At 50.5% G+C, this 57,671-nt stretch carries 46 protein-coding genes, 1 riboswitch and 1 other annotated feature (1 of these 48 running past the window's edge); of the genes, 40 read left to right on the top strand and 6 right to left on the bottom strand.

Annotated features, from left to right (window positions below; genetic code table 11):
- The 5 genes from tuf to ACTQ1O_RS11805 form a co-directional block, all read left to right on the top strand.
- Positions 1 to 247: the 3' portion of an elongation factor Tu gene (tuf, locus tag ACTQ1O_RS11825; protein WP_441100738.1), read on the top strand. The gene continues 947 nt to the left of window position 1, outside the view; only the last 247 of its 1,194 coding nucleotides appear in the window; its start codon lies off the left edge, out of view; it ends in the stop codon at positions 245 to 247.
- Positions 248 to 485: 238 nt separating this feature from the next.
- Positions 486 to 1,004: a hypothetical protein gene (locus tag ACTQ1O_RS11820; protein WP_441487420.1), complete on the top strand. Its 519-nt coding sequence runs from the start codon at positions 486 to 488 to the stop codon at positions 1,002 to 1,004.
- A gap of 107 nt (positions 1,005 to 1,111) precedes the next feature.
- A complete protein-coding gene (fliB, locus tag ACTQ1O_RS11815) occupies positions 1,112 to 2,266 on the top strand; it encodes a flagellin lysine-N-methylase (RefSeq protein WP_441487419.1) in 1,155 nt (384 codons plus the stop codon).
- A 99-nt stretch (positions 2,267 to 2,365) separates the two neighbouring features.
- Entirely contained in the window at positions 2,366 to 3,067 is a 702-nt protein-coding gene (locus ACTQ1O_RS11810) for an NUDIX hydrolase (RefSeq protein WP_441487418.1), read from the top strand.
- Between the two features lie 202 nt (positions 3,068 to 3,269).
- On the top strand, positions 3,270 to 4,385 hold the full coding sequence (locus tag ACTQ1O_RS11805; RefSeq protein WP_441487417.1) for a GGDEF domain-containing protein: 1,116 nt from the start codon (positions 3,270 to 3,272) through the stop codon (positions 4,383 to 4,385).
- A gap of 63 nt (positions 4,386 to 4,448) precedes the next feature.
- Here the strand turns inward: ACTQ1O_RS11805 and ACTQ1O_RS11800 are convergent, their stop codons facing one another.
- The gene (locus ACTQ1O_RS11800) at positions 4,449 to 5,072 is read right to left on the bottom strand and encodes an HAD family hydrolase (RefSeq protein ID WP_441487416.1); all 624 of its coding nucleotides are present in this window, start codon (positions 5,070 to 5,072) and stop codon (positions 4,449 to 4,451) included.
- A gap of 500 nt (positions 5,073 to 5,572) precedes the next feature.
- Between ACTQ1O_RS11800 and ACTQ1O_RS11795 the strand changes: the two genes are divergently transcribed.
- Positions 5,573 to 6,943 (top strand): MATE family efflux transporter, encoded by a 1,371-nt coding sequence (locus ACTQ1O_RS11795; protein WP_441487415.1) that lies wholly within the window; start codon positions 5,573 to 5,575, stop codon positions 6,941 to 6,943.
- A 151-nt stretch (positions 6,944 to 7,094) separates the two neighbouring features.
- Entirely contained in the window at positions 7,095 to 7,976 is an 882-nt protein-coding gene (nudC, locus tag ACTQ1O_RS11790; protein WP_441487414.1) for an NAD(+) diphosphatase, read from the top strand.
- 332 nt (positions 7,977 to 8,308) lie between these two features.
- Here nudC and ACTQ1O_RS11785 read toward each other — a convergent pair whose 3' ends face one another.
- On the bottom strand, positions 8,309 to 8,797 hold the full coding sequence (locus ACTQ1O_RS11785) for an S-ribosylhomocysteine lyase (protein ID WP_441487413.1): 489 nt from the start codon (positions 8,795 to 8,797) through the stop codon (positions 8,309 to 8,311).
- Between the two features lie 146 nt (positions 8,798 to 8,943).
- Positions 8,944 to 9,987 carry an RluA family pseudouridine synthase gene (locus ACTQ1O_RS11780; RefSeq protein ID WP_441487412.1) on the bottom strand — a complete coding sequence of 348 codons (1,044 nt, stop codon included), beginning with the start codon at positions 9,985 to 9,987 and terminating at the stop codon, positions 8,944 to 8,946.
- Between the two features lie 562 nt (positions 9,988 to 10,549).
- On the opposite strand from ACTQ1O_RS11780, the gene ACTQ1O_RS11775 reads away from it, so the two are divergent.
- From ACTQ1O_RS11775 to ACTQ1O_RS11730, 10 genes are all read left to right on the top strand, one after another.
- A complete protein-coding gene (locus ACTQ1O_RS11775) occupies positions 10,550 to 11,608 on the top strand; it encodes a lactonase family protein (protein WP_441487411.1) in 1,059 nt (352 codons plus the stop codon).
- A gap of 485 nt (positions 11,609 to 12,093) precedes the next feature.
- Positions 12,094 to 13,260, top strand: a complete 1,167-nt coding sequence (locus ACTQ1O_RS11770; protein WP_441487410.1) for a DUF362 domain-containing protein — start codon at positions 12,094 to 12,096, stop codon at positions 13,258 to 13,260.
- Between the two features lie 198 nt (positions 13,261 to 13,458).
- Positions 13,459 to 14,823: a chloride channel protein gene (locus ACTQ1O_RS11765; RefSeq protein ID WP_441487409.1), complete on the top strand. Its 1,365-nt coding sequence runs from the start codon at positions 13,459 to 13,461 to the stop codon at positions 14,821 to 14,823.
- 199 nt (positions 14,824 to 15,022) lie between these two features.
- Positions 15,023 to 18,568: a pyruvate:ferredoxin (flavodoxin) oxidoreductase gene (nifJ, locus tag ACTQ1O_RS11760; protein WP_441487408.1), complete on the top strand. Its 3,546-nt coding sequence runs from the start codon at positions 15,023 to 15,025 to the stop codon at positions 18,566 to 18,568.
- Positions 18,569 to 19,104: 536 nt separating this feature from the next.
- Positions 19,105 to 19,935 carry an SseB family protein gene (locus ACTQ1O_RS11755; protein ID WP_441099925.1) on the top strand — a complete coding sequence of 277 codons (831 nt, stop codon included), beginning with the start codon at positions 19,105 to 19,107 and terminating at the stop codon, positions 19,933 to 19,935.
- Positions 19,936 to 20,160: 225 nt separating this feature from the next.
- Positions 20,161 to 23,076 (top strand): insulinase family protein, encoded by a 2,916-nt coding sequence (locus ACTQ1O_RS11750; protein WP_441487407.1) that lies wholly within the window; start codon positions 20,161 to 20,163, stop codon positions 23,074 to 23,076.
- 21 nt (positions 23,077 to 23,097) lie between these two features.
- Entirely contained in the window at positions 23,098 to 24,030 is a 933-nt protein-coding gene (era, locus tag ACTQ1O_RS11745; RefSeq protein WP_441487406.1) for a GTPase Era, read from the top strand.
- A 70-nt stretch (positions 24,031 to 24,100) separates the two neighbouring features.
- Positions 24,101 to 24,751 (top strand): DNA repair protein RecO, encoded by a 651-nt coding sequence (gene recO, locus ACTQ1O_RS11740; protein ID WP_441487405.1) that lies wholly within the window; start codon positions 24,101 to 24,103, stop codon positions 24,749 to 24,751.
- Positions 24,752 to 25,267: 516 nt separating this feature from the next.
- A complete protein-coding gene (gene rhaB, locus ACTQ1O_RS11735; protein WP_441487404.1) occupies positions 25,268 to 26,689 on the top strand; it encodes a rhamnulokinase in 1,422 nt (473 codons plus the stop codon).
- Positions 26,690 to 26,883: 194 nt separating this feature from the next.
- On the top strand, positions 26,884 to 28,155 hold the full coding sequence (locus tag ACTQ1O_RS11730; protein ID WP_441487403.1) for an L-rhamnose isomerase: 1,272 nt from the start codon (positions 26,884 to 26,886) through the stop codon (positions 28,153 to 28,155).
- Between the two features lie 223 nt (positions 28,156 to 28,378).
- Here the strand turns inward: ACTQ1O_RS11730 and ACTQ1O_RS11725 are convergent, their stop codons facing one another.
- On the bottom strand, positions 28,379 to 29,797 hold the full coding sequence (locus ACTQ1O_RS11725) for a DUF4179 domain-containing protein (protein ID WP_441487402.1): 1,419 nt from the start codon (positions 29,795 to 29,797) through the stop codon (positions 28,379 to 28,381).
- Positions 29,775 to 30,302, bottom strand: coding sequence for an RNA polymerase sigma factor (locus tag ACTQ1O_RS11720; RefSeq protein WP_441099915.1), 528 nt, complete (start codon positions 30,300 to 30,302; stop codon positions 29,775 to 29,777). The genes ACTQ1O_RS11725 and ACTQ1O_RS11720 overlap by 23 nt, the downstream gene beginning before the upstream one ends.
- Positions 30,303 to 30,695: 393 nt before the next feature.
- Here ACTQ1O_RS11720 and ACTQ1O_RS11715 point away from each other — a divergent pair, with 393 nt between their 5' ends.
- From ACTQ1O_RS11715 to ACTQ1O_RS11660, 12 genes are all read left to right on the top strand, one after another.
- Positions 30,696 to 31,211, top strand: coding sequence for a sigma-70 family RNA polymerase sigma factor (locus ACTQ1O_RS11715; RefSeq protein ID WP_441487401.1), 516 nt, complete (start codon positions 30,696 to 30,698; stop codon positions 31,209 to 31,211).
- A complete protein-coding gene (locus ACTQ1O_RS11710) occupies positions 31,192 to 32,436 on the top strand; it encodes a DUF4179 domain-containing protein (RefSeq protein ID WP_441487400.1) in 1,245 nt (414 codons plus the stop codon). The genes ACTQ1O_RS11715 and ACTQ1O_RS11710 overlap by 20 nt, the downstream gene beginning before the upstream one ends.
- A 420-nt stretch (positions 32,437 to 32,856) precedes the next feature.
- Positions 32,857 to 33,633 (top strand): histidine phosphatase family protein, encoded by a 777-nt coding sequence (locus ACTQ1O_RS11705; protein WP_441099911.1) that lies wholly within the window; start codon positions 32,857 to 32,859, stop codon positions 33,631 to 33,633.
- Positions 33,634 to 33,849: 216 nt separating this feature from the next.
- Positions 33,850 to 34,036, top strand: a riboswitch (cobalamin riboswitch).
- A gap of 461 nt (positions 34,037 to 34,497) precedes the next feature.
- Positions 34,498 to 34,752: a binding site (T-box leader), on the top strand.
- Between the two features lie 60 nt (positions 34,753 to 34,812).
- A complete protein-coding gene (locus ACTQ1O_RS11700) occupies positions 34,813 to 37,467 on the top strand; it encodes a valine--tRNA ligase (RefSeq protein WP_441487399.1) in 2,655 nt (884 codons plus the stop codon).
- A 28-nt stretch (positions 37,468 to 37,495) separates the two neighbouring features.
- Positions 37,496 to 39,604 (top strand): LTA synthase family protein, encoded by a 2,109-nt coding sequence (locus tag ACTQ1O_RS11695; protein WP_441487398.1) that lies wholly within the window; start codon positions 37,496 to 37,498, stop codon positions 39,602 to 39,604.
- Positions 39,601 to 40,899 carry a bifunctional folylpolyglutamate synthase/dihydrofolate synthase gene (locus ACTQ1O_RS11690; protein ID WP_441487397.1) on the top strand — a complete coding sequence of 433 codons (1,299 nt, stop codon included), beginning with the start codon at positions 39,601 to 39,603 and terminating at the stop codon, positions 40,897 to 40,899. The genes ACTQ1O_RS11695 and ACTQ1O_RS11690 overlap by 4 nt, the downstream gene beginning before the upstream one ends.
- Positions 40,900 to 40,972: 73 nt before the next feature.
- Complete coding sequence (locus tag ACTQ1O_RS11685) at positions 40,973 to 41,134, top strand: hypothetical protein (protein ID WP_441099903.1); 162 nt, start codon at positions 40,973 to 40,975, stop codon at positions 41,132 to 41,134.
- The gene (locus tag ACTQ1O_RS11680) at positions 41,135 to 42,784 is read left to right on the top strand and encodes a tetratricopeptide repeat protein (protein WP_441487396.1); all 1,650 of its coding nucleotides are present in this window, start codon (positions 41,135 to 41,137) and stop codon (positions 42,782 to 42,784) included.
- Positions 42,785 to 42,803: 19 nt separating this feature from the next.
- Positions 42,804 to 43,718, top strand: coding sequence for a UDP-N-acetylmuramate dehydrogenase (gene murB, locus ACTQ1O_RS11675; RefSeq protein ID WP_441487395.1), 915 nt, complete (start codon positions 42,804 to 42,806; stop codon positions 43,716 to 43,718).
- Between the two features lie 173 nt (positions 43,719 to 43,891).
- Positions 43,892 to 44,770, top strand: coding sequence for an RNase adapter RapZ (gene rapZ, locus ACTQ1O_RS11670; RefSeq protein WP_441487446.1), 879 nt, complete (start codon positions 43,892 to 43,894; stop codon positions 44,768 to 44,770).
- Between the two features lie 4 nt (positions 44,771 to 44,774).
- Positions 44,775 to 45,746, top strand: coding sequence for a DNA-binding protein WhiA (gene whiA, locus ACTQ1O_RS11665; RefSeq protein ID WP_441487394.1), 972 nt, complete (start codon positions 44,775 to 44,777; stop codon positions 45,744 to 45,746).
- Positions 45,739 to 45,996 (top strand): HPr family phosphocarrier protein, encoded by a 258-nt coding sequence (locus tag ACTQ1O_RS11660; protein ID WP_441099898.1) that lies wholly within the window; start codon positions 45,739 to 45,741, stop codon positions 45,994 to 45,996. The genes whiA and ACTQ1O_RS11660 overlap by 8 nt, the downstream gene beginning before the upstream one ends.
- A gap of 121 nt (positions 45,997 to 46,117) precedes the next feature.
- Here the strand turns inward: ACTQ1O_RS11660 and ACTQ1O_RS11655 are convergent, their stop codons facing one another.
- Positions 46,118 to 46,924: an adaptor protein MecA gene (locus ACTQ1O_RS11655; RefSeq protein WP_441487393.1), complete on the bottom strand. Its 807-nt coding sequence runs from the start codon at positions 46,922 to 46,924 to the stop codon at positions 46,118 to 46,120.
- Positions 46,925 to 48,178: 1,254 nt separating this feature from the next.
- Between ACTQ1O_RS11655 and ACTQ1O_RS11650 the strand changes: the two genes are divergently transcribed.
- From ACTQ1O_RS11650 to ACTQ1O_RS11600, 11 genes are all read left to right on the top strand, one after another.
- On the top strand, positions 48,179 to 48,424 hold the full coding sequence (locus tag ACTQ1O_RS11650; RefSeq protein WP_441487392.1) for a hypothetical protein: 246 nt from the start codon (positions 48,179 to 48,181) through the stop codon (positions 48,422 to 48,424).
- A 451-nt stretch (positions 48,425 to 48,875) separates the two neighbouring features.
- On the top strand, positions 48,876 to 50,564 hold the full coding sequence (locus ACTQ1O_RS11645) for a glycosyl hydrolase family 18 protein (RefSeq protein WP_441487391.1): 1,689 nt from the start codon (positions 48,876 to 48,878) through the stop codon (positions 50,562 to 50,564).
- Positions 50,565 to 50,771: 207 nt separating this feature from the next.
- Positions 50,772 to 51,422, top strand: a complete 651-nt coding sequence (locus ACTQ1O_RS11640) for a hypothetical protein (protein ID WP_441487390.1) — start codon at positions 50,772 to 50,774, stop codon at positions 51,420 to 51,422.
- A 3-nt stretch (positions 51,423 to 51,425) separates the two neighbouring features.
- A complete protein-coding gene (locus tag ACTQ1O_RS11635; RefSeq protein ID WP_441487389.1) occupies positions 51,426 to 52,502 on the top strand; it encodes an L-threonylcarbamoyladenylate synthase in 1,077 nt (358 codons plus the stop codon).
- A gap of 74 nt (positions 52,503 to 52,576) precedes the next feature.
- Positions 52,577 to 53,011, top strand: coding sequence for a ribose 5-phosphate isomerase B (gene rpiB / locus ACTQ1O_RS11630; protein WP_441475010.1), 435 nt, complete (start codon positions 52,577 to 52,579; stop codon positions 53,009 to 53,011).
- Between the two features lie 198 nt (positions 53,012 to 53,209).
- Positions 53,210 to 53,839: a uracil phosphoribosyltransferase gene (gene upp / locus ACTQ1O_RS11625; RefSeq protein ID WP_441099887.1), complete on the top strand. Its 630-nt coding sequence runs from the start codon at positions 53,210 to 53,212 to the stop codon at positions 53,837 to 53,839.
- Between the two features lie 131 nt (positions 53,840 to 53,970).
- Positions 53,971 to 54,459: a deoxycytidylate deaminase gene (locus ACTQ1O_RS11620; protein ID WP_441099885.1), complete on the top strand. Its 489-nt coding sequence runs from the start codon at positions 53,971 to 53,973 to the stop codon at positions 54,457 to 54,459.
- A 96-nt stretch (positions 54,460 to 54,555) separates the two neighbouring features.
- Complete coding sequence (locus tag ACTQ1O_RS11615) at positions 54,556 to 54,915, top strand: cupin domain-containing protein (protein ID WP_441099883.1); 360 nt, start codon at positions 54,556 to 54,558, stop codon at positions 54,913 to 54,915.
- Between the two features lie 639 nt (positions 54,916 to 55,554).
- Positions 55,555 to 56,649 carry a heat-inducible transcriptional repressor HrcA gene (gene hrcA / locus ACTQ1O_RS11610; RefSeq protein ID WP_441475013.1) on the top strand — a complete coding sequence of 365 codons (1,095 nt, stop codon included), beginning with the start codon at positions 55,555 to 55,557 and terminating at the stop codon, positions 56,647 to 56,649.
- A 180-nt stretch (positions 56,650 to 56,829) separates the two neighbouring features.
- Positions 56,830 to 57,507, top strand: coding sequence for a nucleotide exchange factor GrpE (grpE, locus tag ACTQ1O_RS11605; protein WP_441487445.1), 678 nt, complete (start codon positions 56,830 to 56,832; stop codon positions 57,505 to 57,507).
- Positions 57,508 to 57,545: 38 nt separating this feature from the next.
- A partial coding sequence (locus tag ACTQ1O_RS11600; protein ID WP_441487444.1) for an Hsp70 family protein occupies positions 57,546 to 57,671 on the top strand: 126 nt, incomplete at its 3' end.

The raw sequence follows: 57,671 nt of genomic DNA, 5'->3' as shown, positions 1-57,671 counted from the left end.
AAAGGACGAGGGCGGCCGTCATACCCCTTTCTTCAATAACTATCGTCCGCAGTTCTATTTCAGAACAACTGACGTTACCGGTGTTATCACTCTTCCGGAAGGCACTGAGATGTGCATGCCTGGTGATAACGTTGAGATGACCATCGAGCTGATCCACCCGATCGCTATGGAGCAGGGACTTACCTTCGCTATTCGTGAGGGCGGTCACACTGTAGGATCCGGCCGTGTAGCTACGATCATCGAGTAATCGAAAAACAGTATTATCGCGTAATTCATGGAGAGCCGCAAACCCTTGAAACAGGGGTCTGCGGCTCTTTTTGCGAGCCTTTGCGTCAGGTAAGGGAGATCTTTTTTTAATAAAAGGAGTCGCGTATATGTACTCGAAGCGTTTTTGATGTGGTATGATTGTTATACGCTCTTGACAAGGAAAGTCAGAAGCAAGATGAAGTGGGAAATCACTCAGTTAGATAAGAAAGGATAATAGAATGGCAAAACCTGTTAAGATCAGACCTGCGGCGATGCTCGGAGCGGTTCTTGATTTTCTGGGAGGACAAAAGATCACAACCTACACGAATGAGGATGAGGGTTACGAATATCTGAAAAATGGATGTTTCTGTGTCTCGGTGTTAAACCCGAAGGGAAGCGACGATCTCTATATTGATCTCGAGGATGGCTTCACTTTGACTTACGGTGACTGGAACGCGCACTATGAGGCGACAGACCGCGATTTCGAGCACATGCGGGAAGATGTAGAGGATTTTCTGGCAAACCGTATGTATCTGGCTGTTGTGTATTCTGGAAAGGAATGGATCTGTTCCCTTACGATTCATGAGAATGATGTCAGCAAGGCTCGTCTCTTCCGGCAGACGAAGGATTTTCTGCACAGCGCGGACTGCGATCCGTTCATACAGCTTCTGAATCATAAGGGCGGGGTGATCGACTGCAGTTTCTGGGACGTAAAGAGAAGCCGGGAGATTCGCGTGAATCCGGGGGAGATCAGGTGATCATGAATAACAGGCGCCTTTGACGGATGAATGGCTTCGTGGAATAAAGTTCTGATGGACAGAGGATGTCATATGGCTGAGAATTCGCATAAGGGGGACGAGCAGATATGATTTATGAGTATCCCGATACGGTTCTGAAATTTTCCTGCATTGCAGGAAAGTGCCCGGATACCTGCTGCGCAGGCTGGGAAGTGGATCTTGACCGGGAAACGGAGGAATACTACCGGTATGTCGAGGGTCCCTTCGGGAAGCACCTGCGGCGTGCCATGAAAACAGAAACAGAAGAAAACGCGGACGGAGAAGAGGTCCGTACCTGTTTCTTCCCGCTTACGGATCAGAATCGCTGCCCTTTCCTTAACGATGACAATTTGTGCGAGATCATCACTCACCTGGGACCGGAGGCGATCAGTGTCGTCTGTGATGAGTATCCGAGGTATTTTGAGCAGATCGGGAATTATCAGCAGATGGACATGAGCCTTTCCTGTATGGAGTTCGGAAGAATATTTTTTTCTTCGGGACCGGTGCAGCTGCAGCGCATGGAGGATGATACAGACCGGGGATGGGGCGACACGGACCGCGAACGGCTTCGTGGAATTCTGACGATCCGCGATGATGCGGTTCGTTATCTCCAGGATGAGGATCATAAGCTTTCCTGGAGGGAGAAAATGAATGACATTGAGCGTCAGATCGGCATCATTCCGACACAGGAGAGCCAGAGGAGTCTGATGCGGCGTATGGAGAGACTCGAGGTTATCGATCACCGCTGGACCGAAATGCTGGAACGGGTAAGAACTACAGGTATGGAGGCCGACGTTGCAGGGACGGCTGTCAGCGGTGAGGCCGGCGATGCGCGGACGACTTTCAGCAGTGAGGCCAGCGGTGCAGGGATAACGGTCAGCGGTGAGGTCGGCGATGCGGGGACAGCTGTCAGCGGTGAAGCTGACAACTTTCCGGCGCGGCTGCGCGCGGAATTTGAGAGGCTCCATGAGGACTGTCTTCCCGGATGGTTCACAAAGCTTTGCGTGTACTTCGTCTTTCGCTATACACTTGACACCTATTCTGACGGGGATGCGGCAGGTGTCTTCCGCTACATTGACAGAAGCCTTCGTTTTCTGTGGATGATGTGTCTGGCCGAATGGAACGCGGCGGGGCGGAAGCTGTCCATTGAGGATATGATTGATCTCGCCCACCTTTATTCAAGGCAGGTTGAGCATTGCGAGGAAAACGTCGCCATTCTGAAGGAAGACGGAGAAGACGAGTGACGGACAGATTCATTTCGCAAAAAGAAGAGAATTCGTTCACCTGCCCAAAATCTTTTAGCCGTGAAGTTTCTGCCCACAGCAGACGAAAGGATTGAATATATGAAGGACGAGGATCAGAATCTGGAAAATCAGAGCCCGGAATGCCGGAGCCCGGGAAACCGGAGTCAGAGTAATCGGAGCCTGGAAAATCAGATTTCGGAGAGCAGGAGCAAGGAAAATCAGATATCGGAGAGCAGGAGCAAGAAAAATCTGGGAGGAACCGGCCATCTGAGAAGATTGTCGCGGTCTCTGGCCTACAGCGGCTCCGTGGTTGATGTGTATCAGGACACAATGGAGCTTCCGGACGGCTGCATTCAGAAGTGGGATTTTGTCTGTCACAAAAAGGGAGGCGGCGCATGTATCGTTCCGGTTCTCGCGGACGGAAGAATTCTTATGGTGCGTCAGTACAGACCGGCAATTGACCGGGAGACTCTGGAACTTCCGGCCGGAGCGGTTGATGCGGAGGATGCGACGACAGAGGATACCGCAAGAAGAGAACTGAGGGAGGAAACCGGATACACTGCCGGGAAATGGAAGCTGCTGCTGCGGCTGAAGACGGCGGTTGCCTACTGTAATGAGTACACGGATGTCTATTTTGCCTCTGACCTGAAGGACTCCCATGGCCAGGCGCTGGATGAAGCGGAGGAGATCCGACTGCGTGCCGTTGAGCCGGAGGTACTGCTTCAGGATATTTACAGCGGAAGGATACAGGATTCCAAAACAGTGGCGGGTATTCTCGCTTATACGAATCAGAAGCGGTGAATATCGCTTTGCCAGATATCAGCGCTATTAACGCAATAAAATTCGCTGTGGCAGATGATGAAGCAGGGTAATATACTGACACAGATATCGGTACGGTCAACAATGGCACCAGGAACATCTGTGATTTTGATTTACGCGAGCGTCGCGATAGAGAGATAAAACTTGCGCAGCGTGTTTTATCTCGTTTGATTTTAGGAGAAATATGTTAGTTCTTTTTGAAGATGTCATAAGCCTTATTCTGGTGATATTCGCCTGGTTCCGGCTCTATGACAATATAAATATCGATCAGAGAATCAAAAGATCTTTTGCGTGTGCCGGAGGTGTGATTGTGTCGATAATTGTTCTGGATCAGATCTGGCAGGCGATTTTTACGATATGCAGGATTACGGCCCGGATTGACTACCTGCTGAATGTGCTGACTTGTGTCATTTATTTTCTGGTCGCGTTTCTGATCCTGATTATACCTATGCTGCGATTGAAAAAGATATCGCTTGTCAACAGGGTTCTAAATGTAATCATATTGATCTGTTTCAGTGTGATTCCGATTGTAAACATCTGGAAGCCGGTTATTTTCTATCACAGCGACGGGTATATGTATTATACCAATAAATATATTTATTATATAATCGCCGAATATGTGATGTATGTGGTGATGGTGCGCATGTACTACTCTCGTAATTATCTGTTCGACAGAAGCGACCGGATCATGCTTTTGTTTGCACAGGTAATCGTCGGGATAGGTGTGATTGCGCAGATTGTCTACGGGGATCTCGCAGCGAACTGGAACTGCATCAGCATCTGCTATCTCTTTATGTATCTCGCCCTGGAACAGATGTACACAAAGATAGATCCGGTGACAAAGCTGCATAACCGAGGGGTCTATGACAAGACTCTTAAGAAGTATTCCGGCAAAAAAAGGACACTTACCGCTGTTATGTTTGATCTGAACCACCTGAAGCTTGTAAATGACAGATACGGGCACGATGCGGGTGATGCTTATCTGCTAGCCTTTGGTCAGACAGCCCGGAAAGCGCTTTCTTCCTTTGGAGAGATCTTTCGGATCGGCGGAGATGAGTTCTGCCTGCTTTCCTGGAAAACCGGACCGGAGAAACTGCTTCCGGCTCTTCGTGAGCTTCAGTCAAGGAAAAAATGTGATCCGGAGTTTGGAGATCAGCCTCTGGATTTTGCATACGGCATCGCACAGCAGCTTCCGGGGGAGGACGGATCTGAGACCGTGTCGCGGGCAGATCACGAGATGTATATGAATAAGAAGGAGATGCATTCGCGGGAGGACAGGAAGACGCCCGCAGAAGCATAGACGGTACCGCACATCCGAAGGGAGCCGTTTCGGGCATGCGGCCTGTCGGCGCTTTCGAAGAGCTTATACAGAATCCGCCATGCCGAGAAAATCCCGGAGCTTCCGGACATCTCCATCGAAGACGTATCCGCCCAGACCGCAGGAGCGGGCGGCGTCTACATTTCGCTGAAGATCATCGATGAAGAGACAGTCCTGTGGGTTCAGGTGAAATTCCTCAAGAAACATTTCATAGATCTGCCGCTGGGGCTTCAGAACCTTATGAGGAGCAGAGAGAAAGACCCCGTCGAAAAGATCGGGCGTCTCGAGATGGCTTTTCCACTTGCCGTGGTCCAGACGGACACTGACATTGGACAGGATGTATGTCTTTTTTCCTGCTTCGCGCAGATCCCTTACCAGAGCGCCCATTCCGGGATGGGGAGTGAGATTGTATTTGTCCCAGTTCTGGAAGCTGAAGCGAACCGCGCTGCGGACCTCATCGGAGGATGCGCGGGACAGCATTTTCTTCAGGGCGTCATCCTCACGGATCAGTCCTGCGTCCAGCATGATCCATTCTCCGGAGTGATAGACGAGGAGGTTGACCTCCCGGATCACGTCGGGATCCGATGTGTATTCCCGTGTGGCATTGTCGGCGTTGTAGTCAGCCAGAACCCTTCCCATGTCAAATACGATGTTTTTGTATCCTGTCATTGCTGTATCCCTCCGAATTGTAGTATTAACTCTGACTCCTGGTAATCAAAGAAGCCAACTCTGATTTCCGATAATTGAAGAAGCTGGCTCTGATTTCCGGTAATTGAAGAAGCTAACTCTGTTTCCTGGTACTGAGAGCCGGTATTCGTTGAAAGCGGACCGGCTCTCACAGGTATTATAGCGAAGAGGATGAAAAAAATCCATAACTCCGCATGGCAGAGATGTCCTGCCGGAGCTGCGGCTTTTCGTTTCTGCCTGCAAAGTCCGGCGTGAATAAGTCCGGTATGGACCGGATGCAGGAAGTTGAGATGCAGTGGGATGCCTGTCTCTCGGATTGATATTGAATCTCTGGCTTTTCTGGGATAAAATACAGATTTGTGACTGAATGAATAATTCCGGATGAACCTGGGCATTCTGAAATGTGGTTGAATAAATAGTTCCGGATGAACCTGGGTATTCTGAAAGAATTAATGATTCCGGATGAACTGGAGGTATTCTGAATGGAAACAGATATGACAAAGGGCAGGCCGTCGTCTATTCTGCTTCGTTTCCTGATTCCGATTTTTTTCGGAAATCTTTTTCAGCAATTTTATAATGTGGTGGATACGGTGATTGTCGGAAGAGTGGTAGGTGCCGGCGCGCTGGCGGCGGTTGGATCGACCGGGACGATCATGTTTCTGCTGAGCGGAATTGCGCAGGGTATGTCTACCGGGTTTACGGTACTGACGTCGCAGCATTACGGCGCAAAAGACGAGAAGGGTGTGCGCAGGAGTGTTGCGAATGCTCTGCTTCTCAGCCTGATTCTTACGGCGGCTTTCACGGTGGCGGGCGCACTTTTGATGGGACCGCTGCTTCGCGTGATGAATACACCGGATGATATCTACAGGGACGCGCATACCTACATCATGATCATAACTGTCGGCCTGATCGCCATGATCATGTACAACATGAGTGCGGCTCTGCTTCGGGCAATCGGGAACAGCAAGGCACCGCTCTACTTTCTGATTTTCGCTGTTGTATCAAATATTTTTCTGGATCTTCTGCTGACAATGGGCATCCGTATGGGAGTGGCGGGCGCGGCCCTTGCCACGGTACTTTCACAGGCGATGGCTGCGGTGCTGTGCTTTATCTACATTTACCGGAAAGCGGAGATCCTGAGACCGCGCCGGGGAGAGTGGCGTCTGTCAAAGGAAATGACGAAGGCACAGCTCGGGATCAGTATCCCGATGACGCTTCAGTTCGCGATCACATCCTCCGGAACCATGATCATGCAGTCTGCCGTGAATCTGTTCGGTTCAACGGCAGTGGCCGGATATACCGCGGCAAATAAGGTGGTTACGCTGCTGTCACAGGAGATGCCGTCGATGGGATCGGCGATCTCGACCTACTGCGGGCAGAATTACGGCAACCGCCAGATCGGCCGCGTGAAGAAGGGAGTCAATGCCGCTGTTCTGATCGACACGATATATGCGGTTGGAGCTGCAGTGATCTGTGTGGTTATACTGCCGCTGACACTGGGCATTTTTTTCTCGGGAAATGAGGATATCAGCGCGCTGATGCCCTGGGCAAAAACCTACGTGAACGTCGCGGTCTGCTTTTTCATTCCGCTGAGTTATATTTTTGTATTCCGGAACGCCATGCAGGGATGTGGCTACGGACTGCTTCCGATGTTCGGCGGAATTGTCGAATTTGTCGCCCGGGGAATTACGGCATTCATTTCCATTCATATGATGAGTTATCTGGCAGCCTGCTTCTGTGACCCTGCCGCCTGGCTTACGGCGGGCATTTTTACCGGGGTTTGCTACCGCTTTGTGATAAAAGATATTGAAAAGACGTTCCACGTCGGAAGCAATGAAGACAGAGAAAGATAGAGGGATGCTTCGTGTGAGCCGATGAGGCCAGAGAAAGAAAATAAAGGGATGCTTCGTGTCGGAACCAATGAAGACAGAGAAAACGCATGGAGAAAATCCGAAAAGATGTTTCACATCGGATCCGATGAAAGCAGGAAAAGGACAAGGAAAAATGATTCAGGATATTGCACCCAGAAAATTTCACATCGAGTATCAGAACAAGCAGCCTGCCGGTTATGAAACGGCGCTGGTGTACAATGGACCGCTGACATTGCTCCGGATGGATGAAGACGGAGTTCTTACGTATCCGAAAACGAAAGATTTTGATGGAACGGACGCAGAGTTCATCTATCTCTTCCGGATTGATGATGAGGAGTATTATCTCGTGGTGATCGAGCCGGAGGAGATTCCGGAGATTCTTCTTGAGGAGGGATTTCGCTTTGAGAAGGACTGGACCTTCCGGAGCGCAAAACCAGGAGATCGCGCGTTTGCCGGCGTGACCGGAAAACAGCTCTCCCTGTGGTACTCGAGTCACAGGTACTGCGGAGGCTGCGGGGCAGAGCTCGTGGCGGATGAAAAAGAAAGGATGATGAAGTGCCCGAGATGCGGCAGAACCTTCTATCCGGTCATCTGCCCCGGCGTTATCGTTGCGGTGGTTCATGACGGGAAGCTTCTGATGAGCAAGTACGCCGGGAGAGAATATAAGAGGTTTGCGCTGATCGCGGGATTCAATGAGAGTGGAGAGAGCATCGAGGATACGGTACACCGGGAGGTTATGGAGGAAACGGGGCTTGCGGTCCGTAATCTTCACTTTTACAAGAGTCAGCCCTGGCCGTTTTCTGACACACTGCTAATGGGATTTTTCTGCGAGCTGGACGGCGACAAGGATCAGATCACCCTGGAGGAGGATGAATTGTCCATGGCCGGCTGGTATGCGCCCGCGGAAGTTCCAGAGGATCGGGAACACATCTCCCTGACCAGCGAGATGATGACGGTGTTCCGGGAGAACGGAGGAGATTTTCAGCGTATACTGGATGTGCTAGAGAGAAAGTAACCGCCGGGGATGCACTGACAGAGGTACAGTTATCAATTGCGGCATTCATCCCACATGCTTGCGTATGGGATGAATGCCGCTTTTCCTTAACCTAACAAATACATAGAACAGATTTATTCTGACCTTGCCGGCTGTGCGAGCCTCTGCAGAGAAGTTATGCGAATATTTGAGATTGACAGGAACAGTTCTGAGAGCTGGGCGCTGCCCCAGCAGAGAAGCTATGCGAATATCAGAAATTGACGGGAACAATTCTCTCAGTTGTGTATTTTCCCCGGCTGGGAAGGCAGCCAGGATCACCACAGCGTCAGTGCGGGGAAGGCCTTAGCCGCGGTTTAGTCGGGATATACAAGCCGCTCGGTGCTCCCCTCGTGAATCTGTGACAGATCCCGTTCCAGATATCTCCGGGCAAGCCAGTTTGCCATGCTGAGGTTCTGGTCGAGATAGTTTCCGCAGTCTCTGGCTGCCGCGCCGGGAATTTCTCCCTTGTAGTCGCGGATGAAGGTGAAGGTACGGATCACAAGACCGGTGATATCGGCGGAGGACAGGTCCCCGGCGAGGATGAGGTAGAAGCCGGTGCGGCAGCCCATTGGTCCGAAGTAAATCACGCGGTCTTTCCATTCGGGATCGTTGCGCAGGAAGGTCGCGCCGAGGTGCTCGATGGTGTGGCATTCCGCAGTGTTCATGACGGGCTCGCGGTTCGGGGCGGTCATGCGCAGATCAAAGGTTGTGAGGCACTCGGAGCCGATATGATCCTTTCGGGAGACATAGATGCCGGGCATAAGAGTCAGATGATTTACGGTAAAGCTTGCGATTTTTTCCATTTCTTTTTCCTTTCTTTTCCTTTTCTTTTTTTCTTTTCTGTTATCTGTACAGGACGTAGAATACTCTGTTTTCATCAGATGCCTTTGGCCTCTGATACGGCAGCAACGTCATAATCTGCCTTATGATGTCTGATACAGCAGTGCTGTCAGAAGCTGTCCTTCGGTGTCTGATACAGCAGCGCCCTCATATCCTCCGGCACCGGTGCCGTGAAATGCATTGCCTCTCCGGTGATGGGGTGAATGAAATCAAGCTTCCATGAGTGGAGAGCCTGACGTGTGATGGCAAGAGGGTCTCCGCCGGAAGGCTTTACGGTTCCGGGCTCGGAAAGTTCGTCGGGCTTTCGCAGGTAGTGAAGGTTATACAGGGTGTCTCCGAGAAGAGGATGTCCCCGGTATGACATGTGAACCCTGATCTGATGAGTGCGGCCGGTCTCAAGCTTCAGACAGACAGCAGAATAACCGGGTGTGAAGTCTGTCTTCGCTGTGCCGGATGCAGATACTGCTTTCCGGGAATTCAGGAAATCGGTTCTGCCGGGCGCGGGAAAATAAGCAAGCGTCTGAAAGTGAGTGATCGCCCGGTCACCCCGGTCAAAATCCACACAGCGTTCAATGAGAGAGCCTTCCTTGCGGGCAATCGGCAGGTCGATGGTACCCTCAGCAGGGGTATGTCCGTCGACGACTGCCAGATACGTCCGGTGAATCTCCCTTCTCACAAGCTGCTGCTCCAGAATGGAGGCACTGACGAGATTTTTTGCCACGATCAGCAGACCTGTAGTGTCTCTGTCCAGGCGGTTGATGCAGCGGAAGACAAAGGGAATACTCTTCTGCTGAAAATACCAGACGACACCATTTCCCAAAGTATTGGCCGGATGGCCGACGGCAGGGTGGATTGCTTCATTGGCAGGCTTATCGATGACAAGCAGATCCGGATCCTCATAAATGATCCGGAAGGGAACAGGGGCAGGGATGATCGTCTCCGAGGAGACGTTATCACGCACTTTTGTTGTGAGCACGTCAGACCGGCGGAGGATGTAGCGCATATACTGATGGACTCCGTTGACCAGAACGGCGTCCGGGATCGGCTTCATAGAGGCGAGAATGTGTCTGGAGTATCCCTTCTCGCGCAGGAAGGCGTGAATGTCCTTGCCGTCATCTTCTTCTCTGATAATATAAGTAAAAGTTCTTTCCATGGTTCTGATATCGTAACGCCGCACGGCCGGGGTTGTCAATGAGCAGCCGGTTCAGAGCCCGTTTCCTGTAGGACGATAGAACTGCGAAATCCTTGTGCCGGTTTATGATTCGTGATATACTTTTAGCGTGTTGCCGGGAACTGCAGATCAGACTGAAATGCAGAGGGCACACTTGTTTTCTGACAGAACCCCATGCCCCGCAGGCGGGGCACGACATACTGTATAAGCTATGGATTGATCCATGCTCCGCAATCCTGCAGGTGAACGACTTCGTCGGTCTGTCGCGGCGTTTTCGATGAGCTTATACAGCAAACCACATGCTGTAAACAGGGCTACAAACTGTATAAGCTGCGGATTGCTCCGTGCTTCGCACTCTCGCAATCCTACAGGTATGAGCACTTCCATGCCGCTTGTGCGTCACTTCGTGCTCATACCTGTTGCCTTCGAAATCGCATACAGTCTCTTACGCGCGCTTCGCGTGCGACGATCCTGTCTGTGTTTTCGAAGAGCTTATACAGTAATTTTTCAGAATGCAGTCAACAATAGAAAAGAGGAAGAGATTATGGCAGAAAAGTATGTTGCGTATGTTGGAACGTATACCCACGGAAGCAGTATCGGCATCCACCTGTATGACGTTGATGTGAAGGAGGGGACTCTTTCGCTGCGTAAGGTGATCCCAGTGAATAATTCATCTTATATCTGCCGCTCAGCGAACGGAAAATTTTTGTACTCCATTGCGGATGAGGGTGTGGCGGTATTTGACATCAAGCCCGACGGTGATCTTGAGATGATCAATAAGATCGGCATCGATGGTATGCGTGGCTGCTATTTATCTGTTGACGCGACGGGTCAGTATCTTCTGGTCGCGGGCTACCACGACGGCAAGGTGACACTGGTTCATACGCATCATGACGGACGCCTCGGCTCTGTGATGGACGGCGTGTTCCACAAGGGCCTCGGCAGTGTGGCGGAGAGAAACTTCCGTCCGCATGTCAGCTGCGTGAAGATGACGCCTGACAACCGTTTTATCTGTGCGGTAGATAACGGAATCGATCAGGTGAAGATCTATCGTATCAGCTCCAAGAGTAAGCTTAAGCTGGTGGATATTCTCCGCTGCGAGCGCGAATCCGGTCCAAGGCTGATTGAGTTCAGTCAGGATGGAAGATTTGCTTATGTGATCTATGAGCTGGCCAACAGGGTGGATGTGTTCGCCTATTCCGTAGAGGATGATGTTCCCAGGTTTGATTACATCCAAAGCGTGAGCACGACCTCTGACAATGTGGATCAGCTCCATGATGCCGCATCGGGGATGACTTTTTCTCCGGATGGAAAATATCTCTTCACTTCGACGGCGGGCGATGATACGGTTGCCATGTTTAAGGTGGATCAGAAGACCGGTTTTCTGACGAAGAAGTTTGCACTTCCGATCAGTGGAGAGTATCCGAAGGATATCGCGATGTTCCCGGATGGGAAGCATATCGCCTGCGTCAATCATGAATCCAACAGCATCACGACATTTGCCGTTGACTATGAGAAAAATATCCTTGTCATGAAGGGCAGGCCGATGAAGGTTGACACACCGAACTGTATTCTGATCACAAAGATGGGCACGAAGGACTGACTTCTTCTTTTCGGTTAACATCCGGGACAGATTAACATCCGGGACAAATCAAAAATCTCAGAGTAATAACGGGATGTCACCAGGTTTGCCAAATGATCCCTTGTTTAAGCAATGAGGTAATCTGGCGACGGAGAGAAGCGGGAGAGAGGTGATTCGTTCCCGTATAAACTCTCATGCCCCGCAAATGGGGCACCACATACTGTATAAAGCCAGCTGCCGCGCGTTTTTCGATCCTTATGTTTATAAAGAAGGAAAACAGCGTGGCAGTTTTTGTTTGTGCGGACAAAAAGCTTCATCCGGTTCTGGTGCGGCAATCACCTGGTGATATCATGTGACACATACTGTGGCTGAGAAATGATCAGAACGAAGAGAAATATCAGAAGAAAGTAAAATGATCAGAACGAAGAGAAATGATCAGAATGAAGAAAAATATCAGAAGAAAGTAAAACGATCAGAACGAAGAGAAGTGATCAGAAGGAAGGAAAATGGCCAGAGGGAAGGATAAAGGCTTGAAGAGTACAGTTGCGCTTGTTCCGTGCAGCAGTTATGATCCGGAGAGAGTGTATCAGGCTTTGAAGCAGGGCCTGAGCCTGATCGGAGGCATTGAAAAATATGTCTGCAGGGAGGAAAAGGTACTGCTGAAGATGAATCTTGTGCGGGAAGCAGACGCGGAACGCGCGGTTACGACACATCCGGTGGTCGTTGAGATGCTGGCGAGAATTCTGGCGGAGGAACATTATATCGATGTATCGGCCGGAGATTCCGGCGGTTTCGGCTCCTCAGTCAGATCGATGGAGCGTCTGGGGATGCGGGAGGAGCTGACGAAATACGGGTGTCGTATGGCTCCCTTTGACGAGGCCGTCCGGACGGAATATCCGCAGGGAATTCACGCAAAGGAGTTTATGCTTGCCCGGGATGTCACGGAGGCAGATGCATTGATCAGCGTCTGCAAGATGAAGACGCATGCGCTGGAACACATCACGGGGGCTGTAAAGAATCAGTACGGCTGCGTCCAGGGAAAGCACAAGGCAGCGGGACACACCAGATATCCGAGCGCGGAGAGCATGGCAAGAATGATCGTGGATCTGAATCTTCTCGTCCGGCCACGCCTTTATGTGATGGATGGGATCGTGGCAATGGAGGGAAATGGCCCGACGTCGGGAGATCCGGTTCCGATGAATGTGCTGCTGCTTTCGACGGACCCTGTTGCGCTGGACAGCGTGTTCGCAAGACTTGTATATCTGGATCCGGAAGCGGTGCCGACGGAAGTCGCGGGAGCGCAGATGGGCCTTGGTACCTGGCGGGAAGATGATATTGACCTTGTGACGCCGGACGGACCTCTTTCCATGCTGTCTGCCGTGAAAAAATATGGCAAACCGGATTTTCGGGTGAACCGGAAGAAGGGTAAGGCGGAGGGAATCATGAACACGGTGACGTTTCTGCGATTCCTGAAACCGGCTCCCAGAATCGACGCAGATAAATGCCGGAGGTGCGGCGTCTGTGTAGAAAGCTGCCCGGTAGAGGGAAAGGCATTGCGTTTTTCAAAGGGACGTGATCATCCTCCGGTATACAATTACAGAAAATGTATCCGCTGTTTTTGCTGCCAGGAGATGTGCCCGCACAAGGCAATCTATGTTCGCGGACGCAGATAAGAGCGGCCGGCAGTGTTGAGGCAGAGCAGCAGAAGATGAGGTACGTTCGCGGACGCAGATAAGAGCAGCCGGCAGTATTGAGGCAGAACAGCAGAAGACGGGTGTGTTCGGGGATGCAGGTTAGAGCAGCGGATAGCATCGGAGGAAACAGAGGCGGAGGAGCTGCCGCAGGCAGAAAAGGAAGAGGAATTTGAATAGATGACAGATCAGAATAATGAACAGGGCAGACGATGGGCGAAAGATTATTTTGCCTATTTCGTAAAATGGATCATCCTTTCTCTTGTGACAGGAGCTGTATGCGGCGTGACCGGAGGAGCATTCGCACGATGCGTATCCTGGGCGACACAGTTCCGGTCAGTGAACGGATGGATGATCTTATTCCTTCCGGCGGCAGGACTTTTGATTGTCCTTATGTATCAGAAACTGAAATTATCCGGCGTCGGAACCAACGCTGTCTTTGACTCTGCTGTTGAGGGAGATTCTCTCAAATTCCGGCTGATACCTGCGATTTTTGTCGGAACAGTTCTCACCCATCTGTTCGGCGGTTCCGCCGGCCGAGAGGGTGCCGCACTGCAGATCGGCGGAGATATCGGGAACCACATCGGGCAGATGTTCCGCTTCGATGAGGAGGATAAGAAGATCGCAACGATGACCGGAATGGCGGCTTTTTTTGCGGCATTGTTCGGAACGCCGGTTACGGCGGCGGTTTTTGTGGCCACAGTCATCAGTGTCGGGATGGTAAAGCATGCGGCGCTTGTCCCGGGAATGATCGCGTCTGTTTTTGCCGCTGAGGTGGCATCCCTCATGGGGGCGACACCGGTGCACTTTCAGATTGAGGCACCTGATGTTAGTCCGCTGATGATGGGAAAGGTCATGGTTCTTGCGGCAGCCTGCGGCCTTGTCTCCGCGTTTTTTGTCATGGCACTACATTATGCGAAGGGGCTCTATGAGCGGTTCCTGAAAAATCCGTATCTGCGCGTTCTTGTGGGCGGAGCGGTTATTGTCGGGCTGACGTTTCTGGTGGGAAATCAGGACTATAACGGAGCCGGCGTGGATGTGATCGCAAGAGCGATCGGACAGGGGCAGGCGAGGCCGTGGGATTTCGCGATGAAGATTCTGTTCACGGCGCTTACACTGGAAGCCGGATTCAAGGGAGGAGAAATCGTTCCGACCTTCTATATCGGCGCAACCTTCGGCTGTGTATTCGGTCAGCTTCTGGGTATTCCGGCAGGATTCGCGGCAGCCGTCGGTTTCGCGGCCATGTTTGCCGGCGTCACGAACACAATGATTACATCGATACTCCTCGCGGCGGAGGTTTTCGGCGGTGCCGGGCTTCCCTATTTCGGAGTGGCCTGTATGCTGAGCTTTGTCTTTTCCGGATACAACGGGCTTTTCTCGAGTCAGGTCATTATCTTCTCCAAGCTGCGCGCCAGACGTGTGATGAAGAAGGTGGATCACCGGGTGGATCTCGACAGGGATTGCAGGGCAGTCACTGGGGATGGCCGGGAACCGGAGACAGGGAAAAACAACGAGGAATACGATCCGAAACGTGGCGGTTTGTAACAGACACGGCGTATTGAAAGAAGAGGCATATGTAACGGACACGGCGTATTGAAAGAAGAGGTGTATATGACAGACATAGTGTATTTAATAAAATACATTTGCCGAACTGGTGACAAAGAAAAATACGGGTGCTATAATAACCTTGTATGTGTATAAAATCAATTATACATCTTAAGTTATATAAGGAGGAATAGTTACGATGGCAAGAAAAATGAAAACCATGGATGGTAACACAGCAGCAGCTCATGCTTCGTATGCTTTTACCGAAGTGGCAGCGATCTATCCGATCACACCTTCTTCACCGATGGCTGAACACACTGATGAGTGGGCGACTCAGGGAAGAAAGAACCTGTTCGGACAGGAAGTTCAGATCACAGAGATGCAGTCTGAGGCAGGTGCAGCTGGTGCCGTTCACGGTTCTGTAGCAGCCGGCGCTCTGACAACCACATATACCGCATCCCAGGGTCTTCTTCTGATGATCCCGAACATCTACAAGATCGCCGGTGAGCAGCTGCCTGCAGTATTTGATGTATCTGCGCGCTGCGTTGCTACACATGCACTGAACATCTTCGGTGATCATTCAGACGTATATGCATGCCGCCAGACCGGCGCTGCAATGCTCTGCGAATCTTCTGTACAGGAGGTTATGGATCTGACGCCTGTCGCTCATGCATCAGCTATCTCCGGACATCTTCCATTCATCAACTTCTTCGATGGATTCCGTACATCCCACGAGCTTCAGAAGATTGAGACCTGGGATTATGAGGATCTGAGAGACATGATCGATATCAAGGCTCTGAAGGAGTTCAAGGCAAACGCTCTGAACCCGGAGAACCCGAAGGAAATGGGATCCGCCCAGAATCCGGATATCTTCTTCCAGACCCGTGAGGCATGCAACAGCCTCTATGATGAAATGCCCGGAATCGTTCAGAAGTACATGGATATGGTAAATGCCAAGATCGGAACAGACTACAAGCTGTTCAACTACTATGGCGCTCCGGATGCAGATCAGGTTATCGTAGCTATGGGTTCTGTATGCGACTGTATCGAGGAGACCATCGATTACATGATGGCTCAGGGCCGCAAGGTCGGCGTTGTAAAGGTACGTCTGTACAGACCGTTCTCCAGACAGGCACTGATTGACGCAATCCCGGATACGGTAAAGAAGGTTTCCGTACTTGACCGTACAAAGGAGCCGGGTTCCATTGGTGAGCCTCTGTTCCTGGATGTTGTTGAAGCACTTCGCGGAAGCAAGTTCGACGGAATCAAGATCTTTGGCGGACGTTACGGACTTGGATCCAAGGATACCACTCCGGAGCAGATCGTTGCCGTATTCGACAACGAGACAAAGGAGAGATTCACCATCGATATCGTCGATGATGTAACCAATCTGTCTCTGCCGGTAGGTGAGCCGCTCGTCACCACACCGGAAGGAACTGTAAACTGCAAGTTCTGGGGACTTGGAGCTGATGGTACCGTAGGAGCAAACAAGAACTCCATCAAGATTATCGGCGACAACACAGACATGTACGCACAGGCTTACTTCGATTATGATTCCAAGAAGTCCGGCGGTGTAACAATGTCTCATCTGCGTTTTGGTAAGAAACCGATCAAATCCACTTACCTGATTCACAGAGCAAACTTCGTTGCATGCCACAATCCGTCCTACATCACCAAGTTCAACATGGTTCAGGAGCTGGTAGACGGCGGAACGTTCCTGCTGAACTGCCCGTGGACCGGAGAAGAGCTGGAGAAGCATCTTCCGGGACAGGTTAAGGCATATATCGCAAAGCATCACATTAAGTTCTATGTCATCGATGGTGTAAAGACAGGTATCGAGGTAGGCATGGGACCGACCCGTATCAACACCATTCTTCAGTCCGCGTTCTTCAAGCTGACGGGTATCATTCCGGAGGAGAAGGCAATCGAGCTGATGAAGGCAGCGGCAAAGGCTACTTATGGCCGCAAGGGTGATGATATTGTCAAGAAGAACTGGGCTGCTATCGACGCGGGCGCAGACAGAGCTGTTCAGGTAGATGTACCTGCAAGCTGGGCTGACTGCGAGGATGAAGGCCTTGAGTTCAAGAAGGTTTCCGAGGGCCGCAAGGATGCCGTTGATTTCGTCAACAACATTCAGCTGGCTGTTTCCTCTCAGGAAGGCAACAGCCTGAAGGTTTCCGACGTTCTGAAATATTCAAACGGCGAGACTCCGTCCGGTACTGCTGCTTATGAGAAGCGTGGCATCGCTGTAAATGTTCCGGTTTGGAACAACGACAACTGTATCCAGTGTAACAGATGTTCTTATGTCTGCCCGCACGCGGTTATCCGTCCGTTCGCTCTGACAGAGGCTGAGGTTGCTGCGGCACCGGAAGGCTTCAAGAACATTCCGATGACCGGTATGCCGTCCTACAAGTTCGGCATTCAGATTTCCACCATGGACTGCACAGGCTGCGGATCCTGCGCGAATGTATGCCCGGGCAAGAAGGGTGAGAAGGCTCTGACTATGACTCCGATTGCCGATGCCATGGATCAGCAGAAGGGCTTCGATTATGCGGTTAAGCTTCCGGAGAAGCAGGATGTTATCGACAAGTTCAAGATCACTTCCGTAAAGGGCAGCCAGTTCAAGAAACCTCTGCTCGAGTTCTCCGGCGCATGCGCAGGCTGCGGTGAGACTCCTTATGTAAAGCTGATCACTCAGCTGTTCGGAAGCAGAATGCAGATCGGAAACGCTACCGGATGTTCTTCTATCTGGGCGAACTCTTCACCGTCTACACCTTATACGGTAGATCAGAACGGCAGAGGACCGGCATGGTCTAACTCCCTGTTTGAGGATGCCGCAGAGTTCGGCTATGGTATGCTGCTTGGACAGAAAGCTATCCGTGATGAGCTGAAGACAAAGGTTGAAGCTCTTATTGAGAAGGATGCATCTGTCAAGGAAGCCGGACAGGCATGGCTCGACACCATGACAAAGGGTGCTGAGAACAGAGTCGCAACAGATAAGCTGCTTGCTGCAATCGCTGACAATACAACAGAAGAGGCTGCGTTCATCAAGGACAACAAACAGTTCCTGGCGAAGAAGTCCAACTGGGTATTCGGTGGTGACGGCTGGGGCTATGATATCGGATTCGGCGGACTGGATCATGTCATCGCTTCCGATAAGGATATCAATGTTCTGGTTATTGATACTGAGGTATACTCCAACACCGGCGGACAGTCCTCCAAGGCTACACCTACCGGAGCAGTTGCTCAGTTCGCTGCAGGCGGTAAGGAGACCAAGAAGAAGGACCTTGCTTCGATCGCTATGTCCTACGGCTATGTATATGTAGCGCAGATCGCTATGGGCGCTGATTACAACCAGGCTGTTAAGGCAATCAGCGAGGCTGAGGCTTATGACGGACCTTCTCTGATCATTGCTTACGCTCCGTGTATCAACCACGGTATCCGCAAGGGTATGGGCAAGGTAATGACCGAGGAAGAGCTCGCAGTTAAGTCCGGATACTGGCATCTGTTCCGTTACAACCCGGCACTGGTTGGAACAGACAAGCCTGCATTTACTCTGGATTCCAAGGCTCCGCAGGCTGATATCTATCAGGATTTCCTGGACGGCGAAGTACGTTACAATTCTCTGAAGCGTGCGAACCCGGCAAAGGCTGAGAGACTGCAGAGCAAGCAGAAAGAGGAGTCTGCTGAGAGATATACATACCTCAACAAGCTCATCAAACTGTACGGACCGGCAGAGCAGTAAAGTTTCTGATAAAATAAAGGCAGGACCCGGCTATGCCGCGGCCCTGCTCCCGGATCACAGATCCGGTCGGATATATAGAGTTCAAACGTGTAATACGCCCGGCGCAGAGAAATCTGCCCCGGGTTTCTTTTTTTTGTATGATTTCCAGATGCTCGGCATATCATTAGTTGAAGCGGAAAAAGATCACATCCGCTCACACTCATTGGTTTTCATGCTCCTTTCTGCAGGATTCTTTACCAATTATATAATTGAGCAGGGAAAAGGTCTCGATTACAGCATATTTTCCTTGATCGATCAGGGCAGACAAAACGAAGAATTCACGGATCAAACCTTTAAAATTTCGGTTCGTTGCGCGTGGATTTACAATATGATATAGTATATTACAGCGTCAAAAGCGATGACCTACATCGCATAGTGTGCGGAAGTCCGTGCTTTGCAGGCGTGGTTTGCGGTGACAAGGATCCCGGTCCCGAAGGGGACGTTACTATATTTATTCATCATTCAGGCACAGGAAAGCTGTGCGGTAAGGAACTGACATGGCAATAATTGATAAGAGTTTTATGTTGAAAAAAATCGAGAAGAATGAGAGCATCTATGTCCTGTATTCGGCACTCACGCATTGCCCTTTTGTGGAGTGTGATCCGGAGACATTCGATGATCAGATCTATATTTTTACAACGAAGGAGATGACGCAGACCTTTGCGCATCCATACACCCTGGACAAATATCTGCTGCAGGCAGTGAAGGTTGAACGGGGGATGATTCTTCCGTTCCTGCGGACGCTTTATCTGTACGGCATCAATGCCGTGATGTATCAGGAGGAGGGCGCGCCGATCCGGATTCAGCTCACGGATCTGGTGGAGAAACCGGATATTGATGCGCTGCGGAATGATAAGATTCCGAGGGCGAACCCGGAACTTCAGCTGACGGCACTGTATTTTATGCAGGAGCTTACCAGACCGGTTGAACGTAATCAGGAGGAGAAGAAGCATCTGCATGACCTTGAAGAGGAGATGGCGCACAATCTGTTTCGTTCCCGGTTTATCATCTCGTTTGATGTCAGCGAGATTGAGGGAAAATGGGACCCGAAGGACAAGAACCAGAAGGTGAAGGTTCCGCTTGTCAAGACAAAGGCGGGGAAGACCTTTCAGCCGGTTTACACGGATTTTGGCGAGGTTCAGAAGTTCAATCAGAGGAACAAGGGCGTGAAGCTTGAACTGACGCCGATCACCTATGACCGGATTCATAATTTTCTGGTAAAGGAATCCGAGGGATTTGTCTTTAACCCGGCCGGCTTTAACCTTGTACTCACTGCGGACCAGCTGAGACAGATGGCGGAGCGTTACGGGGAAGGAAACGACCGCTGACAGACGTCCGGCAAGGGAGAGCGGACAGCGGGATGCGTTTGCTTTCAGCCGGTCACGGAGATCGGGCAGCAGGAGGCGTTCGTTTCCGCCCGGCCACGGAGATCGGACGGCGGCAGGCGTATGTTTCCGCCCGGTCGCGGAGATCGGACGGTGGCAGGCGTTTGTTTCTATCCGGTTCCGGAGAAAACGATGTAGAATTGAGAAATCAGGAGAGTGAAGCTGCGTATGACAGATAAGTATGAATTAATCAGTGAAGAATATATCAAAGACGTGCACGCTGAGGGAAAGCTTCTGCGTCACAGGAAGAGCGGCGCCAGGATTGCGCTCCTTTCCAACGATGATGAGAATAAGGTGTTCAACATCGCCTTCCGGACTCCGCCGAAAAATTCGACGGGAGTCGCGCACATTATTGAACATACCGTATTATGCGGATCCAGAAAGTTTCCTCTGAAGGATCCTTTTGTAGAACTGGTAAAGGGATCTCTGAATACATTCCTGAATGCCCTCACGTATCCGGACAAGACGATGTTTCCGGTAGCCAGCTGTAATGACACGGATTTTCAAAATCTGATGGATGTATATCTGGATGCTGTGTTCTTTCCGAATATTTATAAGAACGAGAAGATTTTCCGTCAGGAGGGCTGGCATTATCAACTCGAGAACAGAGAGGATCCTTTGACCTACAACGGCGTCGTTTACAACGAGATGAAGGGCGTCTTTTCATCGGCGGATGAGGTGCTTGACCGCGCCGTCTTCAATACACTGTTTCCGGATACTCCCTATGGCGTGGAATCCGGCGGAGATCCGGAGGTAATTCCGGATCTGACGTATGAGGAGTTTCTGGATTTCCACAGAAAGTATTATCATCCTTCCAACTGCTATATTTATCTTTATGGAAACATGGACATGGAGGAGAAGCTGGAGTGGCTGGACCGGGAGTATCTGAGCCGTTTTGATCGTATTCCGGTTGAATCAGAGATTCCGATGCAGAAACCGTTCTCTGAGGTAAAGGATGTCACGATGAGTTACCCGGTTCTGGACAGTGAGCCTGAGAGGGACAATACGTACCTGTCTGTCAATACAGTGGTGGGGGATTATTCGGATGTGACTCTGAATATTGCCTTCTCGGTTCTGGAGTATGTACTTCTGGACGCACCGGGAGCTCCGGTCAAGCAGGCACTGCTGGACGCGGGAATCGGAAGAGATGTGGAAGGTGCCTACAACGACGGAATTCTTCAGCCGTTCTTTTCCGTGATTGCGAAGAACGCAAATGCGGAGGATAAGGACAGATTTCTGTCTGTCGTGCATGACACGCTGGAGAAGCTGGCGGAGGAGGGGCTGGACACACTCGCTATTGCCTCGGGAATCAATTATTTCGAGTTCCGTTTCCGGGAGGCAGATTATGCGCAGTTCCCGAAGGGCCTGATCTACGGTATGGATCTTTTTGACAGCTGGCTCTATGACGAGGGGAAGCCTTTTGAATACCTGAAGGAGCTGGATGCTTTTGAAGAACTCAAGAAACAAAATGGCACGGGCTATTTTGAGAATCTGATTCGCAGGTATCTCCTGTCAAACAATCATGCCGCGGTTGTGACGCTGAAGCCGGAGAAAGGTCTGGCTGCCCGCAGAGAGAAGGCTGCGGCGGAGAAGCTCGCAGCGTATAAGGCATCGCTCTCAGATGAGGAGCTGGATGCGATGGTTGCCGGGACGAAGGCGTTAAAGGAATATCAGGAATCGGAGGATTCCGAGGAGGCTTTGAATTCGCTTCCGATGCTTTCCAGAAAGGATATCGACCGGAAGACACCGCTTCATCCGGACACGGAACAAATTCGTGTCAACGACACCACATATCTGAGACATCATTATTTTACAAACGGAATCGCGTATCTGACGCTGCTGTTTGATACCGCGAAGGTTCCGGATGAACTGGTTCCTTATCTCGGAATTTTGAAGAATATGCTCGGAGTCGTGGATACGGAGCACTATACCTACGGCAGGCTGTTCCATGAAATCAACGCAAGGACCGGCGGAATCAACTTCGGTCTGCAGGTTCTTCCGACGGAGAAGGGGCTGGATGATTCCAAGGGCTATCGCATGTTCGGGGTAAAGGCAAAATATCTCTACAGTGAGAAAGATTTTGTCTTCGAGATGATTCAGGAGATCCTGAAGACATCGAAATTCAATGACAAAAAGAGACTTCATGAGATTCTTGCAAGTACAAGAGCAGGAATGGAGCAGGCAATCCCTGCCGCAGGTCATACTTCCGCGGCGAAGCGTGCACTGTCCTACCAGTCTCTTCTTTCCGCGTGGACAGAGAAAACAACGGGAATTGATCAGTTCCGTCTGGTAAAGGATCTGGATGAGCATTTTGAAGAGAAGGCGGATAACCTGATCGAAAACCTTCAGAAGCTCATGAAGATCGTATTCCGTCCTGAGAATCTGACGGTCAGCGTGACAGCCGAGGAAGAAGGATTTGACGGTATAGAAGAGGAAATTCTGTCGCTTGAGGAGAATCTCTGCACAGATCCCTTCGAGGAGGGAAGCTTTGACTGGAAACCGGAGCAGAAGAATGAGGGATTCAAGACCTCCGGACAGGTGCAGTTTGTGGCCCAGGCAGGCAATTACCGGAAAGACGGATATGAATATACCGGAGCCTTCCGGATTCTTCGAATGATTCTGAATTACGATTATCTTTGGATGAATCTGAGGGTACTCGGCGGAGCTTACGGCTGTATGAGCAGCTTCAAACGTTCCGGCGACAGTTATCTGGTATCGTACAGGGACCCTCATCTGAAGAACACACTGGACGTATATGCCGGTCTGCCGGAGTATCTCAGAAAGTTTGACGCGGATGAAAAGGCAATGACGAAGTACATCATCGGTACAATCAGTGAGATGGATACACCGATGACGGCATCTTCCAGGGGAAGCTTTGCGCTGAACTGCTGGTTCGCGGGTCTGACAGAGAAAGATTTTCAGCAGGAAAGAGATGAGGTTCTGGACGCGGAAGCGGAGGATATCCGGGCTCTTGCAGATCCGGTCGCATCAGTTCTTGCCGCGCGCAATATCTGTGTGATCGGCAGTGAAAGCTCCGTGGATAAACACGCAGATCTCTTCAGGAAGATTGAAAGCCTTACCTGAGACAGGACAGGGAGAAAAGGTATGGAAGCAGGAATGGGGACTGGAACCGGGGCGATCAAATCGGGATTTGTCGCATTAATTGGAAGACCGAATGTGGGAAAATCTACGCTGATGAATCATCTGATCGGACAGAAGATTGCGATTACTTCACGAAAGCCGCAGACAACCCGGAACCGGATTCAGACAATCTACAACAGCGAGCGCGGGCAGATTGTGTTTCTCGACACGCCGGGAATTCACAAGGCGAAGAACAAGCTGGGGGAATACATGGTTTACGCGGCGGAGAGTTCCCTGAAGGACGTGGACGCCGTGATGTGGCTCATTGAACCCGGGGATTACATCGGCGCTGCGGAACAGCACATAGCAAAGATGCTTGACCGCTGCGGTCTTCCGATTATCCTTGTTATCAATAAGATTGACAAGGTCAAAAAGGAAGTCGTACAGAGCACGATGGAAGCATACCGGAACATTACCCGATTCGAGGACATTGTCTGTGTGTCCGCGCTGCACAGCAGAAATCTGGATGTGCTGATCGACAGCCTGTTCCGAGTGCTTCCTTACGGGCCGCGTTTCTTTTCAGAGGAAACCATAACGGATCAGCCGATGCGGCAGATCGCCTCGGAAATGATCCGTGAAAAGGCGTTGCGGTCTCTGGGAGAGGAGATACCGCATGGAATCGCTGTGGTCATCGACAAGATGCGGGAGCGTCCGGATGGTTCGATTACAGATATTGAGGCAACGATCATCTGTGAGAGAGAATCCCACAAGGGTATCATTATTGGAAAAAACGGCGCCATGCTGAAAAAGATCGGAACCGAGGCACGGAAAGAAATCGAGACGATGCTCGGCGGCAAGGTTAATCTGAAGCTCTGGGTCAAGGTACGGAAGGACTGGAGAGAAAGTGATATTCTCGTCAAAAATTACGGCTACGACAAGAAGGAACTAAAGGAATAGACCGGGACGCCGCTTGAAGCCCTTGCCTTTCGTTAGGTGTGAAGAAATTTGGTATTCTGAGCTGAGAGATATGAATGAACAGATCAATGTGTCGGGAATGGTTTTGTCGGCGATGCCGATCGGTGAGAACGATAAAAGACTTGTGATTCTGACGAGAGAGCTTGGCAGAATCAGCTGTTTTGCGAGAGGCGCCCGCCGGCCGGGCAGCACGCTCATGGCATTGTCCAATCCCTTTGCCTTCGGGAGCTTCACGCTGGTCGAAGGAAGAAATTCCTACAGCCTGATCTCCGCTTCAATCCGGGAATACTTCACCGAGCTGGCCTTTGAACAGCCGGGAGTCTATTACGGGTATTACTTCCTGGATTTTGCGGATTACTACGGCCGGGAGGGCATCGACGGTACTGACATGCTGAATCTTCTGTATCTGACCATGAAGGCGATCCTGAATCCGCACCTGGACAACCGGCTGGTGAGACGGATCTTTGAGATCCGGATCATGACGATAAATGGTGAGTATGCGCCGGATCCTGCTCTGATGAGTCCGTCCGCGCTGTATGTGGTCCGCTATGTCATGAGCGCTCCTCTGACAAAGCTGTATACCTTTGAGGTGAAGCCGGAGGTGTTGAAGGAACTGGAAAGTGCTCTGAACCGTCAGACAGACCGGATTCTCGACCGTCCGCTGAGGAGCAGGAGAGTATTGAATGAAATGATCCGGACCTGACCGGTCCCGGCATATTGAAGCCGGAGCAGGGAATCCGGCACTGGAGTCGAAGTGGTAAACGGGAGTATGTTCCCACCGCACAAAAGAAGAATAGCTGAAAGAACCTGTGAAAGATTTCGGGATACCCGGGACTTTTCACAGGTTTTTTTACGCGAACAGTGAGCCGCAGCCGAATGCGAAGTATTCGTGTGCGGCGAGCGTCGCGATAGCGAGATAAAACTCGCGCAGCGTGTTTTATCTCGTTACGCGGCATTGTTTTCGGAAGGGCTTTTTCTGCAATATGCCTGTGGACTTCACAGGAACCAGATGTATGATTGCGAGGGTTTTGTACCGATTTGTTGTGATTATGTTGCAAAAGAGGACCTTTTTTTTGTCAAACCTGGTTCTACTCAAAACGTTTCGCTTTTGCTATAATGGGGAACAGCAAGACACAGGGTGTCGGATGTAAGGAAAATCTCGAGATAAATAAGATAAACATCGGGTAATTTTATCACGCGCGTGTAAGGAGGGTTTTTTATGACGTATTATGGGGCATTGGACTTCGGAGCATCCAGCGGACGCATGATGCTCGGATGGATCGAGGACGGAAAGTTTCAGCTGCAGGAGGTTCACCGTTTTGAGAATGGCATGGTAAAGAAGGACGGGGAACTCTGCTGGGAATTTGACCGGATTTTCCGTGAAGTCAAGATTGCACTGAAGAAGTGTAAAGAGATCGGAAAGATGCCAAGCTACGTGGGTGTGGATACCTGGGGCGTTGATTTTGTCCTTTTGGACAAGGATGACAACGTTGTGGGCAACACGGTCGGATACCGCGACCACCGGACAGACGGCATGGATGACGAGGTATATAAGATCATCTCGCTTGAGGATCTGTATGCCCGCACCGGTATTCAGAAGGCGATTTTCAATACAATTTATCAGCTCATGGCGGTGAAGACGAAGCATCCGGAGTACCTGGAAAAGGCGGAGACGCTTCTGTATGTTCCCGACTATTTTCATTTCCTTCTAACCGGACAGAAGGTGAATGAGTACACGGAGGCTACCACAGGTCAGCTGATCAATGCGGCTTCCTGTGAGTACGACTGGGAGCTGATTGACAGGCTCGGATATCCGCGCAGGATCTTCCAGAAGCTTGTAATGCCTGGCACAAAGCTGGGACATATCCGTCCGGAGCTTGCGGAGGAGATCGGTTACGACTTCGAGGTCGTTGTGCCCTGCACGCATGACACGGGTTCTGCGGTTCTCTCAGTGCCGGCAAATGACGATGATTTTGTGTACATCAGCTCCGGAACCTGGTCGCTTATGGGCGTGGAGCGCAAAACCGCCGATACCTCGGCAAAGAGCTGTGCACTGAACTTTACAAACGAGGGCGGCTATGATCACAGATTCCGTTATCTGAAGAACATCATGGGTCTGTGGATGATCAATTCGGCTCGGCATGAGGTGAATGACAAATACAGTTTCCCGCAGATTGTAGAGATGGCGGAGGCGGAGAAGGACTTTCCGTCGCGGGTGGACGCGAATGACGAGAGATTCCTTTCCCCGGACAGCATGATCGGCGAGATCAGGAAAGCCTGTGAGGAGAGCGGACAGAAGGTACCGGAGAATTTCGGACAGCTCGCGACGCTGATCTATACATCTCTCGCGGAGTGCTACGCGAAGACGGAGAGGGAGCTGGAGGAAGCGAACGGCCGAAGCTACTCGAGAATTCATATTGTCGGAGGAGGCTGTAATGTTGATTATCTGAACCGTCTGACCGCAAAGGCAACCGGCAAAGAGGTGCACGCAGGTCCGAATGAAGGAACCGCTATCGGCAATATCACGGCACAGATGCTCGCGACCGGAGTCTTCCATTCTGTAGAAGAGGCCCGCGAGAACATCCACGAGTCCTTCGGCATCAAGGTTTACAGCTCTGATGGAGAGCTGATTTCCGGCTGAATTTCAGCGGTATGCCGCAGTACCGGTTCTGAATTGCGCCACAGCCGCCGGCCGCATAGCACATCACCGGGAAATGACCGGTGATAATAAATGACACATGGTAATTAATGATTCACGATGATCGAAGACTCACGGCAAGAATCAATCCGTGAAAATAGAATATTTGTAATGACGAATGAATGGGAGGAACAGAGATGACAACCGTAAAGGAACGCTACGAGATTGCGAAGGAACAGTATGCGGCGCTTGGAATTGACACAGACGCTGCCATTGAGAAGCTGAAGGATATTCCGGTTTCCCTGCATTGCTGGCAGGGAGATGATGTCCACGGCTTCGATTCAGACGGTCAGCTGACCGGAGGAATCCAGACGACCGGCAACTATCCGGGAATCGCCAGAACACCGGAGGAGCTGATGGCTGATATTGAAGAGGTGATCAAGCTTGTTCCCGGTAAGGTAAAGCTGAATCTTCACGCCAGCTACGCAATTTTTGAAAAGGGTCAGAAGGTGGACCGCGACAAGATCGAGCCGAAGCATTTCCAGAAATGGGTGGACTTCGCAAAGAAGCATCATATGGGAATTGACTTCAATCCGACCTTCTTCTCTCATCCGTGTGCCGGCGCGGACGGAATGAACCTGTCCAGCGCGGATGAGGATGTCCGCAAGTTCTGGATTGAGCACGGAAAAGCATGCATTCGGATCGCAAACTATTTCGCGGAGCAGACCGGTGAGGTGTGTGTGATGAATATCTGGACCGGAGACGGACTGAAGGATGTTCCCGCAGACCGGATGGGCCCGAGAATGCGGTACAAGGATTCCGTTGACCAGATCCTTTCTGAGCCGTACGATTTCAACAAGGTAAAGCCGTGCCTGGAGTCCAAGGTGTTCGGAATCGGCGTTGAGTCATTCACTTCCGGATCCTCTGAGTTTGCGCTGACCTATGCCGCATTCAATAAGGACAAGCTGATTCCGCTGATGGATAACGGCCATTATCATCCGACGGAGGTTGTATCCGATAAGATTCCGGCGCTTCTCACCTTCTTCCCGGAGATTGCTCTGCATATCACCCGCCCGGTTCGCTGGGATTCGGATCACGTCGTTCTCTTTGATGATGAGCCGAAGGAGATGGCGAAGGAGATCGTACGCAATGACGCGCTGGATCGTGTGCATATGGCACTCGACTATTTTGATGCTTCGATCAACCGTGTATCCGCATGGGCAGTCGGCTTCCGTACCTGGCAGAAGTGCCTGCTGAATGCGCTGTGCCTGCCGAATGAGCATCTGAAGGAACTTCAGAACGCGGGCAACTTCACACAGCTGATGATCGACCAGGAGGCGGACAAGATGCTTCCGTTCGGCGATATCTGGGCATACTACAACGAGGTATGCGGCGCCCCGCAGGAGGGTAAGGAGTACTCCGCCGAGGTCGCAAGATACTGGGATGAGGTTCAGAGCAAACGCGGCTGAAAAGCAGGCGAAGCAAGGAAATGCATGTCTATGCACGGCACTGTTGTTCGGACATGACAAAAGATGTAAAATTTAGCGAGAAATCCGTCCATAGAGCCGGATAAATGATAAAATCATGAAAAGGACTTCCAATCATTGTGAGTGGAGGTCCTTTTTTTAGCGGATGAAACCCGGCAGAACGGATTATTTATCGAGTGTATGGGACAAGGATTCTTCTGATTCATCAGAAATTTACGGTTTCTGTCCAAAGAGCATAGGATTCAAGATACGGTCTCCAGTCCTTATGAATATAGGTACCGTCTTCACGGACATGCGCGCCTTTGATTTGATCCATGTACCGGATATACGGCATGGCATAAATTGTCACAGAGGAGGTATCCCAGTCCTTTACGGCAAATGTCGTTGATTCTGTTGCAAAGAGGGGCGGCATCATCCAATCGCCTGTGGCATCGGTCAGTACGTAGAAATAGGATTCGCCTTTATACTCCATACTGCCGTCCGGGGTGGCTGCGAGGCTGTATGCAGTGGCCTTCGGAGTCAGAGACAGTTCAAAAGGTGTTTTTATTAAGGAGATCGTGTCCACGGAAGGCAGATTCTTCACCGAGATGGTTTTATGGAGAACATCGCTGTTATTGCGGGTGATATCCAGACAGAAATTCCATGGACCGGTAATTTTCCAGTAAAGGTAAGGACTGGCGATGTCGTCAGTTTCCGGGTAGCGGCGGGAGTATTCGTTCATCATATCAGCATACCATTGATCCATCTGACGCTGCTGTTCGGTACTGTAGGTCTGGTACAGATCTTCGGACAAACCGGCATCTGAGAGATTTTTCCGGTAGGCTTGCTGAAGGTCTTCCGGGATGTCAGGGAAGGCACCGTCCTTTTTCATTCCGATGATATCGTTAATGTTGAGGGTCACGTTAAAATGCTTCGGGAAATCCGTGTATGTGTTTGTGAGACGGATCACGCCCTCGTACGTATGGCTGTCGAGAAATTTTCCGTCTATGTTGCCGATGGTGCTTCCTCCGTTCGAGGGGGAATCAAAACTGAATTTTGCAAGTGAGGTATTCAAATTCAGATCCGGCTTTCCGTCCTGCATCAGAGTCTGAGATACGGGAAGGTCTTTCTGTGAATGGATTATCAGACTGATATACAGAGTATTTCCTCCGCAGTAGGTATCCTGAATCGTAATATTGGTTCCGTCAGCCGTCACACTCAGGGTATCAACAGAAGGATCGATGGCGTCGGATTTCTGCGACAACGAGGAAGCGGCAATGACCTGGTCTGGAGAGGCAGCGTCAGCAGCCGGGTCTGTATAGGAAGAAAAATCTCCCCCGAACCCGAGAGATTTTCCGATGTCTGCAAAAACATTCCCGACCATGGGGATGCCGGAGGCCATGACCGGATGCGTGATGCAGATACCGGAGAAGGTGAGTCCGAATGCCAGACAGGCGGCAGCAACCGATCTCGCGGGATGCAGAATCCTTTTCGTACTGATTGTCGCAGAAAAACTCTCATTGTCTGTTTCGGAAGTATTAGAGGGTTCCGGCAGGGTTTTCAGTGTATCCATTATTTTCTGGTCCACTGCAGAGGGAATCTTGTCGTCGGCAAGTATTCGGTTAAATGCATCTTCCTTCCACATGTAAAGTACCTCCTTCTTCTTTGAGTGAAGTTTTCAGTTTTTTTCTTCCGGCAGAGATCCTGGTCTTTACCGTATTTTCATTCAAGTCCAGAATCTGTGCAATTTCCCGGACCTTAAAGCCCTCCATATAATATAAGAGGAGCGGTGTGCGATATATCTCGGGCATACTTTCCAGAAAAATCTTCCACTCAACTTTTTCATATCCATTTTCCATATAAGTGAACTCCTGATATTCCTGCAGGGCAGAGGTGCTGTGTGCCTTTTTTCTGATATCGTAGCATTTGTGAATCAGAATGCGGATCAGCCAGGTTCGGAAGTATTTTTCATCCCGAAGCTGATGGATGTGAAGCCAGCTGCTCAGAATAGCATCCTGTATTGCGTCTGCTGTATCCTCGTCATTCTCCAGGATCGCGCGGGCAATACGATACATATCTGCGGCATTTTCCTGGATGAGCTCAGAAAAGGCAGCCTTATCCTGCTGCATTGCTTTCCGAATTTTGGTCATCTCTTGTTTACCTCTTGTTTGTGATCGTAAAGAGTATATCTCGTAAGTACTTACACTTATTAGACGGGGCGGATGTGCGTTTGGTTTTTATCTTATGAAATTATTATACATGACCTGCTATTTCTTCCCATGCAATTGCAGGAGTGAATAAGGAAAACACAGGACGAAGAGCAAGGTGGACGATTATAAATTCCAGCTCGTTTAAACTATGAGAAATTTGTTGATGCGTTAATAAGCGGCTTTTTTGAAACTATTTCTGCTCTCTTTTCATCTAATATATGAATGGACATTCAGGAAGACCGAAAGGAAAGAGGAACGTTCAACGCCGGAAAAGAGGCCCTTGGAAACGGCGATATGATTTCGGGAAGACATATATTCTAAAGGAGCTTTCATTTGGAACAACTGGTTAGAAGAGCAATAAATGGAGATACAGATGCGTTTCTTGAACTGATGGATCAGAATACGCAGATCATGTATAAGACAGCCTGGTCGGTTCTGCGGAATAATGAGGATGCATCGGATGCGGTCGCGGAGACCATTCTGACGTGCTTCGAAAAAATATACACGCTGAAGAATCCGGCGGTTTTTCGTACCTGGATGATTCGAATCCTCCTGAATCATTGTTACGCGATTATCCGGGATCAGGCCCACTACGACAGAAGTGGAGAAATTCCCGAGAAAACAGAAATGCAGAACTGGGAGGAAAATGAAGGGGATTCGTTTAGGGAACTGATACAGGGAGTCGATGAGAAATATGGGATGATTCTTACACTTTATTATGCGGATGAACTGACGATTCGTGAAATTGCGGAAGTACTCAGACTGAACGAGAATACCGTGAAGACGCGGCTTGTAAGAGGTAGAGAGCGGATCAGAAGGAGGTTGTCTGATGAAAAAAAGATGGGGTGATAATAGAACATCGAATGACGGGGAAGAAGATCGACTGATCCGTTCTATTATGAAAAGGGACGTAGAGATACCGGCAGAGGTGATTGAAAAAAAAGAGGATGTTTATCGTAAAATCCGTTTGTCAGGGCGCAGAGGAAGAAAAAAACGCACGGGAATATGGATGCGGCGTTTTGCGGGCATGGCAGCCTGTTTTTGCTTAGGTCTGTTTGTTATTGCAGGAACAAGTTATGCCGTCGGCGCGGATAATCTGTTCAGCAGATCCTTTGCGCGAATCGTAGAAGCCACCAGTGGGAATAAGGGTTACAACCCGAAAAAAATAGAAACCATTGCAGAGAACGCGGAAGAAGTGAAATCTGCCAGCAGCTATTCCGGAAGTTCGTCAATGTCCAAACAGATTGCGTCTGCATCCAGTGTTTCTGTCTTCGGACAGAATTACAGCAATAAGCAAGAAACTGATACAGAAGGAATATCGATTAAAGCGGATGATTACTACTGTGACGGTAAAATACTGGTGGTCACGTTGACTTTGAAGGATCCGGAAGGAGTCCTTGAAGCGTATAATTATGTTCGCCCTATAGTAGAAGAAGGATGTCTGCCGTCTCTTTACATCAACGGCAGGGATCTTGAGCTTCTCGGTGATCACCTATATTTTCAGAAGGATTCGAATGGTAATTTTGTGACCATGAGCGAAATGAATCTGAGATACTATGAAGTCTGGAATGGATGCTCTTTTTCAGAAGGGGAAAAGCTGAATGTACAAATTGCTCTTCCGGCCCTGGAAGCAGGATATGCAGACAGTAACGGTGTAAATAGCGACGGTATGAGCAGCCAGACAAAGAGGATTGAAGGAAACTGGAAGGTGTCATTTTCCGGTATCTGCAGTACCGGCGGAAATCAGGTGCTGGCGGAGAACGTAACCAAGGGGGATGTGGTTCTCAATTCTGTTGTAAGAACACCGGCGAGTCTTTGGGTGGATATCACTGTTCCGGAGATGTGTAATGACATTGATATTCGATGCGGTTACGCAGTAAATCTTGTTCTGGATGACGGAACGATAGTACAGCCTGAGGATGGAATGAGTATGAATGGACCGAATGCAGCGGAATCAGGTGTGCATTACGGAGAAGAAGCATGGCGTTTTGTGAATCCATCCGGAGAACACTTTACTATACTTGTGCGCGCGAAGAATGATGAATTGACGACGCTTGCGGAATATCAATTCTGATGAACCTGTAAGAAAGTGTCAGGGTCCCCCGACTGTATCCGGAGAAGTAGTCAGGATTTCCGGAGAGATCTATGGCGGAGATGAATTATCAGAATTTCCAGAGAGATCTAAGGCAGAAAATGAATACTGCAAAAACAACTTGAGAGGTAGAGCGGCGGGGCTGTGCATGCAGTCCCGCTGTTTTCGGATGCGTGAGTGGTTTTGCCAGTGCATTTATCCGGCCTTTCCGGTCTTGACAGGATGCTGTTTTTCCTTCAAAATGAGCATCGTTCACTTGGAAAATCATTATGAGGAGCCCGGGAGCCGAAGAGCCTGGGACTTCTGATATCGAGAGAAGAATACGTTCTAGAGATTGAGGTGCTGACTCGAAATTGACGTGCTTAATCGTTATCCTTAAGAGAAGGAAGATAGGAAGTTCATATGAGATTATTACTGATCAGACATGGTGACCCGGATTATGTACATGATACGCTGACGGAAAAGGGAGACCGGGAGGCGGAACTTCTGGCCGATCTTCTTGCCGGAGAAGAGATTGATGATATTTATATGTCCCCCATGGGCAGGGCACAGAAAACTGCCTCATATACTCTGGAAAAGCTTGGGGAAAATGGAAAAACAATGGAATGGCTGCATGAATTTGAGTGCAGGATGGATATCAACCATTCGGATGTACTCAGGAAAGCATATCCGGACGCGCGGAAACTGGAAGACGGGACTCTTGCGCGTGGAATTCCGTGGGACATGCTTCCTTCGTCACTGATGCAGGATCCGGCTTATCTGGATCCCGAAAAATGGAGGGAGACTCTTGTGGCTCAGAACAGCAATATGACGGAGGTCTACGACTGGGTGACCGGGGAGCTGGATCGTCTGCTTGAAGGATACGGATACCGGAGAGAAAACGGCTGCTACCATGTGAGTAAAGAATCGAGAAAGACCGTGGCGCTATTCTGCCACTTCGGGGTCAGCTGCGTACTGCTGTCACATCTGTGGAACTGTTCGCCATTCATTCCCTGGCACTTCCTTTGCATGCAGCCTTCATCTGTGACGGAGCTCGTGACGGAGGAAAGAGAATCCTGTACGGCGATCTTCCGCGCGTTGAGGATCGGAGATATCTCACACCTGAAGGCGGGTCACGAGGAGCCTTCTTTCATGGGACGCTTTTGTGAGGTTTATTCGGACATGTCACAGAGACATTGAATGTGATGCTGATGGTACGGCGTTTATCCGTAATTCTTTCAGAAAGCAAAAAGCGAGGGCTGTTTAAGAAGGCTTATAGCAAATGCGAAACGTTTTAGCCAGGCTAGCAAAAGCGGAATATTTTAGCCAAGCAGATGCAGACGGGCAAATGCGAAACGTTTTGGCAGGCCCTTGACAAGCGGCATGATCTGTCATATGATAATTGACGTGTATAAATTCTATATCAGCTTTTCAGGTGAGACCTCAGAAGGGGTCTGAGAGGGAACCAGGTGAAAGGCCTGGACGATCCGGTCACTGTATACGGGGAGCGAGATGCGAATGCCATTGTATGTCCGCACATATGAGAAGGCGCATGAAACGTTGATCCGTGAGTCAGGAAACCTGCCTGAGAGGTTATAGGTTAAAGTTTCCGAGTAAAGCTTTCATTTTATGAAGATATGGAATGTCTGAACGAGTAATCACTCCGCCAGAGACCTTGAGCAGGATTTATGCATGGTTTTACGGCAGGGTGAGATTCTTCAGAGCACGCCAATGTTTTATCGTACCATTTCCTCCGCAACAGATGGCTGACGATTTTCCGCAGAACAGAAGCTGTTCTGGAGTTCCCGCCCCTCTTGTGACAGATAAGATAGAGATGAGATCAGAGATACCGGTCGCAGCTTCATTCCGGAGCCTTTGCCTCCTGTAAAAGAAAAAATTGAGAATATAGAGAGAAGATGACAGTGCGCCTGCAGATGGGCGCTTTTTTTGTGTCTTCACAGGCGGTCAGGATTCTCTTCACAGGCGGCCAGGATACCTTTTCACAGGTGGTCAGGATCCGCTTGACAAAAGAAAACTTCCTTATTATGATTAACGTTAAATATGAAAATGACTGTGACGAAGAGGAGTACGCATAACGGCGCCGACAGAGAGGACTTCAGCTGCTGAGAGAGGTCCGGGTTTACCTGTGCGGAAGGTAGCTTCTGAGTCGGAATCCTGAGTGCGTCGGAGAAGTATTCCTGCATGTCGCAAGGGATTCCCGCCTGATCCCCGTTAACGGATAGAATGAGGCATATATGATTCTGCTTTCGCGGATACATATGTGAAGCAAGGTGGTACCGCGATATGATCGCCCTTTGCACGATGTGTGCAGGGGGCTTTTATTTTTCGCTTTTCCAAAGGGCAGAGGAGGATTTTTTCATGAGTAAGGAACTTGCCAAAACCTACGATCCGAAGGGCATTGAGGACCGTATTTACCAGAACTGGATGGACAAGGGATATTTTCACGCGAAGGTGAACCCGGACAAAAAACCGTTCACCATCGTTATGCCGCCGCCAAATGTAACCGGTCAGCTGCATATGGGACATGCTCTGGACAATACGATGCAGGATATTTTGATCCGTTACAAGAGAATGCAGGGATATGAGGCACTCTGGCAGCCGGGTACCGACCACGCGGCCATTGCGACCGAGGTAAAGGTCACAAATATGCTGAAGGATAAGGGTATTGACAAACGCGAGATCGGCCGCGAGGAATTCCTGAAATACTGCTGGCAGTGGAAGGACAACTATGGAAGCAGGATCATGAAACAGCTGCGTAAGCTCGGATCCTCCGCTGACTGGGAGAGAGAACGCTTTACGATGGATGAGGGCTGCTCGAAGGCGGTTGAGGAGGTTTTCTGCCGTCTCTATGAGAAGGGATGGATCTATAAGGGAAGCCGTATCATTAACTGGTGTCCGAAATGTCAGACCTCTCTGTCGGACGCGGAAGTAGAGCATGTGGATCAGGACGGATTCTTCTGGCACATCAATTATCCGATCGTGGGTGAAGAGGGAAGATTTGTCGAGATCGCGACGACACGTCCGGAGACGCTTCTGGGCGATACCGCGGTTGCCGTAAATCCGGATGATGAGAGATATAAGGATCTGGTCGGCAAGATGCTGAAGCTGCCGCTGACCGACCGCGAGATTCCGGTGATTGCGGATGAATACGTGGATAAGGAATTCGGAACCGGCTGTGTAAAGATCACTCCCGCTCATGATCCGAATGACTTCGAGGTAGGTAAACGTCACAATCTCGAGGAAATCAACATTCTGAATGATGATGCAACCATGAATGAGAAGTGCGGAAAATATGCGGGTATGGACCGTTATGTGGCGAGAAAGGCTATTGTAAAGGATCTGGAGGACCTGGGACTTCTGGTCAAGGTCGTTCCGCACACGCATTCTGTAGGTACGCATGACAGGTGCCATACAACCGTCGAGCCGATGGTCAAGCCTCAGTGGTTTGTCCGGATGCAGGAGATGGGACAGGCTGCGCTGGCTGCGCTGAACAGCGGCGATCTGCAGTTCGTTCCGGAGAGCTATGGCAAGACCTATACACACTGGCTGGAGAACATCAAGGACTGGTGTATCTCCCGGCAGCTGTGGTGGGGACACAGAATTCCGGCCTACTACTGCGAGGACTGCGGAGAAATGGTTGTACAGCGCGGCGGAGCGCCTGCAAAATGCCCGAAGTGCGGAGGAACGCATTTCCGTCAGGAGGAGGATACGCTGGATACCTGGTTCTCGTCCGCGCTCTGGCCGTTCTCTACGCTTGGCTGGCCGGACAAGACGCCGGAGCTGGAGTATTTCTATCCGACAGATGTGCTGGTGACCGGGTATGACATCATCTTCTTCTGGGTTATCCGGATGGTATTTTCCGCAATTGAGCAGACCGGGAAGGTTCCCTTCCACCATGTGCTGATTCACGGTCTTGTACGTGATTCGCAGGGAAGAAAAATGAGCAAGTCCCTTGGAAACGGCATTGATCCGATCGAGGTGATTGACAAGTACGGCGCGGACGCGCTGCGTCTGACGCTCATGACCGGAAACGCTCCGGGAAATGACATGCGTTTCTACTGGGAAAAGGTTGAGGCGAGCCGGAACTTCGCAAACAAGGTATGGAATGCTTCGAGATTTATCATGATGAATCTCGGCGATACGGAGGTTCCGAAGGAAATGGATCCTGCAAGGCTGGATTACGCTTCCCGGTGGATTCTCTCGAAGGCGAATACCCTCGCGAAGGATGTCACGGAGAACATGGACAAGTATGAGCTTGGAATTGCGGTTCAGAAGGTCTATGATTTTATCTGGGAGGAGTTCTGCGACTGGTACATCGAGATGTCCAAGCCGGTGCTCTACAGTGAGAACGAAGACGAGAAGCTTCCGGTTCTCTGGACGCTGAAGACCGTTCTTTCTGAGGCGCTGAAGCTTCTGCATCCGTTCATGCCGTTCATCACGGAAGAAATCTACTGTACATTGAATCCGGATGAGGAATCGGTGATGATCTCTCCGTGGCCGGTCTATAGGGAAGAACGCCATTTTGAAGAGGAAGAGTCAGCTGTCGAGCTGATGAAGGAGGCGGTTCGCAGAATTCGTGACGTGCGCAGCTCTCATAACGTGCCGCCGAGCAAGAAGGCAAATGTCTTCATCGTTTCCGGTGAGGAGGATGTGCTGAAGAAGTTCAGAGAGGCAGAGTCGTTCTTCGGAACACTTGCTCATGCGGAGAGCGTTTCTCTTCAGAAGACGAAGGAGAATATCGATGACGATGCCTTTTCGGCAATCATACCGGGTGCGGTGATTTACATCCCGTTTGCGGATCTGATCGATATCGACAAGGAGAGAGAGCGTCTGACTAAGGAAAGAGAACGTCTGACGAAGGAAATTGCCCGCTCGAACGGAATGCTTGGAAACGAAAAATTCCTTCAGAAGGCTCCGGAGAAGAAGGTGCAGGAGGAGCGGGATAAGCTTGAAAATTACAGACAGATGATGGCTCAGGTGGAAGAGCGTCTGGCTCAGCTGGAGAAGAACTGAGAGCAGACGGAGCTGGAGAAAAAGAAAGATGAAGAGAATCGTGTTCGGACAGAAGGATAACTGCGACGGGAATGACACAGAATGTTTGAACGGAAGGAAGAAGAGGGCGGACCTGGAATACTGGGTCCGTCTGATGAACCGTTTCTCGGTGCCATTCCAGGCATTGTGGTGCTGTATCCTGTATTTTATCATGGAGCTGATCTCCAGGCGTTCGTTTATTGGCGCGTGGAAATACATGACAGACAGTCCGCTTGTCTTTCTGTACAACGCGTTTCTGATCTTTACGACGATGTCGGTGGCATTTCTGTTCCGCAGGCGCGTCTGGGTGCGGGTATTTGTGTCTGGCTTCTGGTTTGTACTGAGTCTGGCGAACGGAATTATTCTGTCAAACCGCGTCACGCCTTTTACGGGACAGGATCTGAAGCTCCTCGCAGACGCGAAGAAGGTCGTAACGGAGTATATTCCGCCGGTTCTGTTCGGCCTGATGATGGCCGGACTGGCGGCAGGGATTTTCTTCCTGATCCGCTATTTCTTTAAGGCACCGAAATACCAGGGAAAACGCAACTGGTTTGTGGATGTTGTCATCGTCGGCGCAAGTATTGCCCTTTTTGCGGGTGCTACCGAGATGGGTATCCACACAAGAATCCTTTCCAGTTATTTCGGAAACCTTGCCATGTCGTATCAGAACTATGGATTCCCTTACTGCTTCTCGGTCACTGTTTTTGATACCGGAATGAACCGGCCGAACGGATATTCCGAGAAGCTGATCAGCTATATCGAGAAGGATGAGGATGAAAAGCTTCCCGATTCCGATACGGAGGGAGCAGCGGACACCAATCTCGTTTTTCTTCAGCTGGAGTCCTTTTTTGATCCGGAGACTGTGACAGGTCTGAAGATTTCTGAGGACCCGATCCCATATTTCCATAAGCTGCAAAAGAAATACTCTTCCGGTATGCTGAAGGTGCCGGTCGTTGGTGCCGGAACTGTAAACACAGAATTTGAGGCGATCACCGGCATGAGCCTGTCTTATTTTGGGGCCGGTGAGTATCCCTACAAGACGGTCTTGAAAAAGGAAACCGTAGAGAGCATTCCCTTCGATCTCAAGAGAGTCGGATACAGTACGCATGCCATTCATAATAATGAGGCGACCTTTTACGGGAGAAACACGGTTTATCCGAATCTCGGCTTTGACACCTTCACCTCCGAAGAATACATGCCGGATATCACCGACGTGACGGAAACCGGATGGGTCAAGGACCATATTCTGACGGCGGAAATCATGAAGGCGCTGAAGTCGACGGAAGGAGCGGACTATGTATACACCGTATCCGTGCAGGGACACGGGGATTATCCGACAGAGCCCGTGATCAGTGATCCGGAAATCACTGTGACCGGAGCGGAGAAGAAAGAGCAGAACGATTATTCGTGGGAATATTATTGTGAGCAGATTCATGAGATGGATCAGTTCGTCCATGAGCTTACGGATACATTTCAGAATTTTGATGAGCCGGTTGTTCTGGTGATGTACGGAGATCATCTGCCGACGATGGGACTGAAGGAAAGTGATGTGAAGGGATGGAATCTTTACCGAACACCCTATATCATCTGGGATAACATGGGCCTGAAGAAGAAAAACAAGAATCTGGCAGCCTACCAGATCGGAGCCGAGGTCCTGAAGAGACTCGGGCTGTACGACGGGACTCTGGTCAGATACCATGAGTCGGAGCGTGGAGACCGGTTCTACCAGAGTAACCTGGAGGTTATGCAGTACGATATGCTGTATGGAGAGAGGTACGTCTATAACGGAACGAGCCCGTTCGCACCGACCGATATGAAGATGGGTACCGAGCCGATTCGCGTGGAGCGGATCGTGAAGTCCGGAACCAATGAGGAACCGCTTTATTACGTTTATGGACAGAACTTCACAGCGGCCAGCAGACTTGCGGTGAATGGTGACATAGTGAAGGATACGGTCTGTGTCAGCAACGGCCTGCTTCTTGCGCAGGGACTAGAGCTGAAAGGCACGGATGAGATCAGTGTTGTCCAGAAGAGTGATACTTCGAATGAGATCCTGTCGGAAACGGATGAAAAACCGCTCGCATTATACCTTGAAAAGGGAGAGGCAACCAAAAATTGACATACGATGAAACAGTAGATTATATTGAAAGCATTCCGAAATTTACCACCAAGACGTCTCTTGATCACACGCGCCGCATTCTGGACAGGCTCGGCCATCCGGAAGAGGGAATGAAGATCATTCATGTTGCCGGGACAAACGGAAAGGGCAGCGTGTGCGCCTACCTGAATTCAATGCTGATGGAGGGCGGGTACAAGGTCGGACTTTTTACGTCTCCGCATCTGATCCGGATCAATGAGAGATACCAGATCAACGGAGAAACGGTGAGTGATGATCTGTTTACAGAGGCTTTTGACAAAGTGATGGCAGCGGTGAAGCTGACCATGGCGGAGGGGGATACTCATCCGACCTACTTTGAGACCTTATTCCTGATGGGCCTTCTGATTTTCCGGGAGAAGCAGGTGGATTATACGATCCTGGAGGTCGGGATGGGAGGCAGGCTGGACGCGACAAATGTGATCCGGCATCCCCTCGCATCCATCATTACATCGATCAGCCTGGACCACACGGAGTATCTCGGGGATACAATCCCGGAGATTGCTTTTGAGAAGGCGGGGATTATCAAGGAGGGTGTTCCGGTAATCTTTGACGGACATGATGGGGAAGCTTCCGAAGTGATCCGGAAGCGCGCAGAGGAACTCGGAGCGCCCTGCTATGAGCTGACACCTGCCATGTACCATGCGGTGCGTACAACGAAGGAAGGAGTCACTTTTGATTTCACGCCGGATGACACTGCTGCTGTTCGCCTCAGAATTCCGCAGATCGCGGAGTATCAGATGATGAATGCATCTCTCGCATTTTTCACGATGAAACTTCTGGAGAAGGTACATGGGATACCGGAGGAAAAACTGGCGACAGGCCTTTACCGGATGAAATGGCCCTGCCGGATGGAGACGGTGCTTCCGGATGTCATCATTGACGGCGCACACAATGCGGACGGAATTGCCGAATTTGTCAGAACAGTGGAACATTTCCATAAGGATCAGGAGATCACACTGCTGTTTTCCTGTGTACGGGACAAGAGATATCGGGACATGATCCGGGAGCTGGTGGAGGGAATTCACCCCGACCGCGTCATTACGACCCGGATCTCCGGCAGCCGTGAAGTTTCCGAGGATGAACTTGCAGAGCTGTTTCGGAATGATGGAGCGGTGGCGGTCTTCTCGGAGCCTTCACCAGAGCGGGCTTTTGATCTGGCCCTTGCGCTGAAGGAGAATGGCATGCTGTTCTGCGTCGGTTCGCTGTATCTGGCGGGAGAGCTGAAGGCTTATCTGAACGCTGCGAAGCGAAACTGAGGGTTTATCTAAATAGGACGAAGCAAAACAGGAGAAAACGCCGGAGTTCACACACGAAAGGAGCAGGTTCTGTATGCTGGATTATGACGAGGAACTGAAAAAGTTTAAGCCGAGTCTTGATGTGGAGAATGTTGAGAATGCGATAAAAAATCAGGATCTGACAGACATTGTCGATCTTCTCAGAGAACTGGAACTTAACCAGAAGAATTCTTCGAAGACAGAAAAGGAGTCATGAATGGTTTTCGGCCAAGATATAGCGGAGCAGCTGTCGAGAAGCTATTACAACCAGGGACTTGATATGGCCCAGATCCGTGACCTTTCCGGCGCGGTTGATAAGCTTCGTATCAGCCTGCAGTTTAATAAGAATAATATCCAGGCCAGAAATCTTCTCGGACTGGTATATTATGAGACAGGGGAGGCGGTTTCCGCCCTGAGTGAATGGGTCATCAGCGCCAATCTCCGACCTGCAGGAAATGATGCTGCTTACTTTATTCAGAATCTGCGGTCGGATCCGAAGCACCTGGAACAGCTGAATCAGACAATTCGTCAGTACAATGAGGCGCTGAGATCCTGTCGTGAGGGAAACGATGATATCGCGGCGGTTGAGCTTCGAAAAATTGTGAGCCGCAATCCGAAGCTCGTCAGCGCTTATCTCCTTCTGGCACTGATTGAGATCAAGGATGGAAAGTATTCTCACGCGCGAAGGATGCTGAAGCGGGTGCTTCGCATCGACAGGGTCAATCCGTCCGCGCTTCGTTACCTCAGGGAGATTGATGAGGCGACGGGCACAACGACGACAATGGACATTCGGACCCGCGACAGAAGAAGAGGCAGAAAGAAGAATGAGAATCCGGACGAGGATCTGCAGCAGAACGCCGCAGTCAGGCAGGCTGCATTTCGTGAAAGGCCGGCGTATCTGACACTGGTAAATGTACTGTTTGGTGTTCTGATTGGCATCGCGGGAGCGGTTTTTGTGGTCGGTCCGGCTGTCCGGAAAAGCCTCAGCGAGTCGACGAACTCCAGGATCACGGAATATACAACGACGATTGCCGCACAGCAGAGCAAAATCAATGATCTTCAGCAGCAGGTTGATGATTCAACCAGCTCGGTGAGTTCAGCGAAGGATCAGGTCGCCGATCTTCAGTCGACGGAGCAGTCCTATGACAATCTGCTTCAGGCGTATGTGGATTATCAGAACGGGGATTACGAGTCTGCCGGAGACGCTTTCGCAAAGGTGGACAATTCCCTGCTTTCAACAGAGGCGAGTGAGATCTATGACTCAATTAAGTCTGATCTTCAGAGCCAGGCATACAGCTCCTATGTGACGCAGGGGCAGACTGCTTTTTATCAGGAAAACTGGAAAGATGCGGTTTCGTATCTTGAGAAGGCACTGGCGCTGACCGATTCCTCGGATGCTGCCGATAACTACGAGGTAATGAATCTCCTTGCACAGGCCTACGCGAAAAACGGGGATACGGACAAGGCAATCGCTGAATATCAGGCGATCATCGACGCGAATCCGGACACGCGAAGGGCGGAATACGCGGAGTATGCCATTACCGAGCTTGGCGGAACCTATACAACATCTGGGTCCGGCACTGGAGAGGGCGGAGCGGCTGCGAATACGGCAGGTACAGCAGAGAATACTGCGGGCACCGCCGGCGTGGCAGACACGGCAGGGACGCAGAACAACGGATACGCCGACGCGGACGGCGACGGTATACCGGATGATGAGGGAACAGACGGAACTGGTACCGGAGCAGGCGGCGGAACAGCCGGAACGGGTACAGGTGCAGATGGTGATACCGCCGGAACAGATACAGGAGCAGATGTGGGAACAGCAGGAGCAGCCAACGGACTCAATCAGTCAGGCTGGGGAGGCTGAAGGGAGAATACGCACACACATGAATAATGAAGCGATAGTTGAAATCCAGAGGATTGTCGGCGCAGATAACGCATTCCGCGAGGAACCGATGTCACGGCATACGACCTTCCGGATCGGCGGCCCGGCGGATTTGATGGTCTGTCCGACGTCAGGCGAGGCGGTGGCAGAAACCGTCAGATTCTGCCGGGGTCAGGAGATTCCATGGTTTATCATCGGCAACGGAAGCAATCTTCTGGTCAGTGATGAGGGATACCGGGGCGTGATCATCCGGATTGATCAGAATCTGCAGCACGTTCACACAGAGGGAAGCATAATCCACGCGGAAGCGGGAATCCTTTTGTCCAGACTGGCGGCAGAGGCGAGAGATCACTCGCTTGCGGGGCTGGAATTCGCATCCGGCATACCGGGAACGCTCGGGGGAGCCTGCACGATGAATGCGGGGGCCTACGGGGGAGAGATGAAGAATGTTCTGCATTCTGTGACCGTTCTTGATGAGAATCTGGAGGTTCGCGTTGTCACGGTCGGGGATCTGGATCTCGGTTACCGTCACAGCAGGATCATGGACCGGAGATGGATCGTTCTGGAGGCGGAGGTCTTGCTTGCGGAGGGCGACAGAGGAAGAATTACTGAAAGGATGAACGAGCTTCGGGACGCGCGCGTAATGAAACAGCCACTGGAGTATCCGAGTGCCGGCAGCACCTTCAAAAGGCCGGAGGGATATTTTGCCGGAAAACTGATCATGGACGCGGGACTGTGCGGTTTCCGGGTAGGAGGCGCACAGGTCTCGGAAAAGCACTGCGGTTTTGTGATCAATCGTGATCATGCGACGGCAGAGGATGTGAGAGAACTGATTGGTCAGGTTCAGAAGCGCGTCTGGGATAAATTTCAGGTGCATCTGGAGCCGGAGGTTCGTTTCCTGGGATTCCGGGGCTGAGAACAGGGTGATTTTTTCTCAGGCTCGTTTCGGTTAAGAGCAAAATTCCGTTTTTTGTGGAAAATGAGCTTTTGGTCAGAGGGAAAACCGTACTTTCATGGATAATGAGTCCTGGGTTAGTGTATCAGATCTGGACAATGGCAGATCAGAAAGGATGCAGGCAGATGGATGAACTGGAACTTGTTTTTGTAACCGGCATGTCAGGAGCGGGGAAGTCCACCGCTCTGAAAATGCTCGAGGATATGGGATATTTCTGTGTTGATAATCTTCCCGTCTTTCTGATCGGAAAAATGATCGAGCTTACCGTTGACGGAGAAGAGGGCAGGATTCATAAGGTAGCGATGGGAGTCGATATCCGAAGCGGAAGCCTGACGGAGGTTCGCGATGTGCTGCGCGGGCTCCGGGAGAAGGGAATTCGCTACAAGATTCTGTTCCTGGATGCAGATGACAGTACATTGATCAAGCGCTATAAGGAGACGAGGCGAAGCCATCCTCTCGCGAAGGGAGGCAGGGTCGAGACCGGGATCGCCAGGGAAAGGCAGCAGCTGGAAGAACTGAAAAAGGCGGCAGATTATATTCTGGACACGAGTCAGCTTCTCACCAGAGAGCTGAGATCGGAACTGGAGAAGATTTTTGTTGAGGATGAAGATTTCAAGAGTCTCATGGTTACGATCCTGTCCTTTGGATTCAAGTACGGCATCCCGGCCGATTCAGATCTCGTCTTTGATGTAAGGTTTTTGCCGAATCCATACTATGTTCCGGAGTTGAAGCATCTGACCGGAAAGGATCGCGAGGTTCATGATTTCGTCATGAAATACGATGTGTCCAGACAGTTCATCGCAAAGCTGGTGGATATGGTGCAGTTTCTGATCCCGAATTACATCGAGGAGGGGAAGACGCAGCTTGTAATCGCCGTGGGATGCACCGGCGGCAAGCATCGCTCGGTTACCCTTGCCGAGGAACTGTATCACCGCCTGGGCCACTCCGGTGAGTACGGACTTCGGATAGAACACCGCGACATCGACAAGGATGCTGCGAGAAGGAAATCATGAAATCATGTCTTTTTCCGGAGAGGTAAAAAAAGAACTTATCGGCCAGGCTGGTCCGGCCAGACACTGTCAGATTGCCGAGCTTGCTGCGATTCTGATTTTCTGCGCGACGGTCAGGATGACGGAAGAAGATGATTATCAGATCGTTTTCCGCACGGAGCACATGGATGTCGCGGATAAATATCTGTCGCTGCTGAAGAAAATCTTCCGCATCCGTCCGGAGCTTGTCAGAGTGGAAGATAAGAGGAGAAAAAAGACGGATCTGTACCAGATTATCGTGGAAGACAGGGAGACCGCCGTTCGTATTCTGCAGGCGGTGCGTTTTCTCGATGAGAGGGGACGTATCTCTGACAGTGTGCCGATCAGCCGGCAGGTCATTCTTCAGAGGACCTGCTGCAAGCGGGCATTTATCCGGGGCGCTTTTTTGGCCGGTGGCTCGATCAGCGATCCGAACACGTCATATCACCTGGAAATCGTATGTGCCACGGAGGAGCAGGCCGAGGGAGTGCGGGATATCCTGGAGATGCTGGAGGTTGACGCAAGGGTTGTTCAGCGAAAAAAATACAGGGTTGTCTATGTGAAGGACAGTCAGCAGATTTCTGATCTGCTGGGCATGATGGGCGCGAGCGCTTCTCTGCTTGAGTTTGAGAATATCCGGATTGTGCGCGGAGTGCGGGGAAATGTGAACCGTCAGGTCAATTGTGAGACAGCAAATATTCACAAGACAGCCACGGCAGCAGCAAAGCAGATAGCGGATATACGGCTGATCGAGGATCGGATCGGTCTGTCCAATTTACCGGAAGCACTTGACGAAATGGCTAACATTAGGTTACAATATCCGACAGCGACTTTATCTGAGCTTGGAAAGCATCTCAGCTCTCCGGTGGGTAAGTCAGGGGTCAACCACAGATTAAGGAAGATCAGTATCATTGCTGAGGACCTGAGGGAGAAACAAGGAGGCAATTTTCAGGATGATTAAAGATAATGTTACAATTCAGATTTCCAACGGACTTGAGACCAGGCCGATCGCTATGCTGGTTCAGGTGGCAAGTCAGTATGAGAGCAGCATTTATCTTGAGAGCGGTACAAAAAAGGTAAATGCGAAAAGCATCATGGGAATGATGACATTGGGACTGGATAACGGTGAGAATGTGATTGTAACCGCTGACGGCGCAGATGAGCAGGAAGCAATTCAGAACATCCGCAGCTATCTCACACAGGACAAGTGAAACGGATTTATTTACACGGGCGGGACGGCCGCCTCTGAAAATGTGAAGATATGTAGACAGCAAAAGAGCTTCTGATCTGAACTCAGATCAGAAGCTCTTTTGCCGTCCCTTTATCTCATTGTCAAAGCTGTGAAAGCCTGTACAGCGCATTTGACGAAATCAGGGAAGTGCCGTGCTCCCGCAGAAAAGCTTCGCCGGCTTCATCTACTGTGCTGCATGTGCCGTATTCACTCAGAATGTTGCAGGTCCGGTAAAAATCCACCGGAGACATCCCGGACTGATGCAGGATCAGCTCGTAATTGTTCTGCTCCGCCTCGGTCTTGTAGAGCGAATTTGATCCTCTGTAGAAATTGTGAACCGCTTTGGACGCTGAAATGACGTCGTCCAGGCTCCGGAACTGGAATACCTGTATGAGCTTCTTGGGAAGCATATCATTCAGCTTTGCGCGTCTGGAGTCCGCGGTTTCTGTGACAGGAGAGGCGTCTGTTTTGTTCCCTGCCGCATCTTTGGCTGCAGCGGATTTTCCGGTGTCACCGGTGTCCTTCCTTCTCGCCTCGAACAGCCGGTCAAAGAGTTCCGCAAGGGTGGCCGCATCGCCCCCTGTCGAATCAGAGAAAAGGCCGTCACCCAGGGAGGCAGTCGGCTGGGTAAATTTTGAAAATCTGGTATCCAGTTCCTCCGGGTCTTCCACCTTTGTAATTATCAGAGTCAGACTTTCGGAAGAGGTGGGGATCGCTTCGATCATCAGAGGAGAGTTCCCGGAATCGAAACCGACTTCATAGTGTGCCTCTCTCATCATGTCCTGAAAGAGTTTGCGCGATTTGTCGGAACCGTATGCGAGCTCGCTCAGCCGGATATTTCGGCTGGAAAGATCTTCGCTCGTCAAAATGCAGCGTATTTTATTATCGCTAATTTTTTCGATTTTCATCTCATCACTTCCTTTCAGCCACAGTATATACCACACTCTGAAAAATTGTAAAGTGGTTCGGATATTTCTGCTTGTGCAATATACCTGCATTATGTATAATATTCATACATGAAATACATCGGCGGCGTGAGGAAAAGAGGTGATCCTTATGTACCGGTCTGTTATGTAGTTCGTCAGAGCTTATGCGGATATTTCTGGTTGTAATCTGAAATGTCTTTCTTCTATATTTCTTATTCTTCCATATTTTCTGTTCTTCCAATACTGCCTCCCGGCAGAGGTCTGTTCTTATCCGGAAGAATCCCATTTTTCATTCAATATAGGTTTTATCACGGAAGAATCCCATTTTTTTAGCAGTTTATCACTTAAAGTTTCCTTCCAGTGATGGATTGCTGGAGCCGGAACGCGGAATCCCGGCAGATTCCGCTGATTCCGGAATCTCTGAGAGTACCGTTCCCGGTGATTTCATGCGTGGGAAGGAAAGATCTGTACTGATGGCAGTGGGGCAATGTGGTTGTTGCCCCAAGGGCGGGGCGCACCAATGTGTATAAAGCCAGCTGCTCCGTTGCTTCGCAACTCACGCAGCTGCCACATGTATTCGCATTCTCGCGTTGCTTCGCATCGCTCCATGCTCATACATGTTAGCGTCGATCAAGCATGCAGTTTTCTGTGCATGCTTCGCATGCCCAAAACTGCCCGCTTGACGACGGCTTTATACAATAAACGGCCATACGATAAGTCGTGCCACACACTGTATAAGCTACGGATTGCTCCGTGCTTCGCACTCTCGCAATCCCACAGGCATTCGCACTTCCGTGCCGCTAGCGCGTCACTTCGTGCTCATACCTGTTGCCTTCGAAATCGCATCCGGTCTCTTACGCGCGCTTCGCGTGCGACGAGCCCTGTCTGCGTTTTCGAAGAGCTTATACAGTAACCGGCCATACGATAAGTCGTGCCACACACTGTATAAGTCCCCGCGTCACTTCGCTGCTTCGCAGCTTCCGTGCCGCTAACAGGTGACCGACTTCGTCGGTCTGTCGCGGCGTTCGCCCCACCGCTTCACACTTTGTGTGAGCGGATGTGGCTCACTGCCCGCGCATATTCGCATTCCCGCGTTGCTTCGCACCGCTCCATGCTCATACCTGTTGTCGTCGCTAATGTTCTTGCTCACTGGTGAGCAAGCTCCCCGTGGGCCAAGAACATTGCGACTGGACTTATACAATAATATTTCGACGTTTTTTGGGAGGGGGAATCAGAATGTATCATGAAGGAGTAATGATGAATTCATCGGAGTCGGAGCTCTTCCAGTGGGAGGAGAAGGGGTGGAAGCTGTATCTGGACAATCATCCCAGTAACCCGATCCTGATTGAAAATGCGAGGGCAAGTGCCGTTCATGAAGGGGGATGTTACATGCCGGATTTTTATTATGATCCGGTGACTGGAGAGAAAATGCTCAATTATAATCTGATTCAAAGCGAATCAGAGAGAATGACAGATAAATGATACAGAATGGCGCAGATGGCAATTCGATGATTGGAAAGACCGGAATGCGCCAGATCATCACAAGAGCCTCACTGGCTGCGTTTCTGACGATGAGAGATACCCGACCGTATCCGCGCATCCGGAGGGGGCTCTTTTTTACGCGAACAGTGAGCCGCAGCCGAATGCGAAGTATTCGTGTGCGGCGAGCGTCGCGATAGCGAGATAAAACTCGCGCAGCGTGTTTTATCTCGTTGGACGCCTACGAAGAGCAGTTTCCTGTTTTTTTTAACGGAAGGTGCTCTCCTTGCCATGCCTCATCTAACATGTTAAAATAAGTCCGATTGTGACAGAGCGGATTTCGGCCGCAGCGCCTGAGCAGGCGGGCATGGATGAATGAGCAGCAGGGTCCTTTCGCCTGGCACGGAAATATATTGTAAAAAAAGACGTCCGTTTGAGGCGCAAGAGGTCTATTATGTCGAATTCGCGAAAGAGAAGCAGGAGGGGAAAGCGTTCTGTTCTCCCTGCTGTTATTTTTGGTATCATTGTAGTATTGATTATCGGAACTGCGGCATTTATCTATAACCGCCATTCCTTTACCTATGATCAGATGGATCTGGATTCCTACTTTGGTCTTACATCCGGGAAGGAGGCGGCGCTGGTTGTGGATGACGCCGTTCTGGAGACCAGGGGGCTGGTAAAGAACAATCAGGTGTATGTAGATTATGATACCGTGGAGAACTATCTGAATCCGGGATTTTTCTGGGAAAGCGGCAGCGGAAAGCTTCTGCTCACTCTTCCGGACGGCACAAAAACCTGGACGCCTGATGACGGGAGCAATGCGGTTCTGAAGGACGGAGACACCGTGTATATCTCTGCGGACTGTATCGGGGAGAATTCGGATATCGATCTGGAAGTGTATCAGAATCCGTGGAGAGTCGTTGCAAGAACCAAATGGACGAACCTTACGGCAGAGACGGTGACAAAAGATGATGTGATCCGCTTCCGCGGCGGTCCGAAGAGCGATGTTCTGACCAGCGTGAAGGAAGGCGACGTCGTTGTTCTGACTGGGAATGCGGATGAATGGTGTCAGGTGTCCACGAGTGACGGATTTATCGGATATATTCTGAAGTCGGAGCTGAAGACAGCTCCTGAGGGTACGATCAAGCATACCACGGACTCCCGCTTCATATTTGACCATAAGTTCGCGGATCAGAAGATTAATCTCGCCTGGCAGTATTGCAGTGAGAATGATGATGGAACGGGCTCTTTCACCGAGCTGACCAAGGATGCGGAGGGATTGAATACGATTTCTCCGACGTGGTTCAGCTTTTCCGATGACAAGGGGGAGCTGACTTCCTACGCCAATGCGGAATATGTGAACATGGCGCATAATGCAGGACTTGAGGTATGGGGATGTCTGCAGGACGTGGGCGGAAGCAAGGCCGACATCGGCACCATACTGATGGACGGTGACAGCCGTTCTCTCGTGATCACTCAGCTGATTCAGGCTGCGGAAGACACGGGAATGGACGGAATAAATGTCGATATTGAAACGGTTACTGCAGAGAACACGCCGCAGTATCTGCAGTTTCTTCGGGAACTCTCCATTGCCGCTCATGCGAAAGATCTGATCGTCTCCGTGGATAATTATGTTCCGGTATATACAGCATATCTGAATCGTGCCGAACAGGCGAAAACTGTGGATTATCTTGTTATCATGGGATACGACGAGCACACGGCGGGATCCGACGAGGCGGGGTCGGTTGCCTCGCTCTCCTTTGTAAAGCAGGGCATTGAGGATACTCTTGCGGAGGTTTCCGCTGACCAGGTGATCAACGCGATCCCGTTTTACACGAGGGGCTGGACGACGGTGTCCGGGGAAGCGCCTTCGAGTGAGGCTCTTGGTATGGACGAGGCGGACGAGTGGATGAAGTCTCTCGGAATTCAGACAAGATGGGATTCGGAAAGCGGTCAGTACACGGGGAGTGTCACCGTGGGTGATGAGACCTACAGCATCTGGCTGGAGGATGAAAAATCCATCGAAGAGAAGATGAAACTGATCCGAAAGGCGGGTCTTGCCGGTGTTGCGGAATGGAGGCTCGGCTACGAGCGATCTGATGTTTGGAAAATCATCAGCAGTTATCTGAAAGACAGCGAGTGAGCAGAGATCGCGGACGGGCAGGGAGAAAAGCCGGAATGGAATCCGAGATTTAAAATCCGGGGATGCTGTGCTATACTTTACTTACGCTTACGGTGAGCCGGGCGCTCATCGCCTTATGGCGGGCATTGCGAAGACGAGATAAAACCCGCGAAGCGCGTTTTATCTCGTTTCGATTACGGGAGTATACTATCAAAGGGGGTAACCGCTATGGCCGAAAATGAAGAATTGTTCAAGACTACCGCATTTGGAGGGTACGACAAGGACGATGTGCTGGCTGAGATTCAGCGATTAAAGGATAATGCCTATCAGGAAAAGAGCAAAATAATTCGGGATCTCGCGGATGCGAAGAAAGCCCTTGCAGCGAAGGATAACGAGATCAGCGAAAAGGACGCGAAGATTGCGGAGCTTCAGGAGACGCTGGAGGCGCGGGATCAGGAGATCCTCAAGATGGAGAAAACGATCCGCGAGAAGTATCAGTCGTATGTCGATAATTATGAGACAATCGGAAGCCTGATCTATGAGGCAAAGATCCGCGCAAAGCAGATTGACCGTGAGACTGAGGCTGAGAAGCAGAGAAGAATCTCAGAGGCGGAGACGGAAGCAAGGAAAATTCGTGACGAAGCGCAGGTAGAGGCACAGAAAACTCTGGCGGGCGTGCAGAAGGAGGTTGATGAGATCAACCGCGAGGGGAAACAGAAGTATGAAGCTGTCCAGGAAGAGCTTGCAAATGTCGTCGAGATCTTCAACCGCGTGCAGAAGCAGTTCATGAATTCCTACAAGACGATACAGGATATTGTGAACGAAAGCTCGGAGATAGGGGAGAACTGTGACCTGCCGCTTCGCGAAGATGATTATTAAAGAATGGAAGTGAACCGATCCATGCAGACTGGAAAAGCAAAAATTGTCAGGATGACGGAAGATAACCTGGATATGGATGCCCTTCGTGAGGCGGGAAGAATTCTGAGATCAGGAGGCCTTGTCGCGTTTCCGACGGAGACGGTCTACGGACTTGGAGGAAATGCCCTGGATCCTGAGGCTTCCCGAAAAATCTATGCTGCGAAGGGAAGACCCTCGGACAATCCGCTGATTGTACACATCGCTGATCTGGAGCATCTATTTCCGCTGGTTCGTGAGTTCCCGGAGAAAGCAAGGAGACTTGCAGAGAGATACTGGCCGGGACCGCTGACCATGATTTTTCAGAAGACTGATCTGGTTCCCTATGAGACAACGGGAGGGTTGGATACGGTGGCGGTTCGTTTTCCGGACAATGCCATTGCAAGGGAGATGATCCGCCAGGGAGGAGGATATGTTGCCGCGCCGAGCGCGAATACGTCCGGAAGACCGAGCCCGACACTCGCCAGTCATGTTGAGGAGGATCTCGGCAGCAGGATCGATATGATCATTGACGGAGGCCAGGTGAATATCGGGCTGGAGTCTACAATTGTGGATTTCAGTGAGGGACATCCAGTCATTTTGCGTCCGGGGTTTCTGAATCAGGAGATGCTGGAGAACGTAATCGGAGAGGTCACAGTTGATCCTGGTATCATGTCCGAGAATATTCATGTGCGGCCGAAGGCACCGGGCATGCGGTACAAGCATTATGCGCCGAAGGCAGATCTTGCGATCGTAGAGGGACAGCCGGAGGCTGTTTTTTCAAAAATCCGGGAGCTGACCGAAAAGAGACTTTCGGAGGGCTTTCGTGTTGGTATCATCTGCACAGAGGAGAGCCGGGACAGGTACACAGAAGGAGATATCCGTTGTATTGGAAGCAGGGCAGACGACAGGACTATTGCGCACCATCTATATGAGATTCTGCGGGACTTCGATGCTGACGGGGTTGACTATATCTATACAGAATCCTTTGAGACACCGAGAATGGGTCAGGCAATCATGAACCGTCTGATCAAGGCGGCCGGCCATGAAGTGATTCAGGCGTGAGAGGTGCCTGACCGGGTTTTCAGAAAGAGGCAGATACAGATCAGCACATGTGTGCTGCAGAGAAGGAGGACAAAATGATAGCACTTGGATGTGACCATGGCGGTTACCGGCTGATGCAGGAGGTCAAAACTCATCTTGATGCAAAGGGAATCGCATACAGGGATTTTGGATGTTTCAGCGAAGAATCTGTCGATTACCCGGATTATGCCCACAAGGTCGGACACGCTGTTCAGGATGGAAGCTGCGAGAAGGGAATCCTGATCTGCGGTACCGGAATCGGCATCTCGATCACTGCAAATAAGATGAAGGGAATCCGCTGCGCACTCTGCACGAACGAGTATATGGCGAGGGCAACGCGGGAGCATAACGATGCCAATGTACTTGCGATGGGCGGAAGAGTCACGGGACCCGGAGTTGCGTGCGGAATTGTAGATGCGTTTCTCAGCACACCGTTCTCGGAGGGGGAGAGACATATCCGAAGGATCCGTAAGATTGAAGAGGAACAGTAACGAGGCGAAAATCGGATTGCCGGAAGAAAGCCCGCTGCATGTTGCAGAGGCACAACTCGTGGAAACAGTAATGCAAAGGACCTGGATGCCGGAAGGAAGCGGTAATTCGCCGGAGAATGCGGCACCTGCGTCCGGACGCAGCCAGATCGTCTGTAAGGAACCTGTGTCTTGCATTTATATGAGTGGAAAGGAAGAAAAATGGGAAAAGTAATTATTATGGATCATCCGCTGATCAAGCATAAAATCGGAATCATCCGCGAGGAAAGCACGGGAACCAAGGAATTCCGTGAGATTATCTCAGAGATTGCCATGCTGGAGTGCTATGAATCAACACGCAGTATTCCGCTTGAGGACGTCGAGATCCAGACACCGATCACAAAAACAACCGTTCAGAGACTGGCCGGCAAGAAGCTGGCCATAGTACCGATTCTTCGTGCGGGTCTGGGAATGGTTTCCGGTATCCAGACGCTGATCCCCGCCGCAAAGGTCGGACACATCGGCATGTACAGAGATCCGGAATCCCTTCAGCCGGTGGAGTATTACTGCAAGCTCCCTTCCGACATTGAAGAACGTGAGGTTTTTGTGGTAGATCCGATGCTGGCGACCGGAGGCTCTGCCTGTGACGCGATTCGCCAGCTGAAAAAGCATGGATGCCAGAAAATTCATTTTCTCTGTATCATTGCGGCGCCGCAGGGTCTGGAGCGCCTGAAGAAGGAACATCCGGATGTATCGATCGTGGTAGGCGCGCTGGACGATCATCTGAATGAACAAGGATACATTGTGCCCGGACTCGGCGATGCGGGAGACAGGATTTTCGGAACAAAGTAAACCGCAGACATGTTGTGAACAGGGGCACACATTGTATAAGCTGCGGATTGCCCATGCTTCGTACACTTGCGATCCTACAGGCGATCTGTCTGCGTTTTCGAAGGGTTTATACACAGAATGCTGGAGGAACGATGTCAGATAAGCGAAAAGACTATATTTCCTGGGATGAGTATTTTATGGCAGTTGCCAAGCTGGCAGGCATGCGTTCCAAGGATCCGAATTCCCAGGTGGGATGCTGTATTGTGAGCCAGGACAACAAGATTCTTTCCATCGGTTATAATGGATTTCCGAGAGGCTGCTCCGATGATGCCTTTCCGTGGGCCAGAAGCAACGAGGATCCGCTGAAGACAAAGTATGTCTATGTGACGCACAGCGAGCTGAACGCGATCCTGAATTACCGGGGCGGAAGTCTCGAAGGTGCAAAGCTGTATGTCTCGCTTTTCCCGTGTAATGAATGTGCGAAGGCAATTATCCAGGCGGGAATCCGGAAGGTCATCTATGATGATGACAAGTATGACAAAACACCTTCCGTCATTGCATCGAAAATGATGTTTCAGGCAGCTGGAGTAGAGTTTGAAAAATATAACTCCTCGGGCAGGATACTCACAATCCGTGTCTGAGAAAAAACAGAATGTCAGCACATTCAGGTCAGGGTTCAATATTCAGGGTAAGGACAAGTGCATCGGCTTGAAAAACCAGACAGGAGGGGACAGAAAATGGTCCGTAAAGAGAACGTTACTTATGTAGATGGCCTTGCAGGAGGAAGAGGAAGAGCAAAGGTTTCCCATATCGTGTCCAGGGAGGAACTTATGGGGCATGGAAGGATGTATGCCAAGGTTACACTTCCGCCAGGCGCAAGCGTAGGCTGGCATCAGCATGTACATGACACGGAGCCTTACTATATTCTGAAGGGCCACGGTGACTTTATTGATAATGACCACAGGATTTATCATGTGTCAGCCGGAGACGTCTGCGTGATTGAGGTCGGACAGTATCACAGCATGGAGAACAATTCGGACGATGATCTGGAGTTCATGGCATTGATCTACAATGAAGCCGGGTATCTGAACGACTGACAGGAACAGATTCGTGGTCAGTGCGGCGAAGGACGTATGACACGTGGAATATGGCGAGGAACACATGTCATACTAAGCAGTGACAAGTCCCTGACATTTATTTTAATAGAAGCATTGTAAATGATTTGACAGAAACATTACAAAGAGAAGCATTACAAGCAGAAGCATTATAACCAGAAGCATTACAAGGGATAAAGCTGCGCTCTTGCGCGGTATTATATGCCGACAGGCAGCAGGCTGGAGCAGACAAGGGACTGTGACGGCCTGCTTTTTTACGCGATCAGTGAGCCGCAGCCGAATGCGAAGTATTCGTGTGCGGCGAGCGTCGCGATAGCAAGATAAAACTCGCGCAGCGTGTTTTATCTCGTTGAATGGGAAAGTTCTCCCCTTGGAGAGGAGAACTTTTGAAATGCATACCCATAAAAGGCATAATAAGTCTGACGGTGTTCAGAAGATATAAAAGCCTTCTTCGCCGCGTTCTTCGGCACGTGACAGCAAAAGTAGTTGACAAAAAAATAATGCAGTGCTATCTTATGAAACATAGGCGTTAGCACTCTGCAATTCAGAGTGCTGACAAACCGGCAGAGGGAACGATCCTGTCGGAGATTAATCCTCAGTAAGGAAGAAAGGAGCCAAGGAGTGGGAGAAGATTTGGATGAACGAAAAAAGACGATTCTGAAGGCTATTATCCAGACATACCTGGAGACGGGAGAGCCTGTCGGATCACGGACAATTTCCAAATACACAGACCTGAATCTGAGCTCCGCGACCATCCGAAATGAGATGTCGGATCTGGAGGAAATGGGGTATATTATTCAGCCGCATACTTCGTCCGGACGGATTCCCTCCGATAAGGGATATCGGCTTTATGTAAATGAGCTGATACAGAAAACAAATCAGGATGCCGAAGCACAGACGCTGATGATCCAGAAAACGGACCGTATGGAAAAAATACTGAAGCAGGTCGTGGATGTGCTGGCACAGAACACCAATTATGCGACAATGATTGCCGGACCGTCGTATCATCAGAATTCATTGAAATTTATTCAGCTGTCACGGATCAATGAGAAACAGCTTCTTGCGGTAGTTGTGGCACAGGGAAATCTGGTGAAAAACCAGATGATTGACCTCAAGGAATCTATTGATGAAGACGATATTCTGAAACTGAATCTGCTTCTGAACAACGAGCTGAACGGAAAGACAATCGGCGAGATCAATCTGGATATGATCACCCGGATGAAGCAGCAGGCGGGTATACACAGTGAGGTTATCAGCAGCGTGATCGATGCGGTGGCGGAGACCATACAGCCGGGAGATGAGGACATGCCGATCTATCTCAGCGGCGCAACAAACATTTTCGATTATCCGGAACTTGCGGATTCAAGAAAAGCCAAGGAGCTGATGACCGCGTTCGGAGACAAGAAGGAGCTGGCCGAGATGATCCGCGAGACGGCCCCGGGCGAGGAAGCCTCGAACGGGATCACTGCCTATATCGGGAACGAATCCCCGATTCAGGGCATGAAGGACTGCTCCGTTGTCACCGCAAACTACAATCTTGGAAACGGGATGAAGGGAACGGTAGCTATTGTAGGCCCTCGGAGAATGGATTATAAGAAAGTAGTAGAAAATCTGAAACAGCTGAAATCACAGATGAATGCTCTCTTCGGAAACGGGGACGCCAAGCTCGAGACCTCGTCCGATCATGGTATTATCGATGACAGCACAGAGTCCTAGCAGACCGGGATCCGGGAGTGCACGAAGAAGTGCTCAATCCATGCGGAGATTCACATTAGATTAGAAGCAATAAAACAGAAAGGCGGGACAGACATGGCAGACGTGAATAACAGCAGGCGGGGCGCCGACGGGGCAGACCCGGAAGCAGAGGAAAAAAGAGCCATGAAGAAGGATAATCATATGAACGAAGAAAAAGAAAAAAATACAGAGAAACATACAGCAGAAACAGATACGATGAAGGAAGAGAAGACAGAAAAGGAAGACGGAGTTCGTAACGGAAAAGACGCGGATCAGACCCAAGAGAAGGCAAAGCAGAATGAAGCCGGGGAATCTGATTCCAAAGAGAAGCAGGATGAGGCAAAAAGCGCCGGCTCTGTGGAAAATGGTAATAATGCGAAAGGATCCGGTTCCGGGAAAAAAATAAAAAAAGACAAAAAGGATGAGAAGATTGAAGAACTCACCGACAGACTGCAGCGTCAGATGGCTGAGTTCGACAATTTCCGCAAGCGTACGGAGAGAGAAAAATCCGAGATGTTCGATATGGGCGCGAGAGATGTTATCGAGAAGATCCTTCCGGTTGTCGATAATTTTGAGAGAGGACTTGCCGGAGCGGATGAGTCGGATTCGTTTGTTCAGGGTATGAACAAGATTTACAAGCAGATGACGAAGATCCTGACAGATATGGGCGTCGAGACCATCGAAGCGGAGGGCGCTGAGTTTGATCCGAATCTTCATAACGCGGTAATGCATGAAGACAACCCGGATGTCGGTGAAAACATCATCACACAGGAACTTCAGAAGGGATATAAGTACAAGGATGTTGTGGTCCGTCACAGTATGGTGAAGGTAGCCAACTGACATTACAGAAAAGCAGATCCGATCAGGAGGAAAATAGAATGGGAAAAATCATAGGTATTGACCTTGGTACAACAAACAGCTGTGTAGCCGTTATGGAAGGTGGAAAACCCACCGTTATCGCGAACGCGGAAGGAAGCCGTACGACCCCGTCCGTTGTCGCGTTC

It is taken from the genome of Bilifractor sp. LCP21S3_A7 (assembly GCF_052118825.1).
GTDB lineage: Bacteria > Bacillota > Clostridia > Lachnospirales > Lachnospiraceae > Bilifractor.
Note: the sequence above shows the minus strand (reverse complement) of the source record. Positions and strands in the feature narration are given on the sequence as shown.

Excerpts from the sequence above, each read along its gene's own strand:
- ACTQ1O_RS11820 (WP_441487420.1), top strand. The coding sequence starts at position 486 with ATGGCAAAACCTGTTAAGATCAGACCTGCGGCGATGCTCGGAGCGGTT.
- fliB (WP_441487419.1), top strand. The coding sequence starts at position 1,112 with ATGATTTATGAGTATCCCGATACGGTTCTGAAATTTTCCTGCATTGCA.
- ACTQ1O_RS11810 (WP_441487418.1), top strand. The coding sequence starts at position 2,366 with ATGAAGGACGAGGATCAGAATCTGGAAAATCAGAGCCCGGAATGCCGG.
- ACTQ1O_RS11805 (WP_441487417.1), top strand. The coding sequence starts at position 3,270 with ATGTTAGTTCTTTTTGAAGATGTCATAAGCCTTATTCTGGTGATATTC.
- ACTQ1O_RS11800 (WP_441487416.1), bottom strand. The coding sequence starts at position 5,072 with ATGACAGGATACAAAAACATCGTATTTGACATGGGAAGGGTTCTGGCT.
- ACTQ1O_RS11795 (WP_441487415.1), top strand. The coding sequence starts at position 5,573 with ATGGAAACAGATATGACAAAGGGCAGGCCGTCGTCTATTCTGCTTCGT.
- nudC (WP_441487414.1), top strand. The coding sequence starts at position 7,095 with ATGATTCAGGATATTGCACCCAGAAAATTTCACATCGAGTATCAGAAC.
- ACTQ1O_RS11785 (WP_441487413.1), bottom strand. The coding sequence starts at position 8,797 with ATGGAAAAAATCGCAAGCTTTACCGTAAATCATCTGACTCTTATGCCC.
- ACTQ1O_RS11780 (WP_441487412.1), bottom strand. The coding sequence starts at position 9,987 with ATGGAAAGAACTTTTACTTATATTATCAGAGAAGAAGATGACGGCAAG.
- ACTQ1O_RS11775 (WP_441487411.1), top strand. The coding sequence starts at position 10,550 with ATGGCAGAAAAGTATGTTGCGTATGTTGGAACGTATACCCACGGAAGC.
- ACTQ1O_RS11770 (WP_441487410.1), top strand. The coding sequence starts at position 12,094 with ATGGCCAGAGGGAAGGATAAAGGCTTGAAGAGTACAGTTGCGCTTGTT.
- ACTQ1O_RS11765 (WP_441487409.1), top strand. The coding sequence starts at position 13,459 with ATGACAGATCAGAATAATGAACAGGGCAGACGATGGGCGAAAGATTAT.
- nifJ (WP_441487408.1), top strand. The coding sequence starts at position 15,023 with ATGGCAAGAAAAATGAAAACCATGGATGGTAACACAGCAGCAGCTCAT.
- ACTQ1O_RS11755 (WP_441099925.1), top strand. The coding sequence starts at position 19,105 with ATGGCAATAATTGATAAGAGTTTTATGTTGAAAAAAATCGAGAAGAAT.
- ACTQ1O_RS11750 (WP_441487407.1), top strand. The coding sequence starts at position 20,161 with ATGACAGATAAGTATGAATTAATCAGTGAAGAATATATCAAAGACGTG.
- era (WP_441487406.1), top strand. The coding sequence starts at position 23,098 with ATGGAAGCAGGAATGGGGACTGGAACCGGGGCGATCAAATCGGGATTT.
- recO (WP_441487405.1), top strand. The coding sequence starts at position 24,101 with ATGAATGAACAGATCAATGTGTCGGGAATGGTTTTGTCGGCGATGCCG.
- rhaB (WP_441487404.1), top strand. The coding sequence starts at position 25,268 with ATGACGTATTATGGGGCATTGGACTTCGGAGCATCCAGCGGACGCATG.
- ACTQ1O_RS11730 (WP_441487403.1), top strand. The coding sequence starts at position 26,884 with ATGACAACCGTAAAGGAACGCTACGAGATTGCGAAGGAACAGTATGCG.
- ACTQ1O_RS11725 (WP_441487402.1), bottom strand. The coding sequence starts at position 29,797 with ATGTGGAAGGAAGATGCATTTAACCGAATACTTGCCGACGACAAGATT.
- ACTQ1O_RS11720 (WP_441099915.1), bottom strand. The coding sequence starts at position 30,302 with ATGACCAAAATTCGGAAAGCAATGCAGCAGGATAAGGCTGCCTTTTCT.
- ACTQ1O_RS11710 (WP_441487400.1), top strand. The coding sequence starts at position 31,192 with ATGAAAAAAAGATGGGGTGATAATAGAACATCGAATGACGGGGAAGAA.
- ACTQ1O_RS11705 (WP_441099911.1), top strand. The coding sequence starts at position 32,857 with ATGAGATTATTACTGATCAGACATGGTGACCCGGATTATGTACATGAT.
- ACTQ1O_RS11700 (WP_441487399.1), top strand. The coding sequence starts at position 34,813 with ATGAGTAAGGAACTTGCCAAAACCTACGATCCGAAGGGCATTGAGGAC.
- ACTQ1O_RS11695 (WP_441487398.1), top strand. The coding sequence starts at position 37,496 with ATGAAGAGAATCGTGTTCGGACAGAAGGATAACTGCGACGGGAATGAC.
- ACTQ1O_RS11685 (WP_441099903.1), top strand. The coding sequence starts at position 40,973 with ATGCTGGATTATGACGAGGAACTGAAAAAGTTTAAGCCGAGTCTTGAT.
- ACTQ1O_RS11680 (WP_441487396.1), top strand. The coding sequence starts at position 41,135 with ATGGTTTTCGGCCAAGATATAGCGGAGCAGCTGTCGAGAAGCTATTAC.
- murB (WP_441487395.1), top strand. The coding sequence starts at position 42,804 with ATGAATAATGAAGCGATAGTTGAAATCCAGAGGATTGTCGGCGCAGAT.
- whiA (WP_441487394.1), top strand. The coding sequence starts at position 44,775 with ATGTCTTTTTCCGGAGAGGTAAAAAAAGAACTTATCGGCCAGGCTGGT.
- ACTQ1O_RS11660 (WP_441099898.1), top strand. The coding sequence starts at position 45,739 with ATGATTAAAGATAATGTTACAATTCAGATTTCCAACGGACTTGAGACC.
- ACTQ1O_RS11655 (WP_441487393.1), bottom strand. The coding sequence starts at position 46,924 with ATGAAAATCGAAAAAATTAGCGATAATAAAATACGCTGCATTTTGACG.
- ACTQ1O_RS11650 (WP_441487392.1), top strand. The coding sequence starts at position 48,179 with ATGTATCATGAAGGAGTAATGATGAATTCATCGGAGTCGGAGCTCTTC.
- ACTQ1O_RS11645 (WP_441487391.1), top strand. The coding sequence starts at position 48,876 with ATGTCGAATTCGCGAAAGAGAAGCAGGAGGGGAAAGCGTTCTGTTCTC.
- ACTQ1O_RS11640 (WP_441487390.1), top strand. The coding sequence starts at position 50,772 with ATGGCCGAAAATGAAGAATTGTTCAAGACTACCGCATTTGGAGGGTAC.
- ACTQ1O_RS11635 (WP_441487389.1), top strand. The coding sequence starts at position 51,426 with ATGGAAGTGAACCGATCCATGCAGACTGGAAAAGCAAAAATTGTCAGG.
- rpiB (WP_441475010.1), top strand. The coding sequence starts at position 52,577 with ATGATAGCACTTGGATGTGACCATGGCGGTTACCGGCTGATGCAGGAG.
- upp (WP_441099887.1), top strand. The coding sequence starts at position 53,210 with ATGGGAAAAGTAATTATTATGGATCATCCGCTGATCAAGCATAAAATC.
- ACTQ1O_RS11620 (WP_441099885.1), top strand. The coding sequence starts at position 53,971 with ATGTCAGATAAGCGAAAAGACTATATTTCCTGGGATGAGTATTTTATG.
- ACTQ1O_RS11615 (WP_441099883.1), top strand. The coding sequence starts at position 54,556 with ATGGTCCGTAAAGAGAACGTTACTTATGTAGATGGCCTTGCAGGAGGA.
- grpE (WP_441487445.1), top strand. The coding sequence starts at position 56,830 with ATGAACGAAGAAAAAGAAAAAAATACAGAGAAACATACAGCAGAAACA.